This window comes from Flavobacterium sp., from assembly GCF_043760115.1.
In the GTDB taxonomy this organism is placed as follows: domain Bacteria; phylum Bacteroidota; class Bacteroidia; order Flavobacteriales; family Flavobacteriaceae; genus Flavobacterium.
In genome coordinates, this window is sequence record NZ_JAYUPK010000058.1 from 1 (window position 1) to 57,671 (window position 57,671).

53 protein-coding genes (1 of these 53 running past the window's edge) are annotated in these 57,671 nt (G+C 29.5%); 35 read left to right on the top strand and 18 right to left on the bottom strand.

Annotated features, from left to right (window positions below; translation table 11 throughout):
- The 7 genes from ACH2BC_RS04655 to ACH2BC_RS04685 form a co-directional block, all read left to right on the top strand.
- Positions 1-1,494, top strand: a 1,494-nt coding sequence (locus tag ACH2BC_RS04655; RefSeq protein WP_395052820.1) for a phosphate acyltransferase, incomplete at its 5' end; no start/stop codon positions are given.
- Between the two features lie 366 nt (positions 1,495-1,860).
- Positions 1,861-2,424, top strand: coding sequence for a hypothetical protein (locus ACH2BC_RS04660; RefSeq protein ID WP_395052821.1), 564 nt, complete (start codon positions 1,861-1,863; stop codon positions 2,422-2,424).
- A gap of 19 nt (positions 2,425-2,443) precedes the next feature.
- Positions 2,444-4,336, top strand: a complete 1,893-nt coding sequence (locus ACH2BC_RS04665; protein ID WP_395052822.1) for a T9SS type A sorting domain-containing protein — start codon at positions 2,444-2,446, stop codon at positions 4,334-4,336.
- Positions 4,337-4,496: 160 nt separating this feature from the next.
- Positions 4,497-5,078, top strand: coding sequence for a Holliday junction branch migration protein RuvA (gene ruvA, locus ACH2BC_RS04670; protein WP_395052823.1), 582 nt, complete (start codon positions 4,497-4,499; stop codon positions 5,076-5,078).
- A 3-nt stretch (positions 5,079-5,081) separates the two neighbouring features.
- On the top strand, positions 5,082-12,272 hold the full coding sequence (gene sprA, locus ACH2BC_RS04675) for a cell surface protein SprA (protein WP_395052824.1): 7,191 nt from the start codon (positions 5,082-5,084) through the stop codon (positions 12,270-12,272).
- Between the two features lie 66 nt (positions 12,273-12,338).
- Positions 12,339-12,719, top strand: coding sequence for a glycine cleavage system protein GcvH (gene gcvH, locus ACH2BC_RS04680; protein ID WP_395052872.1), 381 nt, complete (start codon positions 12,339-12,341; stop codon positions 12,717-12,719).
- The gene (locus ACH2BC_RS04685) at positions 12,712-13,080 is read left to right on the top strand and encodes a VanZ family protein (protein WP_395052873.1); all 369 of its coding nucleotides are present in this window, start codon (positions 12,712-12,714) and stop codon (positions 13,078-13,080) included. Before gcvH ends, ACH2BC_RS04685 begins: the two co-directional genes overlap by 8 nt.
- A gap of 61 nt (positions 13,081-13,141) precedes the next feature.
- Here the strand turns inward: ACH2BC_RS04685 and ACH2BC_RS04690 are convergent, their stop codons facing one another.
- The gene (locus ACH2BC_RS04690; RefSeq protein WP_395052825.1) at positions 13,142-13,375 is read right to left on the bottom strand and encodes a helix-turn-helix domain-containing protein; all 234 of its coding nucleotides are present in this window, start codon (positions 13,373-13,375) and stop codon (positions 13,142-13,144) included.
- 149 nt (positions 13,376-13,524) lie between these two features.
- Here ACH2BC_RS04690 and ACH2BC_RS04695 point away from each other — a divergent pair, with 149 nt between their 5' ends.
- The 13 genes from ACH2BC_RS04695 to ACH2BC_RS04755 all read left to right on the top strand — a co-directional run bounded on the left by ACH2BC_RS04695 (position 13,525) and on the right by ACH2BC_RS04755 (position 25,848).
- On the top strand, positions 13,525-15,084 hold the full coding sequence (locus tag ACH2BC_RS04695) for a hypothetical protein (protein WP_395052826.1): 1,560 nt from the start codon (positions 13,525-13,527) through the stop codon (positions 15,082-15,084).
- Between the two features lie 2 nt (positions 15,085-15,086).
- Positions 15,087-15,713, top strand: coding sequence for a DUF6705 family protein (locus ACH2BC_RS04700; RefSeq protein ID WP_395052827.1), 627 nt, complete (start codon positions 15,087-15,089; stop codon positions 15,711-15,713).
- Between the two features lie 216 nt (positions 15,714-15,929).
- Positions 15,930-16,490, top strand: a complete 561-nt coding sequence (locus ACH2BC_RS04705) for a DUF6705 family protein (protein WP_395052828.1) — start codon at positions 15,930-15,932, stop codon at positions 16,488-16,490.
- A gap of 187 nt (positions 16,491-16,677) precedes the next feature.
- On the top strand, positions 16,678-17,421 hold the full coding sequence (gene deoC, locus ACH2BC_RS04710; protein ID WP_395052829.1) for a deoxyribose-phosphate aldolase: 744 nt from the start codon (positions 16,678-16,680) through the stop codon (positions 17,419-17,421).
- A gap of 6 nt (positions 17,422-17,427) precedes the next feature.
- Positions 17,428-19,560 carry a gliding motility protein RemB gene (locus ACH2BC_RS04715; protein ID WP_395052830.1) on the top strand — a complete coding sequence of 711 codons (2,133 nt, stop codon included), beginning with the start codon at positions 17,428-17,430 and terminating at the stop codon, positions 19,558-19,560.
- 1,016 nt (positions 19,561-20,576) lie between these two features.
- Positions 20,577-21,479 (top strand): heme o synthase, encoded by a 903-nt coding sequence (gene cyoE, locus ACH2BC_RS04720; RefSeq protein WP_395052831.1) that lies wholly within the window; start codon positions 20,577-20,579, stop codon positions 21,477-21,479.
- 2 nt (positions 21,480-21,481) lie between these two features.
- Positions 21,482-22,063 carry a heme-copper oxidase subunit III gene (locus ACH2BC_RS04725; protein WP_395052832.1) on the top strand — a complete coding sequence of 194 codons (582 nt, stop codon included), beginning with the start codon at positions 21,482-21,484 and terminating at the stop codon, positions 22,061-22,063.
- 42 nt (positions 22,064-22,105) lie between these two features.
- Positions 22,106-23,137, top strand: coding sequence for a cytochrome c oxidase subunit 3 (locus ACH2BC_RS04730; RefSeq protein ID WP_395052833.1), 1,032 nt, complete (start codon positions 22,106-22,108; stop codon positions 23,135-23,137).
- 19 nt (positions 23,138-23,156) lie between these two features.
- Positions 23,157-23,507 carry a cytochrome C oxidase subunit IV family protein gene (locus ACH2BC_RS04735; RefSeq protein WP_395052834.1) on the top strand — a complete coding sequence of 117 codons (351 nt, stop codon included), beginning with the start codon at positions 23,157-23,159 and terminating at the stop codon, positions 23,505-23,507.
- Between the two features lie 78 nt (positions 23,508-23,585).
- A complete protein-coding gene (locus tag ACH2BC_RS04740) occupies positions 23,586-24,242 on the top strand; it encodes a hypothetical protein (protein WP_395052835.1) in 657 nt (218 codons plus the stop codon).
- Between the two features lie 8 nt (positions 24,243-24,250).
- Positions 24,251-24,931 carry an SCO family protein gene (locus ACH2BC_RS04745; protein WP_395052836.1) on the top strand — a complete coding sequence of 227 codons (681 nt, stop codon included), beginning with the start codon at positions 24,251-24,253 and terminating at the stop codon, positions 24,929-24,931.
- Between the two features lies 1 nt (position 24,932).
- Positions 24,933-25,517 (top strand): DUF420 domain-containing protein, encoded by a 585-nt coding sequence (locus ACH2BC_RS04750; protein WP_395052837.1) that lies wholly within the window; start codon positions 24,933-24,935, stop codon positions 25,515-25,517.
- Between the two features lie 16 nt (positions 25,518-25,533).
- Positions 25,534-25,848, top strand: coding sequence for a hypothetical protein (locus ACH2BC_RS04755; protein WP_395052838.1), 315 nt, complete (start codon positions 25,534-25,536; stop codon positions 25,846-25,848).
- Positions 25,849-25,923: 75 nt separating this feature from the next.
- On the opposite strand, the gene ACH2BC_RS04760 is transcribed toward ACH2BC_RS04755, so the two are convergent.
- From ACH2BC_RS04760 to ACH2BC_RS04770, 3 genes are all read right to left on the bottom strand, one after another.
- Entirely contained in the window at positions 25,924-26,310 is a 387-nt protein-coding gene (locus ACH2BC_RS04760) for a hypothetical protein (RefSeq protein ID WP_395052839.1), read from the bottom strand.
- Positions 26,311-26,497: 187 nt separating this feature from the next.
- Complete coding sequence (locus ACH2BC_RS04765; RefSeq protein WP_395052840.1) at positions 26,498-27,088, bottom strand: XAC2610-related protein; 591 nt, start codon at positions 27,086-27,088, stop codon at positions 26,498-26,500.
- 87 nt (positions 27,089-27,175) lie between these two features.
- The gene (locus tag ACH2BC_RS04770; protein WP_395052841.1) at positions 27,176-28,555 is read right to left on the bottom strand and encodes a DUF4403 family protein; all 1,380 of its coding nucleotides are present in this window, start codon (positions 28,553-28,555) and stop codon (positions 27,176-27,178) included.
- Between the two features lie 293 nt (positions 28,556-28,848).
- Here ACH2BC_RS04770 and ACH2BC_RS04775 point away from each other — a divergent pair, with 293 nt between their 5' ends.
- The 4 genes from ACH2BC_RS04775 (at position 28,849) to tsaB (ending at position 32,874) form a co-directional block, all read left to right on the top strand.
- Complete coding sequence (locus ACH2BC_RS04775) at positions 28,849-30,291, top strand: TolC family protein (RefSeq protein WP_395052842.1); 1,443 nt, start codon at positions 28,849-28,851, stop codon at positions 30,289-30,291.
- A 2-nt stretch (positions 30,292-30,293) separates the two neighbouring features.
- Positions 30,294-30,485 (top strand): hypothetical protein, encoded by a 192-nt coding sequence (locus ACH2BC_RS04780; protein WP_395052843.1) that lies wholly within the window; start codon positions 30,294-30,296, stop codon positions 30,483-30,485.
- Positions 30,486-30,501: 16 nt separating this feature from the next.
- Positions 30,502-31,794: an efflux RND transporter periplasmic adaptor subunit gene (locus tag ACH2BC_RS04785; protein ID WP_395052844.1), complete on the top strand. Its 1,293-nt coding sequence runs from the start codon at positions 30,502-30,504 to the stop codon at positions 31,792-31,794.
- A gap of 420 nt (positions 31,795-32,214) precedes the next feature.
- A complete protein-coding gene (gene tsaB, locus ACH2BC_RS04790; RefSeq protein ID WP_395052845.1) occupies positions 32,215-32,874 on the top strand; it encodes a tRNA (adenosine(37)-N6)-threonylcarbamoyltransferase complex dimerization subunit type 1 TsaB in 660 nt (219 codons plus the stop codon).
- Between the two features lies 1 nt (position 32,875).
- Here the strand turns inward: tsaB and ACH2BC_RS04795 are convergent, their stop codons facing one another.
- The 3 genes from ACH2BC_RS04795 to ACH2BC_RS04805 all read right to left on the bottom strand — a co-directional run bounded on the left by ACH2BC_RS04795 (position 32,876) and on the right by ACH2BC_RS04805 (position 36,332).
- Positions 32,876-33,703 carry a mechanosensitive ion channel family protein gene (locus tag ACH2BC_RS04795; RefSeq protein ID WP_395052846.1) on the bottom strand — a complete coding sequence of 276 codons (828 nt, stop codon included), beginning with the start codon at positions 33,701-33,703 and terminating at the stop codon, positions 32,876-32,878.
- Between the two features lie 81 nt (positions 33,704-33,784).
- Positions 33,785-34,261, bottom strand: coding sequence for a hypothetical protein (locus ACH2BC_RS04800; protein WP_395052847.1), 477 nt, complete (start codon positions 34,259-34,261; stop codon positions 33,785-33,787).
- 49 nt (positions 34,262-34,310) lie between these two features.
- A complete protein-coding gene (locus ACH2BC_RS04805; protein ID WP_395052848.1) occupies positions 34,311-36,332 on the bottom strand; it encodes a thioredoxin domain-containing protein in 2,022 nt (673 codons plus the stop codon).
- Positions 36,333-36,660: 328 nt separating this feature from the next.
- On the opposite strand from ACH2BC_RS04805, the gene ACH2BC_RS04810 reads away from it, so the two are divergent.
- From ACH2BC_RS04810 to ACH2BC_RS04830, 5 genes are read left to right on the top strand one after another with little or no spacing between them, the layout of a single operon-like run.
- Entirely contained in the window at positions 36,661-37,053 is a 393-nt protein-coding gene (locus tag ACH2BC_RS04810) for a hypothetical protein (protein WP_395052849.1), read from the top strand.
- Between the two features lie 2 nt (positions 37,054-37,055).
- Positions 37,056-37,604 (top strand): hypothetical protein, encoded by a 549-nt coding sequence (locus tag ACH2BC_RS04815; RefSeq protein WP_395052850.1) that lies wholly within the window; start codon positions 37,056-37,058, stop codon positions 37,602-37,604.
- A gap of 16 nt (positions 37,605-37,620) precedes the next feature.
- Positions 37,621-38,124, top strand: a complete 504-nt coding sequence (locus tag ACH2BC_RS04820) for a hypothetical protein (RefSeq protein ID WP_395052851.1) — start codon at positions 37,621-37,623, stop codon at positions 38,122-38,124.
- A gap of 59 nt (positions 38,125-38,183) precedes the next feature.
- Positions 38,184-39,959, top strand: a complete 1,776-nt coding sequence (locus ACH2BC_RS04825; protein ID WP_395052852.1) for a T9SS type A sorting domain-containing protein — start codon at positions 38,184-38,186, stop codon at positions 39,957-39,959.
- A 20-nt stretch (positions 39,960-39,979) separates the two neighbouring features.
- Positions 39,980-41,785, top strand: a complete 1,806-nt coding sequence (locus ACH2BC_RS04830) for a T9SS type A sorting domain-containing protein (RefSeq protein WP_395052853.1) — start codon at positions 39,980-39,982, stop codon at positions 41,783-41,785.
- A 260-nt stretch (positions 41,786-42,045) separates the two neighbouring features.
- Here ACH2BC_RS04830 and ACH2BC_RS04835 read toward each other — a convergent pair whose 3' ends face one another.
- The 11 genes from ACH2BC_RS04835 to ACH2BC_RS04885 form a co-directional block, all read right to left on the bottom strand.
- Positions 42,046-42,246, bottom strand: coding sequence for a dodecin family protein (locus ACH2BC_RS04835; RefSeq protein ID WP_395052854.1), 201 nt, complete (start codon positions 42,244-42,246; stop codon positions 42,046-42,048).
- A gap of 44 nt (positions 42,247-42,290) precedes the next feature.
- Complete coding sequence (locus ACH2BC_RS04840) at positions 42,291-42,653, bottom strand: nuclear transport factor 2 family protein (RefSeq protein ID WP_395052855.1); 363 nt, start codon at positions 42,651-42,653, stop codon at positions 42,291-42,293.
- 34 nt (positions 42,654-42,687) lie between these two features.
- A complete protein-coding gene (locus ACH2BC_RS04845) occupies positions 42,688-43,554 on the bottom strand; it encodes a pseudouridine synthase (protein ID WP_395052856.1) in 867 nt (288 codons plus the stop codon).
- 82 nt (positions 43,555-43,636) lie between these two features.
- Positions 43,637-44,416, bottom strand: coding sequence for a glutamate racemase (murI, locus tag ACH2BC_RS04850; RefSeq protein WP_395052857.1), 780 nt, complete (start codon positions 44,414-44,416; stop codon positions 43,637-43,639).
- A gap of 72 nt (positions 44,417-44,488) precedes the next feature.
- Positions 44,489-44,992: an OmpH family outer membrane protein gene (locus ACH2BC_RS04855; protein WP_395052858.1), complete on the bottom strand. Its 504-nt coding sequence runs from the start codon at positions 44,990-44,992 to the stop codon at positions 44,489-44,491.
- A gap of 34 nt (positions 44,993-45,026) precedes the next feature.
- On the bottom strand, positions 45,027-46,049 hold the full coding sequence (locus ACH2BC_RS04860; RefSeq protein WP_395052859.1) for an OmpH family outer membrane protein: 1,023 nt from the start codon (positions 46,047-46,049) through the stop codon (positions 45,027-45,029).
- A 35-nt stretch (positions 46,050-46,084) separates the two neighbouring features.
- The gene (gene bamA, locus ACH2BC_RS04865) at positions 46,085-48,820 is read right to left on the bottom strand and encodes an outer membrane protein assembly factor BamA (protein ID WP_395052860.1); all 2,736 of its coding nucleotides are present in this window, start codon (positions 48,818-48,820) and stop codon (positions 46,085-46,087) included.
- Positions 48,750-49,493, bottom strand: coding sequence for an isoprenyl transferase (locus ACH2BC_RS04870; RefSeq protein WP_395052861.1), 744 nt, complete (start codon positions 49,491-49,493; stop codon positions 48,750-48,752). Before ACH2BC_RS04870 ends, bamA begins: the two co-directional genes overlap by 71 nt.
- A 5-nt stretch (positions 49,494-49,498) precedes the next feature.
- The gene (locus tag ACH2BC_RS04875) at positions 49,499-50,179 is read right to left on the bottom strand and encodes a DUF6089 family protein (protein ID WP_395052862.1); all 681 of its coding nucleotides are present in this window, start codon (positions 50,177-50,179) and stop codon (positions 49,499-49,501) included.
- A gap of 168 nt (positions 50,180-50,347) precedes the next feature.
- The gene (locus tag ACH2BC_RS04880; RefSeq protein WP_395052863.1) at positions 50,348-51,232 is read right to left on the bottom strand and encodes an NAD kinase; all 885 of its coding nucleotides are present in this window, start codon (positions 51,230-51,232) and stop codon (positions 50,348-50,350) included.
- Between the two features lie 68 nt (positions 51,233-51,300).
- On the bottom strand, positions 51,301-51,960 hold the full coding sequence (locus ACH2BC_RS04885) for a CBS domain-containing protein (protein ID WP_395052864.1): 660 nt from the start codon (positions 51,958-51,960) through the stop codon (positions 51,301-51,303).
- 127 nt (positions 51,961-52,087) lie between these two features.
- Here ACH2BC_RS04885 and ACH2BC_RS04890 point away from each other — a divergent pair, with 127 nt between their 5' ends.
- The 6 genes from ACH2BC_RS04890 to clpX form a co-directional block, all read left to right on the top strand.
- Positions 52,088-52,801 carry a pyridoxine 5'-phosphate synthase gene (locus tag ACH2BC_RS04890; RefSeq protein ID WP_395052865.1) on the top strand — a complete coding sequence of 238 codons (714 nt, stop codon included), beginning with the start codon at positions 52,088-52,090 and terminating at the stop codon, positions 52,799-52,801.
- A 300-nt stretch (positions 52,802-53,101) separates the two neighbouring features.
- Positions 53,102-53,863, top strand: coding sequence for an alpha/beta fold hydrolase (locus ACH2BC_RS04895; protein ID WP_395052866.1), 762 nt, complete (start codon positions 53,102-53,104; stop codon positions 53,861-53,863).
- 30 nt (positions 53,864-53,893) lie between these two features.
- Positions 53,894-54,238 carry a phage holin family protein gene (locus tag ACH2BC_RS04900; RefSeq protein ID WP_395052867.1) on the top strand — a complete coding sequence of 115 codons (345 nt, stop codon included), beginning with the start codon at positions 53,894-53,896 and terminating at the stop codon, positions 54,236-54,238.
- A gap of 94 nt (positions 54,239-54,332) precedes the next feature.
- Positions 54,333-55,658, top strand: coding sequence for a trigger factor (locus tag ACH2BC_RS04905; RefSeq protein WP_395052868.1), 1,326 nt, complete (start codon positions 54,333-54,335; stop codon positions 55,656-55,658).
- 475 nt (positions 55,659-56,133) lie between these two features.
- Complete coding sequence (clpP, locus tag ACH2BC_RS04910; protein WP_395052869.1) at positions 56,134-56,805, top strand: ATP-dependent Clp endopeptidase proteolytic subunit ClpP; 672 nt, start codon at positions 56,134-56,136, stop codon at positions 56,803-56,805.
- Between the two features lie 78 nt (positions 56,806-56,883).
- Positions 56,884-57,671, top strand: partial view of an ATP-dependent Clp protease ATP-binding subunit ClpX gene (clpX, locus tag ACH2BC_RS04915; RefSeq protein WP_395052870.1) — the 5' portion only. It continues 448 nt past the right edge of the window; 788 of the gene's 1,236 nt are visible here — the first part of the coding sequence; the start codon lies at positions 56,884-56,886; its stop codon lies beyond the right edge, outside the window.

A 57,671-nucleotide genomic window follows, 5' to 3' on the forward strand; every position in this document is an offset into this window, starting at 1 on the left:
AAACCAGAAATGCTTGTTGGAATGGCGAAAGATCCTATTGTTTTTGCAATGGCTAATCCTGTTCCAGAGATTGATTATAACTTAGCAATTGCAACTCGAGACGATATTATAATGGCAACTGGTCGATCCGATCATCCTAATCAAGTAAATAATGTACTTGGTTTTCCATATATTTTTCGTGGCGCATTAGACGTTCGTGCAACCAAAATTAACGAAGCTATGAAAATGGCTGCGGTAAAAGCATTGGCAGCTTTGGCAAAAGAACACGTTCCAGAGCAAGTAAATATTGCTTATGGCGAAACTAAATTAAATTTTGGTAGAGATTATATAATTCCAAAACCATTTGATCCAAGATTAATTACAATGGTTGCGCCAGCAGTTGCCAAAGCTGCAATGGAAAGTGGTGTTGCATTAAATCCTATTACAGATTGGGAAAAATATAACGAAGAACTTCTTGAACGCTTAGGTTCAGATAATAAAATGGTTCGGCTTTTAACTAATCGTGCCAAGACAGATCCAAAACGTATAGTATTTGCAGAAGCAGATCAATTAGATGTTTTAAAAGCTGCACAGATTGTATATGAAGAAGGCATTGGACATCCAATATTATTAGGAAGAAAAGAAGATATTTTAGAATTAAAAGAAGAAATAGGATTTGATGCCGATGTTCCCATTTTTGATCCAAAAACTAAAGAAGAAGACAAACGCAGATTAGAATATGCCGATATTTTTTGGAAATCAAGACAACGAAGAGGAATTTCTCTTCTAGATGCTCAAAAATGGATGCGAGAACGAAATTATTTTGCAGCAATGATGGTAAATCAAGGCGATGCAGATGCAATGGTTTCTGGTTATTCACGAAGTTATCCATCGGTTGTAAAACCATTAATGCAATTAATTGGTAAAGCACCAGGAATTTCATTAATTGCTACCACTAATATGATGATGACCAATCGTGGTCCAATGTTTTTATCAGATACAGCAATAAATCCAAATCCATCTGCAGATGATTTAGCTAAAATTGCTTTAATGACAGAAAAAACAGTAAGAATGTTTGGAATGGAACCAGTTATTGCAATGGTTTCGTTTTCTAATTTTGGGTCATCATCGCACGAAAGTGCCAATAAAGTTCGCGAAGCTGTTGCTTATCTTCATAAATATTATCCAGATTTAATTGTAGATGGCGAAATTCAAACCGACTTTGCCCTAAATGCAGAAATGCTTTTAAAGAAATTTCCATTTTCTAAACTAGCAGGTAAAAAAGTAAATACGTTGATTTTTCCCAATTTAGAATCGGCCAACATTACTTATAAACTTTTAAAAGAATTATATAATGTTGATTCTGTTGGTCCAATTATGCTAGGAATGGAAAAACCTGTTCACATTTTTCAACTTGGCGCAAGCGTAGAAGAAATGGTAAATATGGCAGCAGTTGCAGTTGTAGATGCGCAAGAAAAAGGAAAACGTATTAAAAACTTTGATGTTAAATTGTAATTTTTTTAAAAATATTGTATTTTCAAAAAATTATTTCCTACATTTGAATTATTAAATATATAGAATGAAACATTAATTAATATTTATAGCGTTTCGCTAAAGATTTCCTTGTTTTCTTAAATCCGCAAAATTTAAATTAAATAGTACAAGGGATTCAAAGTAGAAACGTCTGCGGTTTGCGCAGGCGTTCTCTTTGTTTGTACTATATGGCTTTTTGCGGAGCCTAAGAAAGCAAACATTAGGGAATTTGCCTGCGCTGTCTTTTTAAACCGCAAGCAAAATGAAAAAATTAAATCAAAATCTTATTAGAGACCATAGTCCACCAAAATTAAAATCTTTTTATATAACATTAAAACCTAAACAATTATGAAATCAATTAAATTTTTACTAATTACATTATTTGTTTCAACATTTACAATCGATGCACAAATTAATAAAGGAAATTGGATGGTTGGAGGAAGTGCTTCATTTTCATCAAATAAAGAAATTTCTAAATTATATAATTCGACCTATAAAAGCCAATTAATTCAAACTTTTGCAAATATTGGTTATTTTCCTGTAAATAAATTTGCAACAGGAATAAAATTGGGCTACGAAGGAAACTTTGTTAACTATAATAATGATTTTAGTTTTAATAACTATTCTGTCGGTCCATTTGTTAGATATTATTTTTTGAAACAAGAAAAAATTATGAATGTTTTTATTGAAGCCAATTATACGATAGAAGAATTACATAACAAAGGTACTGTTCCTAATACCAATCATAATAAAGCATATTCATTTGTTGGAGGATCAACAATCTTTTTGAATAGTAGTGTGGGATTAGAAATTTCTGTAAAATATTCTTCTTTAATTAATAAAAATACGGATAATGGTTTAAATAAGATTGTTGTAGGATTAGGTTTTCAAATATTTTTAGAAAAAAAATAACAACTTAAAATCACAAAAAATGAAAAAAAATATATTTAAATTTTTAATAACATTAATAACATTTAATTTAGGATTTGCACAGAATCTAACAATAGATTATAGCTCTTTAAATAGCAATAACTGTAATGTTTTTGGAATTCCAACTACAATCAATTCTAGCACTCACAGAACATTATTAGGTCAACCGCAATGCCCATTAGGTATATTAAGGTTAGGTTCTGACTGGAACCTTGGTACACCAAAAGCATCGAGTTATCAATTGTCTTATAACTTTAAAGTTAATTATAGATATAAAGTAATTATTACGGCTAAAACTGGTTCTGTTCCTATAGCAACAAGTTTAACTTTAGGTTTTGGGAATAATAGTAATATAACTAACTTTTGTAATGGATTAGAATTAATGGGAGGTTATGCTGCTGGAGGATTTGGGTCACTTTCTACAATACAAATAAATTCAGGTGATTTTTTTGCTGATTTTACATTTGATTCTTATGTTATATCAACACCACAAAATTCACTTACTGTTACTCCTAATGCAATTTTTCAAATTAATCCAAGCATTCAAACAGTTCAAATAAGTAAAATTCAAATTATTGAAATACCACCACCACCGTCATTCACTTTATCTCCAAGTAATTTAAGTATTTCCTGTGGTGATATTTCAGTAAGAAATTTTAATGTTTCTCCTAGCAATATCCCAGTTGGTTCGGTCTTAAGTTATTCATGGAATTATAATGGGTGGACAAATTCAACAAACTCTACGATAAATTCAATAAATATTTACCCTAGTAATGCTTACGTATTGCCATCATCAGTTTCTGTAACTCCTTTTATAAATGGTATTCCATACCCAACTTTGAGTTGTTTAGTTAAAAGAACACTTTTCACCAGTTCGGCAACATTAACAGGCAATTCACTAGCTTGTGTTGGTACTAATAGCAATTATACTATTGCTGGTGCTGGCGCAGGTAATATTGTAAATTGGAGTATTTCAAATACTTCTATAGCCACATTGAATTCTCAAACTCAAACAAGTGTTAATGTTACTGGTGTAAGCAATGGTATTGCTGTATTGACTGCAACTATTACTAATTCGTGTGGACAACCTTCAACTAAAACATTAAATATAAATATTGGAAAACCGGTGCTTTTAAACAATAACCAATATGGTGGAGTTATTATTGGAGATTTATGGCTTTTAAAGGGTTTTATTCCTGCTACAGCATTGTCATTTCCAGCAGTTTCTGGTGCATCTGTATCAAATGCATACAGTTGGACTATTGTTCCAGACAATACTGATTTTAGTTTAAACTGCCCACTGACTGGAGCTTTACAAACTAAATTTTCAAACGGTTTGCAAACTATTACTACTTCTGTACCAACAACTAATATAAAAGCTGGTAATTGTACTGGTAATTATATAATAAAATGTGTTGTTGGAAATGCTTGTGGTTCTACAGAAACTTACATTACTTATTTAACAGTAGGTCCAGAAAGTACAAATCCTTGTAAAATTAATACTGTTGCATCAAAAAATAAAAAAATAATAGTTACTGAAAATCCAATCAAAAATGGTGAATTAAATATAAAAATTTTAAATTCGTCAAACTTAACAGCTTACAATGAAGAAACTTTTGTTATTGATCAAGATTCAACTTCTAATATTATTGATGGTACTCAACCTTGTTACAAATCTTGGCCTAAACCTGCACCAACTAATTTAAAAAGTAGTTTAAATGCAATTTCAAAACAAATTGAAGTTAGAATTTATGATATGTTTGGAAAACAAGTTTATTATAATACATTTGAAAAAACCGAAAATATAACTGTAAAAAATTTAAATTCAGGTAAATATATTTTAAGTTTATCAGACGAAGATGGAACTGAAAGAAAAATTATTATTGTGAATTAGTAACGCTAGTTAATTAAGAAATCTGTCTTGTACTTGTTACAAGGCAGATTTTTTTTTAAAGAAAAATTAAGTATGTCTTTACATTTTAGTTAGAATATTTTTCACAGTCAAATATTCAAGTTCAACTTTTTTACTATATTTGAATCAACTTTATAACTAAATGATAACACACATACAAGGAAAATTAGTAGAGAAAACGCCAACAGATGTAGTAATAGACTGTAATGGTGTTGGTTATCATATTAATATTTCATTACATACTTATTCGTTACTTCCTAAAACCGATTTTATAAAACTCTTTACACACTTGATAATCAAAGAAGATTCTCATTCGTTGTACGGATTTGTAGAAAAATCTGAAAAAGAAATTTTTAAAATGCTTTTAACCGTTTCTGGCATTGGAGCTGGAATTGCAAGAACAATGCTTTCTTCATTAGAACCAAAACAAATTATCAATGCGCTTGCTGTTGGAAACGTTGCTACAATACAATCTATTAAAGGAATTGGAGCTAAAACTGCACAAAGAGCGATTCTTGATTTAAAGGACAAAGTGTTAAAAATTTATGATTTAGACGAAGTTTATATGTTTCAAAACAATACAAATAGAGATGAAGCGTTATCTGCTTTGGAAGTTCTTGGTTTTGTTAGAAAATCATCAGAAAAAATTGTTGATAAAGTTATATCTGAAAACCCAGATGCAACTATTGAAACCATTATTAAACAAGCATTAAAAAATTTATAATTCTTGAAAACAAATTACCCTAATTATATACAATTTGTCCATAAAATAATTTTTATTTTTGGGATATTTCTAGTTTCAAATCTATCTTTTTCTCAAGTAGACGATGAGGTTAACGACTCCATTAAAGGATACAATACAGGTTCTATTGGTATAGATAACCCAAATAGTATTGTAGAAGCTTACGCTTATGATCCAGTTACAGATAGATATGTTTTAACCAAAACATTTGATGGATTTAATATAAATTATCCAATAATTTTAACGCCTAAAGAGTATCAAGATTTAGTTTTAAAAGAATCCATGCGCGATTATTTTAAGAAAAAATCCGATGCAATGGACGGAAGAAAAGAAGGAACAGAAGCTAATAAAAAAGATTTATTACCAAAGTATTATGTAAAATCTAGTCTTTTCGAATCTATTTTTGGAGGAAATACAATTGATGTAAAACCAACTGGTTCTGTTGAGGTTGATTTGGGCGGACGATATACAAAACAAGACAATCCATCATTTTCGCCAAGAAATAGAGCTACAACCACGTTTGATTTTGACCAACGAATTAGCATGAGTTTAATTGGAAAAGTAGGAACACGATTAAATGTAAATGCCAATTATGATACTGAATCTACGTTTGCTTTTCAAAATTTAATTAAATTAGAATACGCTCCAACAGAAGACGACATTATTCAAAAAATTGAAGTTGGAAACGTAAGTTTGCCATTAAACAGTTCGCTTATTCGTGGCGCACAAAGTTTGTTTGGAGTAAAAGCACAATTGCAATTTGGTAAAACAACAGTTACAGGAGTTTTCTCTGAACAAAAATCGCAAACTAAAAGTGTAACTTCTCAAGGTGGAGGAACTATTACCGATTTCGAACTTTTTGCACAAGAATATGATGCAGACAGACACTTTTTCTTTTCGCAATATTTTAAAAATAAATACGATTTCTCTCTTAGAAATTATCCATTAATTGACAGTAGAGTTCAAGTAACTAGAGTAGAAGTTTGGGTAACCAACAAGCAAAATCGAATTACAGCTGCCAATAATAATTTAAGAAATATAATTGCGCTTCAAGATTTAGGTGAAGCTAGATTAACAGGTTCAACAGATGCAGAAGTTGTGGCTAACGAATCGCCATTGGCTACTTTTTTTAATCTTCCACCAGATTCGCCAACAGATAACGAAAATAACGATTACGATCCAGCTTTAATACCAACAAATTCAGGTTTATTAAATCAACAAATTAGAGAAATAGTAACTTCTAATGCAGGTTTTAATAATGCAATTCCTGTAAGTGAAGGAACAGATTATGCCAAGTTAGAAAACGCAAGAAAATTAACTGCTAATGAATATACTTTTCATCCACAATTGGGTTATGTTTCTTTGCAACAACGTCTTACAAATGATGAAGTTCTTGCTGTTGCCTATCAATACACCATTGGCGATAATGTGTACCAAGTAGGAGAATTTGGAACTGATGGTGTAGATGCAACGCAGGTTGATCCTAACGGAATTCCATCTTCGCAAGCATTGATTTTAAAAATGCTAAAAAGTAGTTTAACTAATGTTCAAAAACCTATTTGGGCATTAATGATGAAAAATATTTATCAAATTCCTGGCGCATATCAATTGCAACAAGAAGATTTTAAATTTAATATTCTCTACACTGATCCTTCTCCACTAAATTATATTACGCAAGCTGATGTTGCAACGGCGCTTCCAGCAAATGTTGAAAATACACCATTGTTAAAAGTATTTGATATTGATAAATTAAATTACAATAATGATCCTCAAAATGGTGGTGATGGATTCTTTGATTTTATTCCAGGACTTACAGTAGATCCTCAATATGGAAGATTAATTTTCACCAAAATTGAACCATTTGGAGAACACTTATTTGAAAAATTAAGAAATGCACCAACTCAAAATTATGATGGTGATGAAAATAGTATTATAGATTATAATGCCAATCAAAAGAAATATGTTTTTAAAAGTTTGTATAAATCTACACAAGCTGCTGCGTTGCAAGACAGTGAAAAAAATAAATTTCAATTAAGAGGAAAATATAAATCTACTGGCGGCGAAGGAATTCCAATTGGAGCTTTTAATGTGCCAAAAGGTTCGGTAGTGGTTTCTGCAGGCGGAAGAATCCTTGTAGAAGGTGTAGATTATACAGTAAATTATCAAGCTGGAAGAGTTCAAATTCTTGATCCAGCACTTTCGGCATCAAATACTCCAATTGAAGTTTCTGTAGAAAATAATTCGGTTTTTGGTCAACAAACAAGACGCTTTTTCGGATTTAATATAGAACATAAATTTTCAGAAAAATTTGTAGTTAATGCAACTTTTTTAAAATTAACAGAAAGACCTTTTACTCAAAAATCTAATTACGGTCAAGAATCTGTAAACAATACTATTTTTGGTGGTAATGTAAATTATTCTACCGAAGCTCCTTTTTTAACCAGATTGGTAAATAAACTTCCAAATTTAGATACAGACGTTCCATCGAATATTTCTTTTAGAGGCGAAGTAGCTTTTTTAAAACCAAATTCTCCTAAAGCTGATCAATTTAATGGTGAACCAACAATTTATGTAGATGATTTTGAAGGTTCGCAAACCACAATCGATTTACGTTCTGCTTTTTCTTGGACATTGGCTGCAACTCCAGAACGAAATGCTGCAAGTCCATATCAAAATTTTGGCGCAAATGCCAACGATTTAAGTTACGGATTTAAACGAGCAAAAATGGCTTGGTATACCATTGATCCAATATTTTATACTCAACGACCAACAGGAATTTCTGAAGAAGAATTATCTTTTAATAGTACAAGAAGAATTTTTAGTCAAGAATTATATCCTGTTACAGATATTGCAGTAGGACAATCGCAAGTTATAAATACATTAGATTTATCTTATTTCCCAACAGAACGTGGACCATATAATTTTAATCCTGCAGCAACAAATAATATTTTGCCAGATCCAACAAATAACTTTGGTGGAATTGTACGTTCTTTAAATTCAACCAACTTTGAACAAGGAAATGTAGAATATGTACAATTTTGGATGTTAGATCCTTATTTTAATGGAACAGCAACTCCAGAAACTCCAACTGCAAATACAGGAAAAGTATATTTTAATCTTGGTGAAGTATCTGAAGATGTATTAAAAGATGGAAGAAAATTTTATGAAAACGGTGTAGGAACTGATCAAATTGTTGTACAACCACAAGGAATTTGGGGCGATGTTCCAGCTTCGCAATCATTAATTTATGCTTTTGATACTAATGAAGGTAACAGAATTTCTCAAGATGTTGGTTATAATGGTTTAAATAATACTCAAGAAGCAGCTAAGTTTCCTGCGTTTTCAGGTTTACCAGATCCAGCTGGAGATGATTACAATTACTTTTTAAATGCACAAGGAACTATTTTTGACAGATATAAAAATTACAACAATTTAGAAGGAAATTCTCCAATACAAGTTACAGATACTAATCGTGGATCAACAACAGTTCCAGATGTAGAAGATATAAATAGAGATAATACAATGAATACCATCAATGCCTATTATGAATATAGTGTTGATGTAAAACCAAATATGAATGTTGGAAGTGATAAATATGTTACCGATGTAAGAGAAACTCAAGTTGCCTTGCCAAGTGGAGGAACAATAAATGCAAGATGGATTCAATTTAAAATTCCAATATCACAACCCGAAAATACCATTGGAAGTATATCAGATTTTCGTTCTATTAGATTTATGAGAATGTTTATGACAGGATTTAATAGCCAAGTAACTTTGCGTTTTGGTGCGTTAGATTTAGTTCGTGGCGAATGGAGACGCTATGCTAAAACTTTAGATCCAGTTGATACCAATGTTGATGATGACAATACCGATTTTGATGTTTTTGCTTTAAATATTCAAGAAAACGGAAGCCGTACTCCAATTCCTTACGTAACGCCACCAGGAGTTCAACGCGAACAATTGTATAATAACAATACTTTGATTAATCAAAATGAGCAATCGTTAGGTTTAAGAGTTTCTGGAAATGGAAATGATGGATTGGAACCAGCAGATTCTAGAGCAGTTTTCAAAAATATTAGTGTAGACATGCGTCAATTTAAAAAATTGAAAATGTTTTTGCATGCCGAAGCTTTGCCAGATGAACCAAATTCTATTGAAGATGATGAAATGGTAGGATTTATACGATTTGGAAATGACTTTACAGAAAATTTTTATCAAGTAGAAATTCCATTAAAAAAATCTTCTTTTACCGCAAGATCACCAGAAGAAATTTGGCCAGAAGCCAATGAAATTGATTTGTCATTAGCATTATTAACACAATTAAAAATTTTAGCTCTAAACGAAGTTTTAGCTCCAGGAGAAATTTATTATAAAAACGAAGACGAATTAGATCCATCTTTGTCAGGAAAAGTAAATAAATTACGATTAGGAATTAGAGGTAATCCTAACTTTGGATTAGTAAGAACTTTAATGATAGGTGTAAAAAATCAAACTGATGTATTAGTTCCAATAAATAGAAGAGACATTAAAGGAGAAGCTTGGTTTAATGAACTGCGCTTAGCGCAAATGGACAACAAAGGCGGAATGGCAGCTGTTGCAAATTTAGATGGAAATTTTGCCGATTTTGCCACAATTTCTGCCACAGGAAAAATGAGTACAATAGGTTTTGGAACTTTAGAACAAGGTCCAAACGAAAGAAGTAGAGAAGACATTCAGCAATATAATATTGTTACCAATATGAGTTTAGGAAAATTACTTCCTAAAAAATGGGGAATAAATTTACCTTTTAATTATGCAATTGGCGAAGAATTTATTACACCTAAATACGATCCTTTTAATCAAGATATTGAACTAGAACAATTAATAGAAGTTACAGTAGATGAAACTCAAAAGAAAAATTTAAAAAATAGAGCAATAGATTATACTAAAAGAAAAAGTATCAATTTTATTGGAGTAAAAAAAGAAAGAGGCGAAAAACAAAAACAACATTTTTACGATCCAGAGAATTTAACGCTTTCATATTCTTATAATCAAGTAGACAGGCACAATTATGAAATTGAGAATTTTATAGATCAACAAGTTAATACAACTGCCGATTATACTTATGCATTTCAGTCTAAACCATTAGAACCATTTAAAAAAATAAAAGCGTTAAAAAGTAATTATTGGAAGTTATTGAGCGATTTTAACTTCAATTATTTACCATCAAATGTGTCTTTTAGTACTAATATTACAAGGCAATTTAATAAACAACAATTTAGATTAGTTGATGTTGAAGGAATTGGACTTGGCGAATTGTACCAACGTAATTTCTTATTCAATTATCAATATGGTTTTAATTATAATTTAACCAAGGCATTAAAAATTAATTTTAATGCAGCTTCTAATAATTTAGTTAGAAATTATCTTGACGAAAACAACAATCCAGATAATTCCTATACAATTTGGACTGATTATTGGAATCCTGGAACTGCCAATCAACACAACCAACAAATTACGGTTAATTACGAATTGCCAATTAATAAGTTACCATTTTTAAGTTTTGTAAAATCTACTTATACTTACACAGGCGATTCTAGTTGGCAACGTTCATCAATTGCATTGTCATCTATAACTGGTGCCGATGGATTTACTTATAACTTAGGAAATTCTATTCAAAATTCTGGTTCACATAGATTGAATACAGCATTTAATATGGACAGTTTTTATAAATATATAGGACTTACTAAAAACAAAAAAGTTAAAAAAACAGTTACAAACGCTGTTCCACCAAAACCTGGTCAAAAAGTAAATTCACCAACACCACAAGTTGCTAAAGACAGTAATGTTTTTCTAGATGGATTAATTGGTGTTTTAACTAGTATTAAAAATGTTCAAATTAATTATATCGAAAATAGAGGTACAGCTTTACCAGGATTTTTACCTGGAGTTGGTTTCTTTGGTTCGTCTAAACCTTCATTAGGATTTGCTTTTGGTGGACAAGACGAAGTTCGATTTGAAGCTGCAAAAAGAGGTTGGCTTACCAATTATCCAGAGTTTAATCAAAGTTTTACTCAAGTTACCAGTAGAACATTAGACATGACTGCTAACATAGATTTATTTCCAGATTTTAAAGTAGATTTAACTGCCAATAGAACTTATGCTAATAATTTCTCAGAGCAATTTGATGTTGATGCCAATGGAAATTACAGTTCACGTTCTCCAAACAATACCGGAAATTTCGCAATCTCTACCGTTTTAATTAAAACTGCTTTTTCTGCAAGTGACGAATTTGGTTCTGCTGCATTTGAAGAATTTAGAACTAACAGATTAGTTGTTGCCAACAGATTAGCCGAAAGATATTATGGAGGAAATCCATTTACTGTTGATGCAGAAGGTTATCCACAAGGTTTTGGAAAAAACAACCAAGCCGTATTGTTACCAGCATTTTTGGCTGCTTATTCGGGACAAAATAGTAGTGATGTATCTTTAGGAATTTTTAGAAATATACCTATTCCCAACTGGAACATAAAGTACAATGGATTAATGCGTTACAAATTCTTTAAAGATAAATTCAAGCGTTTTTCAATACAACACAATTACAAAGCATCTTATACAATTAACTCGTTTAGAAGTAATTTCGATTACAATCAAAATCCAAACGGAACAGATGCTGGAGGAAATTTATACAATAAAACAATTGTTGGTAATGTAAACTTAGTAGAACAATTTAGTCCATTGGTAAGAGTTGATTTTGAAACTAAAAGTTCGTTTAAAATTCTTGCCGAAATGAAACGTGATAGAGCATTATCATTAAGTTTTGATAATAATTTACTAACAGAAGTAAAAGGTGTAGAATATATTATTGGAACAGGTTATCGATTTAAAAATGTAATTTTCTCTACAAGATTATCTGATGATCCATCTGGTATTATAAAAGGAGATATTAATTTAAAAGTAGATTTCTCATACAGAAACAATAAAACAATAATTCGTTATTTAGATTATAACAACAATCAAATTGGTGGAGGACAAAACATTTGGTCAGCTAAATTAACTGCCGATTATTCGTTTAGTAAAAACCTAACAACAATTTTCTTTTATGATCATTCGTTTTCACAAGCAGTAATTTCTACTTCATTTCCGCTTACTAATATTAGAGCAGGATTTACATTACGTTATAACTTTGGAAATTAATTCATAAAATAATTTTATAAATTTAATAAGAACCTTTACTTTTACAGAAATAAAAAACAAAAAAATATAATGGTACCAAATAATTTAAAATACACTAAAGACCACGAATGGGTTTCAATTGATGGCGATGTTGCAACAGTAGGAATTACTCATTTTGCACAAAGCGAATTGGGCGATATTGTTTATGTAGAAGTAGAAACTTTAGACCAAACTCTAGAAAAAGATGAAGTCTTTGGAACTGTAGAAGCAGTAAAAACAGTATCAGATTTATTCTTGCCATTATCTGGAGAAATCATTGAATTTAATGAAGATTTAGAATCTAATCCAGAAAACGTAAATTCTGATCCTTATGGTAAAGGATGGATGGTAAAAATTAAAGTGTCAGATTTATCACAATGGGATGATTTATTAGACAACGAAGCTTACTCAAGTTTAATTGGTGCTTAATCAAACTTCAAAATTATTTTTAGCTTTAGTTTGGACGTTACTTGTAACATTTTTAAGCACAACAGAGCTTGATAATACTGTGGGAAGTTCAATAAAAATTCCATATAAAGATAAGTATGCTCATTTTGTTTTTTATTTTCTATTTGTAGTTTTATGGTACAATTACTTTAAAATCAAAGAGAGTTTAAAAAATAAAGAAATTATAGTTGTTGCAACAGCAATACTTTTCGGAATTGCAATGGAAGTTTACCAAACTACATTTACAACTACAAGACATGGAGACGTTCTAGATGTAATTGTAAATTCTATTGGCGCACTTTTAGGATTGTACTTTGTTAAATACTTACTTAGAAATAAATAAACATAGAAATCTCACCTTAGTGGGATTTTTTTGGTTTAATAAATTTATAAGCCATTAAACTCTAAAATTTAAACAAATCAATAATAGTAATATCTAGTGCATTTGCTATTTTCAGTAAAGAAATTATAGTTGGATTTCTTTTTCCAGCTTCAATAGTATTGTAGTTACTTTTGTCAAAACCACAACGATAGGCAATTTCAGTTTGCGTAATTTTCTTTTGCAAACGAATTTCTTTTATCTTTTTGCCAAGTGCAATTAGATATTGTTTATCGCTATGTTGGTTTTCTTCATACATAATGCGATATTCCAAATAATAGAATAAAAAAAGTTATTATATATTACAACTTTAAGAATAATTCTATATATTTGGTAAATCATTTATCTATTTCCAACCTTTTTGTAAAATAAGTACTCAATTATATTAACCAATAAACCAATTAGCTTATGAAACACTTTATTAAAATGGCATTCTATTTGTTATCAATTATTAGTATCTTTGGAATGAGTAGTTGTGAAAGAGATCTTTATGAAGATAAAATTTATCAATCAAAAGTTAATGTTGAAAAAGTATCTTTAAAAGATAATAATTCAGAAGTTAATATCAACAAAAATCTTTTTAAAGCAGTATCAAAAATTAAAAAATACAATAACGACATTGCTGGAAAAATTGTTTATGACAGTATTAACAATATATATTTTGATGACGAATCAGGGATTAAAATTACAAAAGATGATTATGAATCTTATACTTTTAAAATTATTAAAGATGATGGTAATTTAGAAAATTTATTATTTATTAAAAATCAATTAGCAGAATTTGATGTTTATAAAGTTTATTATTCTTTTACAGAAGAAGAAATGAAAACTATTTCTCAATCACAACTTCAACAAAGCGAAACAACTTACATTGATATTAATGATAAATATGGAATTCCAGAATTAATATGTATTGATATAATGTCTCTTGTAGATAATGGTGAAGTACATGGCGCAGATACACCACCAACTTATGTTTGGGTTGTAACCGGTTCAATCTGTGGTTGGGTTGGCGGTGGCGGTGGCGGTGAAGGTTCTAGTGGAGGCGATGGTGGCTCAAGTGGTGGCGGTACAAGTGGAGGAAATAGTAATAATGGTGGTGGTGGTGGTGGAGAAATTAGTAATACTGGTGGCGGTTCACCACATAATAATTCCAATCCTCAAATATTAACTTCACCTGTTCATGGAGGACCAAAACAAATAAATCATCTTGCAAAATTAAAGGCGATTACTGATGTTTCTCCACCAAATTCTCCACCAAATATTTTAAGAAATAAGATAATGCAATATCATTATTCATTACCTAATGCAACACAAGAAAATGGAGTTGAAGTTCGAAAAAATATTGTACCAATTGGTTCTCCTCAAACATATTCATTCATTAATCCATTGGAAGTTGGATATGATTATACAAAATTTGGGGATCCAAATATTAATACTATTATGTATATTCACTTACATCACACTACAACTCAAACAAACTCTAATGGACAAGAAAAAGAGTTAACACCAGTTTTTAGTGATGGCGATTTAACTCAGTTTGCTAAAAGTTTTAATCAATTAAATGAATTAAATGCTAGTGATAAAAATAATTTAACATCAATTTTAGTTTCAAAGAATGGTGTCTTTGCGATGAGAGTTGGTGATGATAATGAGTTATTAGGTTTTAATGATTGGCTTAATACAACTACGGCAAATGGGAAAAAAAATTCTGAAATATTTAATGAAATGTTTTATAAAAATGTAATTGTTAAATCTAAAACAAAAGCTATAGAAATATATAATTCAACTGGTGGAACTACTCAAGCTCAGCTAGATAAAATTGTCTATGAGCAGCTTGAAAAATGGTTTATAAAATTTATTCAAAATTTTAATCAAAATTATGGAAGTATTGGAATATTTCTCTTCAAAGGAACCATTCAGAATGGACAAATCACATGGTCACAATTAACAACTTTAATAGATTAAAAATGAAAAAAATATTTATATTGATAATAATAATTGTAACAGCAATAAAATCATATTCGCAGGTAGAAGTAGCTGTTGAGGAACAATTTATTCATGATGAAGAAAATCCATATTTAAAAGATTTAAATGGTGTTATGGATAAATTTGAAGGAGAATGGTTATTTACTGATCCAACACATTATTTAAAAATAAAGTTTTATAAAATTGAATACGTTGATCAAATAATATTACAAAAGCATGAAATATATGACGAATTACGTTCTTTTATTTTATACAAAGAACTACAATTAGGTATTTGGGTAACAATATATAATACTTTTCCAGCAACATTTACTCAAACCGATTTAGATAATCAGAACTTCAATGCAAAATGTATTCATGGTAATTTAGTTTCTAATAGTAACAATAATGAAGTAAATTTATTTTACTTCGAACCATTGCCAGTTTGTTCTATAAAAGAGAATGGTAATTTAAAATTGACATATACAAATAATTCTGGAATCGAACAATTACAATGGGATTATGGAATTATTCATGGTAGATCAGTTGTAGAACTGTGTTCTAATAATAATAATAATATATTTATACCATATAAAATACCAATTCAGATTACGCTTAACAAAATATAAATCTATTTAAATGACTAGTTCTAAATAATCTGTAACGATTGTTTAGAGCTAGTTAATTTACTAAAATTTCAACAATGACAAACGAATTGAACCTTACAATGATTTTATTTCAAATTTTCCTTTGCTACAAATTTGATTCAAATATTAAGTGAAAGTGATTAAAAAATTTAACTCTGAGTATTTGCAGAATAATAATTTGAAACTTAATTTAAAAAAATGAAATTAAAACTTTTAATTTTACTGTTATTTACTAATTCTATTTTAATTTCACAAATTCAAATAATTCCGCTTGAAAATAAATTAAATTATCTTTATAATAACGATGTTACGAATTACTATTTTAAGGATGTCAATAATGAACTTGAAAAATTTACTGGAAAATGGAAATTTGTAAATGATAGTATAATAGTCGAATTAGAAATATTAAAAATTGAAAAAAAATATACTGGTGGTTATTATTATGAAGATGATCTTCAAATAATAATTAGAAAAAAAACATTCAATCCAATACAAATAAATTCAAATAAAGAAGTTTTTTCTCATATTATAATTGGAGGATATTTTGAAAATCAAAATAAAATTAATAGATTTAATTTGTTTTTTACAGAAGCAATTGATAAAGAAAGACCAATGTTATGTGGACATTTTAGCATTGTCAATCTTGATTTTGAAATAAATTCTAAAATTTTAATTTGGAATATTAATTTAAAGGAATTATATTTTATTAAGTCTACTAAATTATTTCCAAATAGGATGATTTTTGAAAAGGAAAATTAAAAATTAAAAAATCCTAAAGTATAAAAACTCTCCTTACTTTAATTTGTCTTTCTAATAAATTTTTAAAAAAGCAATTAAAATCTTTATTAGCATACTCCAATTTCCAACCCAAAAAATAAAACAATCACAAAATCTCACCTTAGTGGGATTTTTTTTTACTTTTATACCAAATATCGCAACCGCTAAAATGAACATAAAACAATTTCTAGATTCTACCTATTTAAAAACTGCCGAACAAGCAGGAATTACTGAAGCGCAAAATAAAAAAATCGCTACAGCATTCATTCAAGAAGCTATTGACGAAGGTTTTAAATTAATTATGATTCGACCAAATTATGTTTCTTTGGCAAAAAAAATGATTGCTGATGCCAATTCTAAACTTACCATTGGAACCGTAATTTCATTTCCAGATGGAACAAACTCAATAGAAGAAAAACTAGAAGAAGCAACGCAAGCCATAAAAAATGGTGCCGACGATTTAGATTTTGTTTGCAATCACGAAGCATTTAAACTTGGAGAACTAAGTTTAGTAAAAAACGAAATTCTAGAATGCACAAGATTAGGATTAGCCAATAACAAAATTGTAAAATGGATTATAGAAGTTGCTGCTTTAAACAGCAATCAAATAATTCAACTTTCGGCATTGATAAAAAATGTTGTTATGGCAAATTTTAAAGAAGAATGTTATAAAGATGTTTTTGTAAAATCGTCAACCGGATTCTATAAAACTCAAGATAACTTACCAAACGGCGCAACAATTGAAACTATAATTATGATGTTAGAAAACGCTTCGCCACTCGCAATAAAAGCCGCTGGTGGAGTTAAAACTTATAACGAAGCTGTAGCAATGATTCAACTTGGCGTAAAAAGAATAGGAACATCATCTGCCAAAGCAATTTCCAATGGCGAAACCGCAATAAATAATTACTAATTTTTTATGATTAGAACCATGTATAAAATAATTTATAGCTTACTTTTTGTTTTTTGCTCAATGCAAATTTCTGCTCAAAAAAGTAGCGAACAATTTCCAGTTTTTCCAAAATGTGTAAACTTGCAAGCCAAAGAATTAGAAAATTGCTTTAATAATGAAGTACAAACTTTTGTTTTTTCTAATTTTAAAGTACCACAAAATTTGCCTTCAGATTATAGAGGAAATGTAATTGTACTTTTTGAAGTTACCGATAAAGGAAAATTTCAAGTACAATATGTTGATGCCAATAATGACGATTTAATTTCAGAAAGCAAGCGTGTTTTTGCACAATTACCAAAAATTAATCCGCCAACGTATAACGGAAAACCAACGTATTCTAAATACACCATTAAAATTGCAATTCCGCTAGTAAATCCTGCCGATATTCCTGTAGAGGAAACAACTAATAATTCAAATGGAATTGTGAAACCAAATTTAACTTCCACTAAATTTGATAAAAACAAAGAACTAAAAGAATTTGACAGTATAGTTTATAAAAAATTTCAAAATCCACAATTTAAAAGCAATTTAAATATTCCGTTTTCGCACAGTTATTATTCGCAATTCGATGCCGAGTTAAATCAAGTTGGAAGCAACAACCACACAGCTTCTAAACCTTATACTTATGCTGAGGTTTCTAAATATTACGACTTAACTTTAGAGAATCAAAAACTAATGAAAACCAAAACTTCTTGGTGGTCAAGAAAATTATGGAACGAAAATACAGTTGAAATTCAAGGTGAAGGATATTGGTTTACAATGAATCCAATTTTCGACTTGCAAGTAGGAAAATCAGATCCAAGTAAATCTAATTACACATTTGTAAATACTCGAGGAATTCAAATTCGTGGTGGACTTGGCGAACAATTAAATTTTACAACAACAATTTATGAAAGTCAAGGTAGGTTTGCCGATTATTTTAATAATTATGCAAATTCTATTAAACCAGCAGGCGGAAATCCGGCAATAATTCCAGGAATAGGAATTGCAAAAGAATTTAAAACTGACAGCTACGATTTTCCACTTGCCGAAGCCAATTTAACCTTTACGCCAAGTAAATTTATCAATTTGCAATTGGGTTATGGTCGCAATTTTATTGGCGATGGTTATCGATCGTTGCTTTTTAGCGATGGCGCAAGTCCATATCCATATTTTAAAATTAACACCAATTTTTGGAAAATAAAATATACAAATACCTACACTTGGATGAAAGATGTGCGTCCAGAAGTTACTGTAGACAGAACGTATGCTACCAAATATGTAGCAAATCATTACCTTAGTTGGAACGTTACCAAGCGTTTCAATCTAGGACTTTTCGAAAGCGTAGTTTGGAGCAATCAAAACGATAGAGGTTTCGATGTAAGTTTTGTAAATCCAATAATTTTTTATCGCGCAGTAGAATTTGCATCGTCATCTAGAAGCGGAAATGCCTTGCTAGGATTAACAACCAAATACAAATTTAACAGTCAAGTTAATTTTTACGCACAATTTTTATTAGACGAATTTTCTCTTGGCGAAGTAAAAAATCAAAACCAAAGTTGGAAGAATAAATTTGCTTACCAAGTTGGTTTAAAATATTATAATGCATTCAATATCAATAATTTATTGTTGCAGGTTGAATACAATCACATTCGTCCGTATGTGTATGCGCACAGTGAAGTTTTAACCAATTACGGTCACAACAACCAAAGTTTAGGACACAATTGGGGTGGAAATGCCAAAGAATTACTTGCAATTGCTCGTTACCACAAAGGAAGATATTTTGCCGATGCCAAACTTACTTACGGAATTCGTGGATTAGATCTAGACACAGCAACAGACACCAATAATTATGGCGGAAACATTTATAAAGATTACGATGAAATTCGTCCGTATGATACAGGCGTAAAAATTGGTCAAGGAAATAAAACTACTATAGTTATTGCCGATTTACAAGCCGGATATTTAATAAATCCAAGCACCAATTTAAAAGTTTTTGGAAGTTTAATTTATAGAAATTTTAGCCCAACAATAGCAACCGATTTAATTAAAAAAGAAACTACAACTTGGTTTTCTCTAGGTTTACGATGCGATATTTTCAATTGGTATTTCGATTATTAGTACTTGTGCTGATGAATATCAGTAGCAATTGGCTTGGGCATTTAAGCAAACCATTCCTGCCTGCCGGCAGGCAGGTTCCAGCTTTCATTGCATAAATCCCGATAAAAATCGGGATGTTATTCCATTCTATCTGGGCTAAATTATTTTTTTCTTTTTTTAAAATCTTGGGTTTTAAAACTATTTTGTTATTTCGACGAAAGGAGAAGTCACACAATCTAAATCAAAGCAAACCATACCACAATCTTGTCATTCTGAGGCACGAAGAATCTCCACAACTTTACTAAATATTGTTTGCAGAGATTCTTCCTTTGTCAGAATGACAAGTTCGCGTCTAGAAATTCGTGAAAATTCGTGTAATTAGTGTCTAAAAATAACCACAATCTTGTCATTCTGAGGCACGAAGAATCTTCACAACTATACTAAACATCGTTTGCAAAGATTCTTCCTTCGTCAGAATGACAAGTTTGCGTTTAGAAATTCGTGAAAATTCGTGTAATTCGTGTGTGAAAAACAACTATACAAAACATTATATGCAAAGATTCTTCCTTCATCAGAATGACAAGTTCGCGTTTAGAAATTCGTGAAAATTCGTGTAATTCGTGTGTGAAAAACAACCATACAAAACGTTGTTTGCAAATATTCTTCCTTCGTCAGAATGACATTTTTTCATTAAAAATCTCTGAAAAATCCGTTCAATCCGTTCAATCTGTGGCAAAAAAATTAAAGTTAAAAAAAAGAATTTCACAAAAGACAAAAACAATCTAGCCGTGATGGCAATGGAAATCCTGCATAATTGCGACAAGAAATTATGCAGATTGGAATGTACAGCAGGAAAATGCATAGTAGAAAATACCCAAACCATTCGCTTTTGACAATCATCAGCACAAGTTATAAACAAAAAATTCATTGATAAAACATTAACTATTGTTTAGAAAAAAAATCTAAAAACTACACCATAAATTCTACAATGTAATTCGTACCTTTGCACAATTAAAAAATACAAACAACTTTTTAGCTTGAACGCAACCGCACAAACATTTTCTCCAAAAACAATTTATCAAGATTTTCTTGAAATAACCAAAGCTCGGCTTGCGGTAAGCGTTTTGTTTTCGTCTGTTGCAGGATATTTATTGGGTTTTGACAAGAATCATCCTTTTAGTTGGAGTGTTTTATTAATGTTGTGTATTGGCGGTTATTGTATGGTTGGCGCTTCTAATGCTTACAATCAAGTTATTGAAAAAGACCTTGATGTATTGATGGACAGAACTAAAAATCGTCCAGTTCCAGCCAAAAGAATGACGCCAAATATGGCTTTGTTTATAGCAAGTTTACTCACAATTATTGGTTTGATTTTACTTTATTTTATCAATCCTAAAACAGCAATGTTTGGTGCGATTTCTATATTTTTATACACATCGGTTTATACGCCATTAAAAACAATGACGCCACTTTCGGTATTTGTTGGTGCGTTTCCTGGAGCAATTCCGTTTTTATTGGGTTGGGTTGCCGCAACAGATCATTTTGGTATAGAAGCCGGAACGTTATTTTTAATTCAGTTTTTTTGGCAGTTTCCACATTTTTGGGCAATTGGATGGTTTTTATATGAAGATTACGAAAAAGCAGGATTTTTTATGCTTCCAACAGGAAAAAGAGACACGAAAACCGCAACTCAAATATTATTATACACAGGTTGGTTAATTATTGCATCGCTTTTACCAGTTTTGGGTTATACCGGACAATTAAAAATTTCAATAATCTCGGCAATTTTAGTATTTGGTTTAGGTTTATGGATGCTACTTTATGCTGTAAAACTGTATCAGAATAGAACTCCAAAAGCTGCTAAAACTTTAATGTTGGTAAGTGTTTCCTATATTACTTTGTTACAAATAATTTATATAACAGATAAATTTTTACGATAGTTATGACAATGACAGCCGAAGAACATAAAAAAAGAAGCAATCGTTCTTATAAATTATTATTGCTTTTTGCAATGATAAGCATGACAATGATGTTTGCTGGATTAACAAGTGCTTATGTGGTTAGTAAATCTAGAACCGATTGGATGAAAGATTTTGAAATGCCAATGCCATTTTTTTATAGTTTAATTACCATAATTTTGTGTAGTGTAACGTTTCATTTTTCAAAATTAAGAATTCAAAAAGACGACAGAAAAACTACAACACTATTATTATTAGCAACTTTAGCACTTGGAATTGCTTTTGTATATTTACAATTTGAAGGTTTTAACGAGTTGTTTAAAAAAGGATTAGTTCCAGTTGGTGGAAGTGGCGCAATTACTATTTCATTTTTGTATGTTGTTGTGTTTGCACACCTTTTACACCTTGCTGGAGGAATAATTTCTTTGTTAATTATTATTTATAATCATTTTAAACAAAAGTATAATTCAAGCCAATTTATTGGTATTGAGCTTGGTGCAATGTACTGGCACTTTCTTGATTTATTATGGATTTATTTATTTTTGTTTTTATATTTCTTTAAATAAGAAAAAAACGTAAATTTGGGAACTTTTTAACTATTACTTTTTATGGGATCGACAGTTACAACTGCACAAACTGTAGGAAAAACTTGGGATGGCGGAAATGAGCCATTAGGAGCAAGTTACGGAAAATTAATGATGTGGTTTTTCATCGTTTCAGATGCATTAACCTTTTCAGGATTTTTAGCAGCTTACGGTTTTTCTAGATTTAAATTTATAGAAACTTGGCCTTTGGCAGACGAAGTGTTTACGCACTTTCCGTTTATGCATGGCATTACTGCGCCAATGTACTATGTTGCTTTAATGACTTTTATTTTGATATTTTCATCAGTAACAATGGTTTTGGCTGTTGATGCTGGCCATCAAATGAAGCAAGGAAAAGTAGCATTTTATATGTTTTTAACAATAATTGGAGGTATGATTTTTGTTGGTTCTCAAGCTTGGGAATGGAAAAATTTTATCAAAGGTGAATATGGAGCAATAGAAACAAAAGGTGGAAGTATTCTTCAGTTTGTTGATGCTAAAGGTGAACGTATTGCACTAGAAAAGTTTGCAGTTACTCTTCCAGAAGATAGAGAACAACTTACGCCAGGAAAAGGTAGATGGTTTATGAGTGGTGATCCAGTGACAAATTATTCTGTTGCCGAAGTTCAAGCTGGTTTTAAAGCTAGACCAGATTTATTAATTCGTACAGAAGTTATAAATGGCTCAGGTACAATTGTTACAGCCGAAGGTTTAAATGAAGATGCTAGATTAAATTCTTCCAAACATAAATTTATTTTATCTAGAGCAGAATCTGAAAAAAGATTGGCGCAAGCAACTCAAGTAGTAGAAGGTGCGAATTTGCAACATAATGAATATGGAAGTAAATTGTTTGCCGATTTCTTTTTCTTTATTACAGGATTTCACGGTTTTCACGTATTTTCAGGTGTAATTATCAATATCATTATTTTTATAAACATTCTTTTAGGAACATACCAAAAAAGAGGAAGTTATGAAATGGTTGAAAAAGTTGGACTTTATTGGCACTTTGTCGATTTAGTTTGGGTATTTGTATTTACATTCTTCTATTTAGTTTAATTTTTTAGAAATATATATTATGTCACACGAACACGTTTCTAATTTAAAGAGAATTTGGTTTGTTTTTGGATTGTTATCATTTGTAACAATTGTAGAAGTTACTTTAGGTATTTACAAACCAGATATGCTTTTTAAAACTGATTTTTTAGGAATGAACTTACTTAACTGGATTTTCATTATACTAACAATTTATAAAGCTTACTATATAGTTTGGGCTTTTATGCACATGGAAGGTGAAGTTGTTGCCTTGCGATGGATGGTTGTTGCAACCGCAATATTTTTAATACTATATTTAATATTCATTCTCTTAACCGAAGGACATTATATATTTGGAGTTTTTAAGAATTCTACAATTAAATGGAATTTTTAACAAAATATTAATTCAATAAAAAGGTGTCCATTGGATGCCTTTTTTTTATTTTTGTACTATCTTAATTTCATAATTCTAATGAAAAAAAATATCGTTCTTTTTGTATTATTTATTTTACCATTGGTTGCCTATCTTTTCTTTGCATCTGGTATTAATAGTTTTGGAAAATTACCAATTCTCACAAAATCTGTTTTTGATATTACAACCTTTAAATCTGTAAATGATAAACCAGTTTTATTAAAAAATAAAATTTCTATTGTTGGGTTTCCTGGTAATAAAATCATGGCTAGAAAAGGAAATTTCTTTAATCTTTATGAAAAAATCTATAAAAAAAATGAAGAATTTAAAGATTTTCAAATTGTAATGGTAGTTCCAGAAGAAGCCAAATTAGAAACAGAAAAAATGATGTTAGATTTAAAAAAGCTTGGATCAATTTCTGGATGGAAATTTGTTTTTGCTTCGCCAAATGAAATAACTAATTTTTATTCCAGTTTAAAATTAGAAGCTACTTTAGATAGTGATTTAGGAACAGAAAATGTTTTTATTATAGATAAGAAATTAAATCTTCGTGGTAGAAAAGGCAAGAGTGTAAAAGGTGATGTTGAATATAGAGAAGGTTACAATACCAAGTTAGTATCTGAGTTGCATAATGAAATGACTGATGATGTAAAAGTAATTTTAGCCGAATACAGATTGGCATTAAAAAAGAATAAAAATGCTACTAGAAAAATTTAAGTAACAGTATGAAAAACAAATCTTATATAGGAATATCATTAATTATTTTAGTTTTCGGAATTATTTTTGTTCCTAAAATTGTAAATAGAATAAAAGACGGAACTGTTGTAAAAAACGACCGAATGAGTGAAGGAAATAATAAAAAAATTGATACTACTTTACAAATTATTAGACAAGCTCCAAAGTTTGAGTTAACCAATCAGAATAATAAAAAAATCACCAATCAAGATTATGCAGGAAAAGTATATGTTTTAGAATTTTTCTTTTCTACTTGTCCTTCAATTTGTCCTATTATGAACAAAAATATGTTGGTGTTGGAAAAAGAGTTTATAAAAGATAAAGATTTTGCAATTGCATCAATAACAATAAATCCTGCAAATGATACTTCAGAAGTTTTAAAAAAGCATGCGCAAGATTTGGGTGTAACATCTGTTAATTGGAATTTTTTAACTGGCAATAAAGACTATATTTATAACATTGCTAATAATGGTTTTTATCTTGGCGTAGGAGAAAATGCTAAAGCAAATGGCGGATTTGAACATTCAGGAATGTTTGCATTAATAGACAAGAAAGGCAACATTAGATGTAGAAAAGATAAAAATAACAATCCAGTTTTATATTATGATGGTTTAGTTAAAAGTGGAGTAGATGCAATAAAAGAAGACATTAAAAAATTATTAGAAGAGTAAAATGGAAAGTTCAACATTAGAAAAAAAATTAAATTTACCAATAATAATTGTTTCAATTGTAATACCAGTTGCAGTTGCTGTGATGTTTAGTTTTAAACTAAAAGATTTTGGCATTATAGTAGAACCATTATCGTTTTTACCACCAATTTATGCTTCAATAAATGCATTAACAGCAGTTTTATTAATTGCAGGATTAATTTCTATTTTAAACAAGAAAAAAGAATTACATAAAAAATTTATGACAAGTGCAATTGCATGTTCTATAGTTTTTTTAGTAATGTATGTTGCTTATCATTTAACGTCTAATTCTGTAAAATTTGGCGACATAAATCATAATAATATTCTAGACGGAAATGAAAAAGAATTGGTTGGTTCCATTAGATTTTTATATTATTTTATCTTGATTTCGCACATTGGATTGTCAATAATTGTAATTCCGTTTGTGTTATTTACTTATGTTAGAGCATTGTCTGGAAACTTTGAAAGACACAAGAAATTGGCAAGAATTACGTTTCCAATATGGTTGTATGTTGCCATTACTGGCGTAATTGTATATTTAATGATTTCACCTTATTATGTTAAGTAAAAATAAAGTTGGGAAGATGGAAGATGGAATTTGGAAGTTGGAGGATGGAATTTGGAAGTTGGAAGATGGAAGATGGAAGATGGAAGTTGGACAGTTTCAAAATCTTCTAAGAAAGTGTCTTGTGACAATTTTATTTATGTTTACTTTTTTAAATTCTTATACTATAAAAGCGCAATGCGCCATGTGCAGAGCATCATTAGAAAGTGAAGGAAACGCAACAAAAGTTGAAGCCGTGAATGACGGAATTGTTTATTTAATGGTAATTCCTTACGTGTTAGTTGGTATTGTTGGGTATTTAATTTTTAGAATGTATAATAAGAAGAAGGAATAGAAGGTGCATTAAATTACAGAATTCTCTTAAAGATTCAAAATTAGTGTGATGTTCCGCAACTTCGCTAAATCGCTGTTAGTCGTTGTGATTATATTTTCGGTCTTGAATCAAATAAAAAAGTAAAACTGCATTTACAAATGTTAACATGAGTAATGAAAAAGTGATAAGGTAAAGTCCTTCATTGACTTGTGAAATCGAAAATACCAGAAACACTAAGCTCATTAACACAAAGATGCAAACAAAAAACTGAACAAAAATCTTGTATTTATTGTTATTTCTTAACTCATGAAACGTTGTAACTACTATTAAAGTTATAATACTAAATAATGCAGCCCATAATCCAAGATTATTTTCATTCTGATGAACCTCAGTAAGGATGGAGTCAACGATTAGAAAAAACGGAATTGATAATCCTAGAATAACTCTATAAATGAACGAAATTATTTTATATGGTTTGGTCATAAATAGGCGATTTTATCAATCTGAAACTTATACAGGATAACTTTTTATGGTTTGCAGTAGTTACGAAGTTCGTAACTTTTTATTTTTTGTTAAAGATAAAATTATTGCGAAAGAAAAATGTGAATTTTGCACATTTTTCACCATTTCTTGAAACGGCTGTTACCTGACGTTTCTTAATTTCTATACATTATTTTTTTATTACGCTCCAAGTTTTATTTTTTTCATCGTAATAATATGTAATTCCTTCTTCAGTTGCACTGTTTACTCTGACATGTATATGCAATGTTTTATTTTCAATGTCAATATAATCTGGGAAGTAAGTCATTTCATTAGACAAATATGTGTCCAGTATAAACTTCTGATTTTTTGACTGTATATAGAAATTATAAAGTGGTCCACCATTTCCACCTTCTTCACGTTTTATTGCTATATCTTCTTTTCCATCAAAATTTAAGTCAGCAACAATCAAATCTCCAAAATCATTTTCATTTGATTTTAAATATTCATTTGCAAAATATTTTTTATTGTTCTGACATTCTTTAAAGCTTTTAGATTTCAAAATGAATTCACTTTCTATATTTATTGTTTGGACTTTTTTTTGTTTTGTTTTGTCATGAATTACAATAATTATTTCAGCTTTACCCAAATCTTTATTGTCTTTGGATCTTAGCATAACATCAAAATCATATACTTTAGAAAGATCTAAGTCAATACAATTTTGAGCATTTCCAAAATTGAAAATTGTAAATGAAATTAATATGAATAGTCGTTTTTTCATGTCGGGTTCTGAAATGTCAAGTAACTAATTAATTGTTGCAACTTTCCATTAAAAGTTTCCCAAATATACAAGGAATAATTCAATCATTTACTCCATTCCATCAATACGAACATTAACTTTTCCGCTAGTATTGATAAAAGCAATTATAGCTTCATTAGTTAATTCTACTTTTTCAAATTCAAAATCGGCCAAAGTTCCGTTTACAAAAACGCCTTTCATTGGCGAATAATTACTTAAATAAGGCAACATATTTTTCTTAGCTTCATCAAGATTTTCTTGAATAGAATAACGACAATTAGTTTGAATTTTCTTTAAAATTGTGCCTTGCAACAACCAATTGGCAGTTTTGGTTAAAATGCCTTTGGTGTTTAAAACATAATCCATTTGATCAAAATAAATTTCCTTAGTTATCGCATTATAATTAGGAATTCCAGACAAATAAATGCTTCCATTAATGCTTCCTGTCATATCTAATTCAATTATCATTTTGCCATCTTTTGCCCAAAGTGCTACTTTTTGAACCACAATTTTTCTAGTTCCAGAGGCAAATTCTTTTCCTTGAAAATTCTTAGTAATTATTCGCGAAGCACTTTCATAAGTAGAAACCGCAGCAATTGTAGCAGTAGTTTTTTCTGGAACTTTGGTAACTGGTTTAAACAAAATGGAATCTTTGTTAAAACTGGTTTTAGGTTCTTGTCCAACCATGGTTTGCATACTGCATTTCAATCCTAAATCCATTACAATTTTGCTTTTTTGCAACACAGCATCAGTAACATACATTTCTATTGGATTCAATTTAAACCAAGTTTCATATTGTTCACTGGTTTGAAATGGCGTACTCATTTTTTCTAAAACTTGTAACACATAAGGTTTAAAATCGCACGATTTTTCTATTGCATCATCAATTGTTTTTGCAACTTTAGATTTGAATAATGATAATGTTGGCGTAATAATATAAGTAATTGGAACTTTTTTTCCAGCTACAAGAATTGTTGGACTTTCTACCCATTCGAAATCTTCAATTACTGATGTTGTGTTCATTTTCCAGTTAGATAATTTAACATCACTTACCAAAGTTATTGTTCCATTTAAATCTAGTTCGCGAGTATCGTTTAATCCCATAAACTCTGTACCATATTTAATTTTGCCCCAAATTTTTAATGGAATTATCGATTGAATTTTTCCTCCTTTTTCTGAAATTTTAATAGTTCCAGTTTTCCAAATTTTCATTTCAGATTTATCATCTTTCATGTCATTGTCTTCATAAATCAATCCGGTTAATGATTTGTTTAACTGATTTTCAATTTCTTTCATCGTAATTTCCATAGGCATACTTACAAATGAGGTGTTGGTTTTATATGCCATAGGAACATTTTTAGATGGTTCTGGTTTTAATGAAGCAATTTTATTTGATGTAGCACAACTGATTGTTAAAAACGGAATTATTAGGTAAAGTATTTTTTTCATTTTTGATATTGAATTTATTTTTTGCATAGTTTTTGGAGAATCTTCCTGCGTCAGATTGACAAAAAGTGCGACAAAATAGTCTTTAAATTTTAAATAGATTTTAACCATTGAAATTAATATTGAAATTGATTTTTGATATTGAAATTGAAATTGATTTCGACATTGAAATTTTTTTCCGATGTGAATGTAACAAAAAAACATTTCCAACGTCTGATTAGAAATAAAAATTTAACTCATTTTAGTTTAAAACGATTAAATTTGCAATGCATTGTATTCACTTTGGAATAAATAGTATGAAAAACAATTTTGGTAAAATAGGAATTCTTTTTTTAATGTTGACCGCATTTTCATCTGTTGGGCAAGCTAAAAAATGGACGTTACAAGAATGCGTTGAGTATGCATTAAAAAATAATATTTCTGTTCTTCAAACCGATTTAGAAAATAAAACTGCACTAATTGATAAAAAAACGGCTTTCGGAAATTTTCTTCCAAATGTAAATGCCAATGCTTCTCATTCGTGGAATATTGGATTGAATCAAAATATTACTACTGGTTTATTAGAAAATCAAACTACACAATTTACTTCGGCAGGATTAAGTGCCAATGTTACTATTTATAATGGTTTACAGAATCAATATCGATTAAGAAAAGCCAATCTTGCAATTCTTGCATCACAATATCAATTAACAAAAATTAAAGATGATATTTCATTAAATGTTGCCAATGCTTATCTTCAAATACTTTTTAATAAAGAAAATTTAAAAGTTCAAAAAGAATTGCTTTCCAATGATGAAAAACAATTTACTAGAACTAACGAATTAGTTAGTGCTGGAGTTGTGCCAAGAGGAGATTTGCTTGATGTAAAAGCAACAGTTGCAACTGATAAACAAAAAGTTGTGGCGGCAGAAAACAGTTTGTTTATTTCTAAATTGAGTTTGGCGCAATTACTTCAACTACAAGATTTTGAAAATTTTGATATTGCTGATGCTAATTATGAGCCAAAAGAAAGCACAACAATGCTAGAAAAACCTCAAACAATTATAGACAAAGCCAAGCAAGATAGAATTGAAATTAAAATTGCAAAAACCAATCTTGAGTTGGCACAAAAAGATATTTCTATTGCTAAAAGTGCTTTTCAACCTACTGTTTCTGGATTTTATAACTTCAACACAAGAGTAGGTTATTCTCAGCAAGTAGTTGGAATTGTACCAAATGCTCAAAATCCTACTTCAGTTATTGGACAAGTTGACGGAACAGGACAAAATGTTATTCAACCCAATTTTTCTGCTGTTTTGGGAAATCCAGATCCATTTTTTGATCAATTAAGTAATAATAAAGGTCAGAGTTTTGGAGTTCAAATTTCTGTTCCAATATTTAACGGATTTTCTGTAAAAAATAATGTAGAACGTTCTAAAGTTGCTTTTGAAATAACTGAAATTGCATCTAAACAAGCCAATTTAGATTTAGAAAGAAATGTTTACACTGCAATTACAGATGCAAAAGGTGCAATAAATGCTTATGAAGCTTCGGTTACATCGCTAGAAGCAAGAAGTGAAGCATTAAATTATGCCAAAGAAAAATATGCTGTAGGATTGATGAATAGTTTCGATTACAATCAAGCGCAAACATTATATGCCAACGCTCAATCTGAAGTTTTAAGAACTAAATTCGATGCAGTTTTTAAAGTAAAAGTGGTAGAATTTTATTTTGGAATTCCAATTATGCAAACAAATTAAGTATGAATTTTAAATTTGAAAATTTTAAGATTTTTATAGAATGTTTAAAAGGATTCTCAGTAGGAGCCATTTTTGGATTATTGATAATTTATTTTAGAAAACTTGATTCATTTGTACCAATAATAATTTGTGGATTTGTAACAATGAGCATTCATATTAGAAATAATTCATATAAAATAAATAAAAAAGAATAAAACTAACAATACGATTATGTCAAAAAAAGTAAAAATAATTATTGGTGCACTTTTAGGAATTATAATTCTATTAGTAATTTTGTCTAAAACTGGAGTTTTTGGCGATAGAGATAATGCAATTGAAATTGAAACTGCTAAAGCAAATGAAATTACAATTGTAGAAACAGTATCTGCAACAGGAAAAATACAACCCGAAATTGAAGTTAAAATATCATCTGAAGTTTCTGGAGAAATTATTGCATTACCAATAAAAGAAGGACAAGTTGTTACTAAAGGACAATTGTTAGTAAGAATTAATCCAGATTTATATACTTCTGGAGTTGATCGTTCTGTTTCTAATTATTCTGGTACAAAAGCAGGACTAAATCAAGCTGACGCCTCATTTAAAGAAGCTCAAGCCAATTATAATAGAAACAAAACATTGTTTGACAAAGGAATAATTTCAAGGTCAGATTGGGATAAAGCAATTGCATCATTTGAAGTTGCAAAAGCAAGTAAACAATCGGCTTACTACAATGTTCAAAGTGCCTCTGCAACGGTAAAAGAAGCCAAAGATAACTTGGGAAGAACTTCAATTTATGCTCCAGAAAATGGTACAATTTCTATGCTAAATGTAGAACTTGGCGAACGAGTTTTGGGAACACAACAAATGACTGGAACAGAAATATTGCGTGTTGCCAACCTTAATAATATGGAAGTTGAAGTTGATGTAAACGAAAATGATATTGTAAAAATTAGTATTGGAGACAGTACCAATATTCAAGTTGATGCTTATCTTAAAAAAGTTTTTAAAGGAATTGTAACTAGCATTTCTAATTCTGCAAGTTCTACAACAACTGCCGATCAAGTAACCAATTTTAAAGTAAAAATTAGAATTATAAAAGAATCATATCAAGATTTACTAGAAGGAAAACCAGAAACGTTTTCGCCATTTAGACCAGGAATGACTGCAACAGTAGATATAATGACTACTAGAAAAGAAAGTGTAATTGGAATTCCGATTAGTTCAGTAGTTGTAAAATCGGATACTACAGCAGTTAGTAAAATTAAAATTGATGATGAAAATAATCCTGATAAACCAAAACAAAAATCAGATAAAAAACTAGAATGCGTTTTTGTAAAAGTTGGAGACAAAGCTAAAATTAGAATTGTAAAAACAGGAATTCAAGACGATACCAATATTGAAATTCTTTCTGGATTAAAGAAAGGCGATGAAGTTATTATTGGTCCATACATTACCGTTTCTAAAGATTTAAATTCTGGAGATAAGGTTAAACTTGCTGTTAAAGTTGATGAAAAGAAGAAATGATTTATAGTTTTCAGTGATCAGTTTTCAGTTTGAATTTTGCAGGTTTTTGAAAATTACTTTTCAATTTCAATTTCAAAAATCAATTTCAAAAATCAATTTTAGTTTCAAAAACTTATTCACACTGTCATCCTGAGCGCAGTCGAAGGAACGCAAACTAAATCAATTTAAATAAAATATCAATTTTAAAATTTTACTCACTTTGTCATCCTGAGCGCAATCGAAGGAACGCAAACAAAGTCAATTTGAATAAGAGCATAAATTTTAAAAACTTATTCACACTGTCATCCTGAGCGCCAGTCGAAGGAATGCAAACAAAGTCAATATAAACAAAAAATAATTTTTAAAAATATACTAATTTTGTAATCCTGAGCGTTTCCGAAAGCAATCGGAAGAATAAACACAAACAAAAAATACAAAATCGTGCCTTACATTTTAAACATAGAAACTGCAACCAAAAACTGTTCTGTAGCATTAGCCAAAGACGGAAAAACAATTTTATGTAAAGAAATTGCAGAAATAGGATTTTCTCATGCTGAAAAATTACACGTTTTTATTGAAGAAATAATTGCCGAAGCTGGAATTTCTATAAATGACTTAAATGCTATTGCAGTAAGTTCTGGTCCAGGTTCATACACTGGTTTACGAATTGGAGTTTCTGCGGCTAAGGGTTTGAGTTTTTCTTTAAATATTCCGCTAATTTCTGTAGATACTTTAACTTCACTTGCAAACCAAGTTTTATTTTCTGATGGATTTATAATTCCAATGATTGATGCCAGACGAATGGAAGTTTATAGTGCAGTTTTCAATTCTGATAAAGAAATAATTAGAAAAGTGGAAGCCGAAATTTTGACCGAAAATAGTTTTAATGAAATTACAGAAAAAATTTATTTTATAGGCGACAGCAATGAAAAAGCAAAAGCAATTTTAACCAAACCTAATTTTGTTTTTCTTGACGAAATAAAATATCCATCGGCTAAAGAAATGAGTTCATTATCATATAAAAAATTTCTTGGAAATAGTTTTGAAGACGTTGCTTATTATGAACCTTATTATTTAAAAGATTTTATGTTTGCAAAGTAAATTATTCTTTACTACTTTCTCTAGTATAAGGTTGAATTACAATTCCTTTTAGGTCGAAAGCGGTTTTGGTATTTTCTAATAAATCTGAAGAAACTTCTCCAAAATCTTCGTTTTTAGTCCAAGCTCTAATGGCCAATCTAATTGCATTATCTGTTAAATCTCTAACAACTACAACTGGTTCTGGCGATTTTAAAATTTTTGGATTACTTTTCATAACATCTAAAACCAATTGTCTTGCTTCTTTAATATTGGTTTCATACGAAAGTGAAATCGTTAAATCAGTTCTTCGAGTTTCGTTACTAGAATAATTTATAATTGTTCCGTTAGACAAAGCGCCATTTGGTAAAAATATAACTTGATTGTTTCCTGTAAGTAATTGTGTGACAAATATTTGAATGTCAATAACTTCGCCACTAACACCTTGTGCTTCAATAGAATCGCCAAGTTTAAATGGTTTAAAAAGTATAATTAGCATTCCGCCAGCAAAGTTAGACAATGAACCTTGCAATGATAATCCAACAGCCAAACCAGCAGCGCCAAGAATTGCCACAAATGATGACGATTCAACACCAAGTTTTGTAATAACTGCAATAAAAAGAACAATTCTTAAACCCCAAAAAATAATGTCAGATAAAAATTCGATTAATGTTGGATCAAATTTTCGTTTCAACATTACTTTAATAGCAATTTTGTTAATGATTTTAATTATCCAAACACCAATTAATAGCATCAAAATTGCGGCTATTAATTTTGGAGTATAATCAATTAATACGTTTACAATTGCATTAGTATATTTAGTAAAATAGTCAATTTCGATTAGTAGTTTCATAGTTTTTTATAAAAAAAATCACGCACAAGGCGTGATTTAATTTGTTTTACAAAAATAGTAAATATTTATTTCTAATTATAATTAGTCAGCAGCTTCTTCAACTCTATCAGTTGCGTCGTCAACTTTTTGCTCAACATCAGCTACTTTTTCTTCAACTGCATCTTCTACTTTCGTAGCTGTTGCAGCAGCAGTTGCAGCTACAGTTTCAGTTGCATCGGCAACTTTATCTTCTGCGCCATCAGTAAACGAGCTTACTTTTTCTTTTACAGTTTCTACTGCATTTCCTGCAAATTCTTCTGCTTTATCAGCAAATTCTCCTGCTTTTTCTTTTACAGTTTCATAAGCATTTTCTATTGCATCTTTAGCTCCAGGAATATGCTCAGCAACTTTATCTTTAGCTTGATCTACAAAATCTTCTACTTTATCAACATAAGGTGCAGCAGCAACTTTAGCTTTTTCAATTGCATCACCTGCAAAATCTTCTACTTTATCGGCTACAGATTCAATATTTTCTTTAGCAGAACCAAATAAATTTTTAAAAAAACTTCCTAATCCCATAATAATTTCTTTTTTAGTGGTTAATCTGCAATAGTACGAAATTTTTAAATTAATTGTTAAAAATTGAGGTGATAATTTCATTAAAATCTTCACTAGGCAATTCACAAGTTTTATTTTGACACAAGTAAAATAAACTCTCATTTTCTTGAAAGCGATTTTCAAGAAAAGGCAAACCAGAAATTTTATTGGTTGCAGCGACTATTACATTTGGCAAATAAAGCGAATTTATTTTTTGTAAATAATCTAAAGCATTTTTAGTTGTTATTGCGAGTTCTCTATTCGTATCTGAAAAATGTAATGAAACATTTAGCCAATTAGAAAATGCTGATGGATAATCGATATTTTCTAATACATGATGCAACATTTGTTGGGCAATTTTTTCGTAATGAGAATTGTTGAAATAAATACTTAAAACAACTAAATTATTTGCCATAACCGAGTTGGATGCTGGAATTACATTGTCTTCAATTTCAAAATGTGTAGTAATTAATGCTTCGTCTTTTATAGATGTAAATCTAAAAAATTGCGTTGTTTCGTCATAGAAATTATCCAAACAATAACTGGTTAATTGCCTAGCAGTTTGCAACCAATTTTCATTCATAGTAATTTGATACATTCCTATAAAAGCATCAATTACAAAACAATAATCTTCAAGATATCCGTTAATTGTGGAACTTCTGTTTTTATAATTATGAAATAAATTTCCCTCAGGTTGAAGAAATTTTGATTCTATAAAAGCTGCATTTTTTAAAGCAATTTCTAAATATTTTTCGTTTTGAGTTGCTTTGTACCCATCAATAAAACCTTTAAGCATTATGGCATTCCAAGAGCAAAGACATTTATCGTCTAGTCTTGGTTTGTTTCGTTTTTCTCGTTCGTTGTAAAGTAGTTTTTCCCAAGAAATTTTCTTTTTATGAAGTTCATTTTCTGAAATATTATTTTGTAAAGCAATTTCAAATAATGATTGATTTTGAATTAGAACATAGTTTTCATTTTCCCAAAAGCCAAATTTGTTAACATTGAAAACTTGAGAAAACAACTGAAAATCTTCTTTTAGAATTTTTTGTAATTCTAGTTTTATCCAAACATAAAATGCACCTTCTTCTAAATGATTTTCTGCATTTAAACTGTCAGCATCAAGTGCAGAATAAAATCCGAATTCTGAGGTTAAAAATTCTTTTTCTACAAACGAAAGTGTTTTTTCAATAACTTCTTTGTACAGTTTATTTTGAGTTAATTTATAAGCGTTTGCATATAAAGAAACCAGTTGACCATTGTCGTATAACATTTTTTCAAAATGTGGAACGTGCCATTTCATATCTACAGAATAGCGTGAAAATCCGCCATCAATAGTGTCAAAAAGTCCGCCATAAGCCATTTTGGTTAAGGTAAGATTTACAAAGTCGAGTAGTGGTTGGTTTTTTGTTTGATAACCGTAACGCAACAAAAACTCATAATTGGTTGGCATCATAAATTTAGGTGAACGCGCCATTCCTCCAAATTCTAAATCGAAACTTTTTTGCCATTTTTGAAGAAGTAATTCTATGTTTTCAAAATTAAATTGGGATGTTTCATTTTCATTTTGAATTACACTCATTGCTTGTAATCCATCATATAATTTTAATGAATATTCTATTAACTTTTCTGGATTGGAAACATACAATTCCTGAAGTTGTAATAAGTAATGAATCCAATCGTGTTTTTTAAAATAAGTTCCACCCCAAATTGGTTTTCCGTTGGGAAGACACACTACATTCATTGGCCAACCACCATGAGAAGTCATTATTTGCACGGCTTTCATGTATACAGCATCTATGTCTGGACGTTCTTCGCGATCTACTTTTATGTTTATAAAATAGTCATTCATTGTTTGTGCAACTTCATTGTCTTCAAAACTTTCGTGTTCCATAACGTGGCACCAATGGCAAGCAGAATAGCCCACAGAAATTATAATTAGTTTATTTTGTTGTATTGCTGATGCTAATGTTTTTTCATTCCAAGCTTTCCAATGTACTGGATTGTTGGCGTGTTGTAATAAATACGGACTGGTTTCTTGGTTTAACTCGTTCATTTTTTAATAATTAAAACTTCAAAAATACAATACAATTTAGCAAAATATTAATTTTTATTGTAAAATAGGAAAATTCGTTAAAATTTAAATTTATAGTTATTAAGCGATTTAGCATTAACAAAAAAGTATAAATTATTTCTAAATTTTTAACATATACTCAATAAATATAATGTAAAAAATAACAAGTATTTTTAAATAATTCTTAATTAAATTACAAAATAATCGTTAATTTTTAATAATACTTGTCATTATGTATTTACTTTGAAATCAGATATCTAAAAAACATTTTTTTAACTCGTTGTTTAAAACCAACATATAACATTTAATTATGATTAGAATTAAAAAATTATTTATTGTAAGTTCTTTAATGATTGCAATTTTAGGACTGAGTTCGTGTAGTAAAGAAGATGAGAATCTTAGTACTACTGAATTAAAAAGTGTTGGAAATAATATTATTAAAACGCCCAAAATGATTGAGTTTGAAAAAAAGCTTAATTTATGGTTATTATCTAAATCTTCTCAAAGTACTGATCTTAAAAACAGTAATAATGTCGAAATTAATGATGACATACAAACTGTTTCTATTGAATTGCTTGACGAATTAAAAGCTAATGAAATAGAATATAAAAGTAACACTAATTTAACTACAGATGAACTAGTACTTCTTGCTTTGGATAAATACAATAAAGAATTAAATGAACTTTACACTAAAAATAATTAATTATGAAAAAGTATATTTTAATTTTTATATTATTTTTTGGTGTTTCTTACGCTCAAAAAGTAGTTTCGGTTTATAATTTATCCTCTAAGGCTATTAGATTAAATATGATTGTAACCAAGCCACCAACTGGAACTTATCCTTGGTGTGCGAGTGTTTCACCTACTCAAATAACACTTGCACCATATAGTGGTCAATTTATATTAAAAAATACTAGCAGTACTACAAAATTTCCATTTTTATCTACAGTTTCACCTGTTATTACTAATTGGAGAAAAGTTGTATTTGTGCCACCAGGACCAAATGGTAGTTTTACTAACTTAACCAGTGCATTGCTTTATGCAGATGCAATTACACCGAATCAAAATTTTAACTATTTAACTTTTAGTATTTACAACACTGCAAATACTATTAATTTGAATGCCGGTGGAACAATTGGGGTTTCAACGCCATCAACTATTGTATATTCATCACAAGCTATTAGTGTTGATTATGGTGGTTTTCAAAATACACCAACTGAGTTTGAGCATAGCTTAATTTTCACAGATCTTTAATTAAAAATTTAATAACATGAAATACATAACAATACTAGTATTATTTATTTTTACTATAAATAGCACTGCGCAAAAAACATTAAATATTGTAAATAATACTGGTTTGACTATACAAGCAACTGATATTGTTTCAAGAACAACAGCTAATTCTTATCCAGAATTACACAGTAAGTCGTCAGTATTTAATATTTTACCTTTTACTACTTATAAAATGGTTAATACTGCAAGTTTAACAAGATTTCCTTATAATTCTACTGTAAGTACTCCAACAATTCCTACTTGGCAAAGTATAAGTAGTACTGGAGCTGTTACTTATTTACCAGCTAATACTGCTTGGCTTGGTGGTGCCAATCAAAGTTTTTATTATTTTAGATTTACGGTTAATAACATAATTTATTATATTGGTAATGGTTTTAATCCAAATCCATATCCTACTTTTATAACTGGAGCTGGTTTTACTGCACAATATACAGTGCTGGGAACACCAGGAGCTCCAATTTATAATATTCTTATTCAATAGTTAATTTATAAAGCATACATATTTATTATGTATGCTTTACTTTTTAAAATATGTCTAAAATGAAAAAGTTACTATTTTTTGCATTAGTACTAACTAACTTTAGTTTTTCACAAACTTTAAATTACCAGCGTAATTGGGCAACCTATCTAGGTGATGAACGTTTTTGGTTCAAAGATAGTAAAGCAGATAAAGCTGGTAATATTTACATTGTTGGAAGTGTTTACTCAATTTCTGGTGTAGCACCAAATTTTACAACTGCTGGATGTTATCAAAGTACTTTTGCCGGTGGAGATTTGGATGGTTTTATTATTAAAATGAACAACCAAGGTGCAATTGTTTGGGCAACTTATTTTGGTGGTGAAGGCGTAGATAGTATTTCTGCCATAACATTTGATAATAATAACAATATTTGTATTGCAGGTTCTACTAATAGTATAACCGGGATTACTTCTGCAAATTCTTATCAAACTAACAATAATGGAGAATTTGATTTTATGTTTGCAAAGTTTTCTTCTAGCGGATCGTTACTATGGAGTACTTATTATGGCAGTACTCTAGATGACGGAGAATTAACTGGAAATGTTTATGGTGCAAATGGAGGAAATAATTTTATACATATAAAATGTGATAACATTAATAACATTTACATTATTGGACATTCAAATAATGAAGATTTAGGAACAACTGGAGTATTTCAACAACAAAATAATGGGGCTTACTATTTACTAACTAAGTTTTCATCTGATGGACAACGAATTTGGACAACCTATTATGGTATATATAGTAATTATCTAAATTCGTTAAGTGTTTCTAATTCTGGTATTTTTTTGGGAGGTAGAACTGGTGCAGAATGTAATCCAAATGTAAATTTATATAATACTTATTATGGTACTGCTGGAAGTTACCAACCTTTACCAGCTAGTTGTTTAGAAACTTATATTTCTAAATTTGATTTTAATGGACAGCGTTTATGGAGTACATATTATGGAACAAATTCTGCGGATAATAGATACTCTAATTCTTTAGAAACGTATCAAAATAAAATTTACTCTACTGGTTGGTATAATTTATCAAATCTTTCAACAAGTGGTGTTTTTCAAGAAAACACAATTAACTCAATGTTATTGGCTCAATTTAATGAGAATGGTACAAGAGATTGGGCGAGTTATAATGGATTTGCTCCACTTCAAAATACATATTTTTCAGATATTTCTAATTTATCAGTCAATAATCAGGGTGTTGTATTTTTAAGTGGTGTAACAAACAAAACAGAAAACATAGCCACTGCTAATGGTTTTAAAACAAATTTAACTGGAGATTATGATGGTTTTGTTTCTGTTTTTAATAATACTGGTCAAAAACTTTGGGGCACTTATTATGGTGGTACTTTAACGGATGATTATTTAATGTGTAGCCCATCTGAAAACAATTTTTTTATAGTAGGTTTTACTAATAGTACTCAAGATATTGCAAGTGCAAATGGTTTGCAACCACAATATACTATTTATGCTCCAAATGATTTTAATTATCCTAAAAGTAATATGTTTGTGGCTTATTTTGAAGAAGTTCCACTAGCTACAACAAATTTTAATTCTTCTAGTTTTTCTATTTACCCAAATCCTAACAATGGTACATTTACTATTTCAATAAATAAAGATAACTTTGAAACGGTAGCTTTAGAAGTTTATGATGTACTAGGAAAGAAAATTTTAAATCAAGATTTAATTGCTAAAGAAACAAGTATAAAAACTGATAATTTATCTAAAGGAGTTTATTTTGCTAAGATTACTACTAGTGATAATGAAGTTTTTACTAAGAAAATTGTTGTGGAATGAATTTGTTTCAATTGTTAAATATGAAAAAGTTACTATTATTTACATTATTACTATATAATTTAAGTTTTTCTCAATCAACCAGTTTTCAAAAAACTTGGGCGACTTATTATGGTGATGAAAATGTTGTTGTAAACGATGCGGTTATTGATAACGCTGGTAATATTTATTTAGTTGGTGTAACAAATAATAATAATTCTTTTGACTCTACTGATGATGCACATCAAACACAATTTGGTGGTGGTTCTGCTGATGGTTTTATATCTAAAATTAGCCCTACAGGTCAACTCCTGTGGGCTACTTTTTTTGGAGGTTCAGATGTAGATATTATTGAAAGTATAACAATTGATAGGTTCAATAATATATTTATATCAGGTTATACAAGTAGCCAAAACCAGATTGCTACTTTAAATAGTTTTCAGTCTTCTCTAAATGGTGTTGTAAATTCCTTTTTTGCAAAAATATTAATAGATGGTTCTGTAGAATGGTCTACCTATTATCTTTCAAACATAACGACTAATATTGGAGATGGTGAAATAACTATTGGTAATAATTTATTAAGCTATTCTGGATTAACTTGTGACAATAATGGAAATTTATACCTATTTACACTTTCAGAAAATGAAAGCGAAGCTACCAGTGGTACGTTTCAAACTCAAAGAAATAGTAGTAAGTATTTAATATCAAAATTTAATCCACTAGGTCAACGATTATGGGCTACTTATTATGGTATCAATTTAAGTGAAATTACTGCAATTTGTGTAAATGAAACTGGACTTTATGTTACTGGTAGAGGATTAGATTGTGTTAATGGTGATGAAATTGTAAATACTTACTTTGCTACACCCAATTGTTTTCAAGCTGATGGTGGTAGTGGTTGCTATACATCTTATTTAACAAAATTTAATTTAGAAGGTCAAAGAGTATGGAGTACCTATTTTGGTAATCAAGGTGAAAACACTAATTTAGATGATTATGCATTGAAAAATAGTTTGAAATGTTTTGAAAATTCAATTTATATAGGAATAACAGCAGGAAGAGACGTTGGAATAGCTACAATAGGTTCTTTTCAAGAAACTAAAAATTATTTATATTCAGGTGGTTTACTAAAATTTGATAGCGATGGAAATAAAATTTGGGGAACTTATTATGGTTTAAATCAATATGATAATTCAAATGCTATAACAGTTAATTTAGCTATTGATAAGCAAGGAAATCCCTATTTAGGAGGTACAACAAATTTTTTAAATAATATAGCTACAACTGGTTGTTACCAAAATAATTTAATTTATAATTTAAATAACCCTTATTTTAATTATGATTCATTTGCAGCGAAGTTTAATGCTAATGGAGAACGTATTTGGGGCACTTATTTTGGCGGCACAGAATTTGAAACTTCAGCCAATTTACTTACTAACGGTACTTATTTTTATCTTGTTGGGTTAACTGAAAGTACAAGTAATATATCTACAAACGGTGCTTATCAAACTAGTTTTATAAACAGTAATAATACTCAAATAAATCCCAAAAATAATTCTTACATAGCACGCTTTGATCCATTGGAACTTTCAACAAACACCTTTAATTCTAATTCTTTTTCAATTTACCCAAATCCAAATAATGGAAATTTTACACTATCAATTAATAATGATAGTTTTGAAAAAGCAACTTTAATCATGTATGATGTTTTAGGAAAGAAAATTTTAAATCAAGATTTATTTACTAAGGAAACAATAATAAAAACTCATAATTTATCTAAAGGAGTTTATTTTGCTAAGATTACTACTAGTGATAATGAAGTTTTTACTAAAAAAATTGTCGTGGAGTAATTGGTTTTGTTACTATTTAATTTTCTAGCCCAGACGGAAATGGAAAGCTTTTTATTTAAAATTAGTAATTTTTCTTTACACTAAATTGCGACCAGCGGAAGCACATTTATTGTTTAGAAAAATAGTGATTTTAAGTAAAAACTTGAAATGTACTGCTGGAAAATGCTTTTAGAGAGATTCTGAAACAAGTTCAGAATAAACAAGTTCAGAATAAACAAGTTCAGAATTAAAAAGCGCTTCATTTAGAAACGCTTTTTTAATTATTCTATTTCGAAAGTGAGTTTTAAATTCACTCTGTACTCGGTTACTTTTCCGTCTGTTACTTGTGCGCTGTGTTCTTGCACGTAAACTGAACGTATGTTTTTTAAAGATTTAGCAGCTTGTGTTACTGCTTTTTGTGTTGCGTCTTCCCAACTTGTTGGTGAGCTTGATAATACTTCGATTACTTTTAATACTGCCATAATTTCTCGGTTTTTAATTAGAAAATTAAAGGTAGTTAATTTTTTTAACTGTGGTAAACTCTTGAGGCAATTATTTTTCCTTCTTTTATATCTAATACTTCGGCAACTTGCATTTGGGTTTCGTTTTCTACAGTTCTAATGTATTCCATAAAAACTCTGTCAGAATTGGCAGTTAGCGATGTTACTTTGTAATGCAATGTTGGTAAGTTGGTAAATGCTTCGTTCCACCACGATTGTAAATGCGATTTTCCTTTTACTAAACCATTAGTTTCTGGATGATTTACTTTTAATTTTGGGCTAAAATGTTCTGCATCATCATCATATAATGATAAAAGTTTTTCTAGATTGTGCGTGTTGAATGCTTCAAACCAAGAATGGGCAATGGATAAATTTTTTTGAGTTGTCATATATATGGATAAAAAAACCTAAATTAAATTTAGGTTAGCAATTTTTAAGATTTATAATTTCTTGTTCTGTAAGTGGTCTATAAATTCCGCGAGCTAAATTCTTTTTGGTTAATCCTGCAAAGGCAACTCTATCTACTTTTATTACTGTGTAATCGTATTTTTCAAAAATAGCACGAACCACTTTTACATTAGGAGTTTTTAACTTAATACCAACTTCATTTTTTGGCTCTTTTTCTATATAGCTAATTTCTTCTACATGTAACTTATGATCATCAAGTGTTACTCCAGCTTGAATTTTTTCCAAATCTTCAAATTTTAAATTTTTATCTAATGTTACTTGATAAATTTTAGGTGATTTTTGATTTGGTAATCCAAATTTTCTTATCATATCAGTATCGTTAGTAAAAACTAATAATCCTGTTGTGTTTTTGTCCATTCTACCAATTGGTTCCATGTATGATTTAGATGCGCCTTTTAGCAATTCTTGAACATTTCTATGTTCTACTTCGTCTAGAGAAGTAGTGAAGTTTTTAGGTTTGTTTAATACAAAATATTCTTTCTTTTCTGGAGTTATTAATGCGCCATCAAAGTTTACAACTTCGCCAAGTTTTACTCTGTAGCCCATTTCTGTAACTACAATTCCGTTAACTTTTACGTTTCCAGATTGTATGTAAATATCTGCATCTCTACGAGAACACATTCCAGAGTTGGCAATGTATTTATTTAATCTTATGTCGTCAGTTTTTAAAGGTTTAGAAACGTTTGGCGATTCCTTTTTTACTGTTGGTTTTCTATTTTGAGAACGTTTAGCCATTGCAGGTTTAGGTGTGGTTGTAGATTTTTTTCTATCACCAGTTGGTTTGCTAGAACTTGGACGCTTATTATTGTTTGGTGTGCTCATTGCTTGTAAATTTTTGCAAAGGTACTGAATTAGGATTTGGCAATAGTGATTACTTTTTTAAAAGAAATTTATTTCATAAAAATTAGAAATCTTTAAAATCTATGTGGTATTTATTTTTTAAAATCTCGCTAAGTACTTTAGGATTAGTATTGGTGTAGAAGGTATGCGAATTTTTATTGGATGCATCATTTAAACCAATTTTTTCTAATAATATATTTTTTGTTTGTTTGGCTACAGCTTGACCTGAGTCTATAATATGAATTTTAGAAGGAATAATTTTTTTAATTTGTGGAATTAAATACGGATAATGACTGCAACCTAAAACTAAATAATCAATATTGGCTTTAATCATTGGAGACAGATATTGTTTTAATAAATCTTTCATTTCTAGCGAATTTATTTTTCCGCTTTCTATTAATTCTACTAGTCCAAAACCAATTTGTTCAATAATTTCTACGTCTTGAAATTTCTCTACATTTTTATGAAACAATTCACTGTTTAAAGTTCCTTTAGTGGCAAGTATTCCTATTTTTTGGGTTTTAGAATTGGTTGCAGCAGGTTTTATTGCAGGTTCAATTCCAATAAATGGGACATCATATTTGGAACGTAATTCTTTTATAGCATTAGTTGTTGCGGTATTGCAAGCTACGACAATGATTTTGCAATTTTGATTAAGAAGAAACTCGGTATTTTTACAACTTAGTTCAAGAATTTCTTGTTTAGATTTTTCTCCGTAAGGTGCATTTTTACTATCGGCAAGATAAATTGTATCTTCATTGGGAAGTAAATTGTGAATTGCTGCCCAAATAGAAGTTCCGCCAATTCCTGAGTCAAAAAGTCCTATTGGATTATTGTTAGTCATAAAAACAAATATAAAAAAAAACTGCCTTGTTTTGCAACAAGACAGTTTATATATTTTAAAAATAAATTTAGATTAAAATCCTAAATCTTTTTTTACATCGGCAGTTAAATCTGGACCATCAGCTAAAAGTAATGAACCATCAGAACCATTTAATACATATTGATATCCTTTAGCTTTTCCAACTTTTTGGATAGAAGCTCTTACTTTATCAATAAGTGGTTTCATTAAATCGCCTTCTTTCTTTTGAAGTTCTTTTTGAGCATTTTCTTGAAATTCTCCAATTCTTTTACCCATATCTTGCATTTCACCTTGACGTGTTTGGTTTACCGCATCTGTAACAGTTGCTGATTCGTCTTCGTATTTTTTAGCTTTAGCTTGATATTCTTCAACCATTGTTTTATATTCAGCACTGTAAGTAGCTTCTACTTTTTTTAACTGATTTTGAGCTTCAATTATTCCTGGCATTTTAGAAGTAAGTTCATTAACATCTACATGAGCAGTTTTTGCTTGAGCATTTATAGTTTGAGCTCCAAATAATGCTACTGCTGCTATTAATAAAGTTTTAAATTGTTTCATCATTCTTAAAAATTAATTAGTGTTTTAAATTGTTTTATGGTTTAACTTGTTTATTAATTCGTTCTTCTTCTCTTGCTTTTTTTAATGCTTCTCTTTCTTCAAGAGCTTTTTGTTTTTTTTCTTCTAATGCTTTTTTTCTATCGTCAATTAACTTTTGTCTTTCTTCTAGAGTTTTTTTCTTAGCATCTAAAGCATCGGCCATTTTTTGTTCTTTTTCTAATTTGGCTTGCATTGCTGCTTCATCTGCTTCGTTAGAATCTATTTTGTCGCCTTCTAAATTATCTTTATCAGAAACTGTGCCAGTTTTTTTATTTGTCTTATCTGCTAGTAGTTGTTTTCTTTTTTCTTCAAATGCTTTTTTCTTTTCTGCAGCAGCAAGTTTACGTTCGTCTAGTAGTTTTTGACGTTCTTCTTTTTTGCCTTCCATTAATTTTTGACGTTCTACAGCTTCTGGATTGTCATCAATCATGTCTTGTTTTCTTTCAGCTTCGGCTTCTTTTTTAAGGTCTTTGTTAGACATTTGTTTTCTTTTGTCTGCACGAGTTAAAATACTTACAACTCTATCGCTAACATCAAATCGTTTTGCAGCAAAAAGCATTGTTAAATCTGATGATTTATCAAATATATAATCATATTTTTTTGCTTCGGCTAAATCTTGAACGGCATTAAAAACTTGATCTTGAATTGGCTTTACAAGAACTGCTTTTTGAACCATTAAGTCGCCATTTGGTCCAAATCTTTTTTGTTGATAATCTAAAAGTTCGTTATCTAAAAATGTAATTTCTTCTTCACGTTCGGCAATTAATTCTTTAGTTAATAAAACTTTTTCAGTTTTTAAACCTTCTCTAAGTTTATTAATTTCTACTTTTTTGGCTTCAATTTCTTGTTTCCATTTTTGTGCTTTTTCTTCTAATTGGTTTTTAGCTTCGGCATAATCTGGAACTTTTTCAAGTATATATTCCATATCAATATAACCAATTTTAACTCCTCTTGTTTGCGCTACAGTAGCATTTGTGAAGGTTAACGAGATAAGCAATAGTAAAAAAATTTTTTTCATAATGCGAATTTTTTTTGAAATAATAAACAAATATACTAAAATTGTTGACCAATTATAAAATGTGTTTGCCATCCACTTTTTACAACATCACCAGGAACAGGATCAAAACCATGAGCAAAGTCAATTCCTAGTAAACCAAATGCTGGCATAAATATTCTAATACCAAAACCGGCAGATCGTTGTAATGCAAACGGATTATATTGCTTAAAATTGTTATACGATGCTCCAGCTTCTAAAAATGATAATGCATAAATTGATGCTGCTGCTTTTAAAGTTATAGGATAACGAAGTTCTAACGAGAATTTATTATAAATAGTTCCACCATCTACAGATGATAAAGATTGATTAGGATAACCTCTAAGTTGCACAACTTCTCTTCCATCAAGTGCAAAATTGGCTAAACCATCTCCACCAACATAAAATCGTTCAAATGGAACATTTCCTCTGTCTTTATTGTAATTTCCAAGATATCCAAATTCTCCTAACGTTTTAAGAACTAAATCGCCATAAATTGTGGTATACCAATCGGCTTTAAATTTTACTTTATAATATTCTAACCAATCAAAACGTTTTTGATCTATTTTTCCTTGATCTGCATCAGCTTCAGCAAAACTATTTACTTTTTCAAATACATTCGGATTTGCTTCTGTTGCACTTATATAATCGCCTTCGCTTACTAATTGTCCATCAGAATTTGCAGTGGTTGTAATTCCAGCTCCAGCTCTAAATCGTAATTTATACTCTTCAAGATTTTTTAAATTTGCATAATCAATTCCATTAAACAAAGAATAAGGAAGAGTGAATTTAGTTGATAAACTAATTTCAGAACCTTTAGTTGGGAAAACTGGATTGATTGCTTTATTATTTCTAGAAATTCCAACATTAAACGCTAAGTTTCTAGAGGAACCATCTCCAAAAGTAAATAAACCTGTATTGTAATTATTCAAATCATAATATTGAAAACTTACAGCATTTGAAAGTACAAAATAATCATCTGGAACAGTAAGTCTTTTTGCAATTCCAACAGATAATGAAGTAATATTAAAACTTCTACTCTTATCTACACTACTTGACGAACCTGTATATAAAAATTGCTTACTCTGAGATATTGATGAGGAGAAACTTACAGGTTTTTTACCACCAAACCAAGGTTCTGAAAAAGACAAACTATAGGTTTGAAAAAATGAACTTGCTTGTAAACGAAGCGCAACTTTTTGACCGTCACCCATTGGTAAAGGTTTGTATGCACTACCTTTAAACATATTTCTTGCAGAAAAATTATTAAAGGATAATCCTAAAGTTCCAATAAAACCTCCTCCACCATAACCACCTTGAAGTTCTATTTGGCTTGACCCTTTTTCTACTAAATTATATTCTATATCTACAGTTCCAGCAGTTGGATCAACATTTTTAAATTTTGGTTCAATTGCTTCTGGATCAAAAAATCCTAATTGACCAATTTCTCTAACTGTTCTTACTAAATCTTCCTTAGAATATTTTTCTCCTGGTTTTGTTCTAAGTTCTCTGTATATTACTTTGTCGTTAGTTTTATCATTTCCAACTACAGTAATTTTATTAAAATAGGCAATTGGACCTTCGGTTATTCTAATTTCAAAATCGATAGAATCGTTTTCTGTTTTTACTTCAACCGGATTTACATTAGAAAATAAGTATCCAGTATTTTGATATAAATTGGTAATATCTTCTCCGTCTGGTTTAGTTTTATCTGCAATTCTTTTTTCTAAAAGTACACCATTATATACATCACCTTTTTTAATTCCTAAATATGCATTTAAAAGCTGATTAGAAAACACAGTGTTTCCCAAGAATTTTATATCTCCAAAATAGTATTTTCTACCTTCTTCTACTTTAATGTTTATGGCTAATTTATTCTTTTTTTTATCTAAAAATACCGAATCAGAAACTATTCTTGCATCTCTATGTCCTTTCTCTTTGTACTTATCGATAATCTTAGCTAAATCATCATTATATTTACTTTTAATAAATTTAGATGGTTTTAATATTCTTATCGGATTTATCTGCTTGGTACTTCTCATAAATTTTCTAAGTTTTTTATCAGAAAATTTTTCATTGCCAACAAATACTATTCTATCTATTTTTATTTTTTCTCCTTTGTCAATATTTACAACCATATTAACATTGTTTCCAGAAGTAGTGTCTGCAACTGTTCTTATTGCAACTTTGGTGTTGAAGTAACCGTCTTTTTTATATTTATTTTCTAAATAATTTTTGGTAGTTGTAATTAAGTTTTCATTTACAATTTTACCTTTGGTAAGCGAGTTTTCTTTAATTAATTCTTCTACTTTACCTTTTTTTATACCATTAAATTTTACTTCATTAAGTTTTGGGAGTTCTACAATATTTAATTCTAAATATATACTATCGCCAACAATTTTATTTACATAAAAATCTATATCACTAAAAAGTCCAAGTTTACCAAGTTTTTTAATAGCATTACTTATTTCTTCTCCTGGAATAACAATTTCTTGACCTTTTTCAAGTCCAGCAAAAGTTACTACAGTTTGTTTATTAAAACTAATTTTTCCTGTTACATCAACGTCGGCTAAAATATATTTTGTACCTTGTTCAAAAGGCATTCTTTCTTGGGCATTTAATTGGAAAGCATTTCCTACACATATAAGTATAAAAAATGCTTTGATAAAATTGTTCAACACGTATTTATTTTTTAATTTGTTCACTTGTTTTTCCAAATCTTCGTTCTCTTTTTTGATAGCTAATAATGGCTTCATATAAATGTTCTTCTGTAAAATCGGGCCATAAAACATCTGTAAAAAATAATTCTGCGTAGGCAATTTGCCATAATAAGAAATTACTTATTCGATGTTCGCCGCTAGTTCTAATTAATAAGTCTACTTCTGGCAAATTGTGCGTGTAAAGATGCTCATTAATAATTGATTCATCAATAGTGTCTATTGAAATTATATTATTTTTAACTTTCTCACTAATGTTTTTTATAGCATTTATCATCTCTTCTCTTGATCCATAGCTCAAGGCAAGGGTTAATACCATTTTAGAATTATCTTTAGTAAGTGAAATTACTTCATTAAGCTCTTTTTGAATACTTTTAGGTAATTGGTCTAAATTGCCTATTGAATTTAATTTAATGTTGTTTTCTTGAAGTGTTTTTAATTCATTTTTTAACGAATGAACTAGTAATTTCATTAAAGTATCAACTTCTAGTTTTGGTCTGTTCCAGTTTTCGGTAGAAAAGGCGTAAAGTGTTAGATTTTCTATTCCTAGTTTTGCACAAGATTCTACTGTAGTTCTTACCGATTTTGTGCCGTTTTCATGACCAAATGCTCTTAATAATCCTTTTTGTTTTGCCCAACGACCATTGCCATCCATAATAATGGCAACATGTTTGGGTAAATTATCTAAGTGTATTGATTCTAATAAATTCATAATTTCTAATCAGCGCAATAACAAGGTTTTTCGCCAAAGGTATAAGTTAATGTAAATCCAGTAAAAACATACCAATCTTTACTGTCTAAATTTCCAAATTGTGCTACTTTTAGATTTTCATTGGTGGGATTACTTCCATCAATATCATCTGCAAAAGTATATCTTGCTCCAGCTTCTAATCCTAATATTAAATTTGGAGTAATATTAGATTTAATACCAACAATCATTGGTATTCCAATAGTTGTATGATTGGAATCAAATTTAGCTCCGCCATTGCTGTAAAACAATCCGTCATATATTGTAAATGTCATTCCAGTAAACACATATGGCGTTATTTTTCTTTCAAAATCGTGCAAATTAAAATCGAAAAAATTAAATTCTAATCCTGCTGATAATTCTTTTAAATTATTTTCAAAATTTAATGCTCTTTGTTTTCTACCACCAACTTTAGAATCTAAGTCGTTGGCAGTAATTTTACTTTGCATGTATGAAAATCTATAAGCGTGTCTGGGACTTTTATTCCATTTATATAAAACACCAAACGCTGGTTCGTTAGGGTTAATATAATTGGTTTTACCAATTTCACCTATATAATTACTACCACCAAGAAAAACTCCAATTTCGTGAATTTGAGCATTTAATTTTGAAATTGTGATGATAAAAATAAATAAAAAAATCTTTCTCATTAATTGAAAAATAGCGTGCAAATATAACAATTAATAGTACTTAAAATACACTTAATTACTATTTATAGAAAATTAGATTTGCAATGATTAAATAGTACATTTTCTAATATAAAACATTAGATATTTACTTAACGAAAAAGTTGAGAATGTAGTATAAAAATAAGGTTTTTAATTTCGTTTGTCTTCGCCCCAAAGTAGTTTGTTTCTTAAGGTTTTTAAGAAAGTTTCTTCTGGAATTTCTACCATATTTATTTTGAAAGGAGTCTTTTTTATGGTTAAAATAGAATTATTACTAACAGATGTTATTCTAGAATCTAAAGAAACAAGGTAATTTTCTTCACGTCCAGAAATTTTTAATTTTATAGTTGTATCATCAGGAATTACTAATGGTCTTGCGTTTAAATTGTGTGGTGCAATTGGCGTAATTACTAAACTTTTTACATCTGGAGTTAAAACTGGTCCGCCACAACTTAAAGAATATCCTGTAGAACCTGTTGGTGTAGAAATTATTAAACCATCTGCCCAATACGAATTTAAATATTCATTGTTTAAATAAGTTTCTATTGTTATCATAGAAGTGGTGTCTTTTCTGCTAACAGTAATTTCATTCATTGCAAAATTCAAATCTTTAATTTCAGAATTTTTTGGTGAACAATCTAAACTTAATAAAGTACGTTTAGAGAGTGTATATTTTTTTTCTAGAACTATTTGTAAAAAAGTTTCAATGTTTTCTTTTTGTACTTTGGCAAGAAAACCTAATCTTCCTGCGTTTACACCAAGAATTGGAATTCCAGAGTTTCTAACATAAGTTGCTGCACGTAAAATAGTTCCATCGCCACCAATACTTACAAGAATGTCAAAACTAGCATCTAAATCTAAATGTGTAGAAAAAGTTTTATATTCTTTTTTTACAATTTCTTCATCGTATAAAATTTTTAAAAATTTTTCTTCAATAACTAATTCTACATTATTAGCATTAAAAAACACAAATATATCACGAATAATTGGTCGCGTATCGTTTTGATAATATTGTCCAAAAATGGCTATTTTCATAATCAAATTCTATAATTTATGTTTTTTTTCTTCCATCTTCCGTCTTCCAAACTTCCAAACTTCCATCTCTAAATATTCAAATACTTATCTAAATATTCTGATCGTTCTTTTAAATTGTTCAAATAATTATCTTCATTATGTTCAGAAATTATTTCATAGTTGTATCTTCTAAACGTTTGAATTATTTCATTTAATCCGCCAAGTGCAATTTTTACAGTTACTTGAACGGAAACGGCATCAGAATCTGAAACAAATAATCCTAATAATTTTCCGTTATTGCTTTCTACAATTTGAGCAATTTGACTCATAGAAAAATCTAACAACGAAGTTTTAATTACAATTATTCCACCTTGTTCTTTTAAAAACGGCGTTTCGTGAAAGAATTTTACAATATCTTCTAGTTCATAATAACCAACATAGCTGTTTGCATCATCAAGAATTGGCACAACATTAGAATGATTTTTAGCAAAAACTTCCAAAACATCTAGCCAAATCATATCTTTTCTTGCAAAAAATCCTTCAAGTGTATATCGATAATCTTTAATTTTTTTATCTAAATCAAACGTTTCAATATCGTCAGATGCAATGCTTCCAATATAAATTCCTTCTTCAATTACAGGAAAATGAGAGTATGGAACATCACTAAAAAAATCTTGAACAATTTCTATAGTTTCAGAGCTTTCTATGGCTTTGTAATCGTTATTTATATAATCGTTAATTTCTGTCATATATATAAGGTAGCAAATTTGTTGCAAAATAATCAAATTTTAGAACATAAAACCTTATTTTAACTTTGTATTTTTGTAGAAAATAATAACAGAGGTAAGATTGCTTCTTTCCTCGCAATGATCAATTATGACAAAATTAAGCATAAACATCAATAAAATAGCAACTTTAAGAAATGCTCGTGGCGGAAATGTTCCAAATTTACTGCAAGTTGCTTCCGATTTACAAAAATTTGGTGCTCAAGGAATTACCATTCATCCAAGACCAGACGAACGCCATATTAGATACCAAGACGCCAGAGATTTAAAAAGTGTTGTTTATATGGAATATAATATTGAAGGAAATCCGCAACATAATTTTGTAGATTTAGTTTTAGAATGTAAACCAACTCAAGTAACTTTGGTTCCAGATGCAATTGGTGCAATAACATCAACTGCTGGTTGGGATACAATTAAAAATCAATCTTATTTAACTGAGGTTATTCAAGAATTTCAACGAAACGGAATTCGTACATCAATATTTGTAGATCCAGTTTTAGAAATGATTGAAGGTGCAAAAAAAATAGGTACAGAAAGAATAGAATTGTATACAGAAGAGTTTGCTCATCAATACAATCTAGGAAATATAAACGGAATTGAAACGTATGTAAAAGCATCAGTTTTAGCCAACGAATTAAATTTAGGGATAAACGCAGGTCACGATTTGAGCTTGGATAATATAAAATTTTTTAAAGAAAATATCCCAAATTTATTAGAAGTTTCTATTGGTCATGCCTTAATTACAGAAGCTTTATATCTTGGTTTTGATAATGTTGTAAATATGTATTTGAATAAATTGAAATAAAAAAGTTAACACGAATTACACCAATTTTCACGAATTTATGTCTGTCAAGATTTCACTAATAATTAAACTACAATATTTTAGTGTCAAATTACATTAGTGAAATAATTATTAACACAGAATTAGTGAAAATTAGTGAAATTCGTGTAAAAAAATAAGCGTTAATACTAATACCACTAATTTATGTCTGTTAAGATTTCACTAATAATTAAATTAAGATATTTTAGAGTCAAATTATATTAGTGAAATAATTATGAGCAAAGAATTAGTGAAAATTCGTGAAATTCGTGTAAAAAAAATAAAATGCTACACTCAAGAATAGAAGGAACAGGAAAACCATTACTAATAATTCCTGGATTTTTAGGAACATCAGACAATTGGAAATCACTTGCAACACAATATGCGCAAATAGGTTTTCAAGTACACAGTTTAGATTTGAGAAATCACGGAAAAAGTTTTCATTCAGATGATTTTACTTATAATTTAATGAGTCAAGATGTTTTTGATTATTGCAAAGAAAATAATTTAAATTCTGTTTCCATAATAGGACATTCAATGGGTGGAAAAGTAGCAATGCTTTTTGCAACAGAACATACAGAAATAGTTAAAAAATTAATAATTGCAGACATTGGTCCAAAATATTACGCACCACATCACCAAGATATTTTAGATGGATTAAATGCTGTAGATTTTTCAAAAAAACCAAGTCGAGTAGAAGTAGAGGAAACTCTTTTTCCATACATTCCAGATTTTGGTACACGTCAATTTTTAATGAAAAATTTATTTTGGAAAGAATCTAATCAACTCGCATTTAGATTTAATCTAGAAGTTTTTAATAAAAAAATAAATGAAATTGGAGTTGCCTTACCAAATGAAAATCATTTTGATAAACCTACATTATTTATTCGAGGAGGAAATTCTAACTATATTTTAGATTCAGATTTAGAGAATATAAAATTTCATTTTCCAAATTATATATTAGAAACTATTACAAATGCAGGACATTGGTTGCATGCAGAAAATCCTAAAATGTTTTTTGAGATAACGGCACAATTCTTGAAATAAATGCTTAATTTTAAATTTTAAATTAAATATATGAAACTAATTACACGAATTTTAATTACATCTTTACTAGTAGTTTTAATTTCTTACTTAATGAAAGGCGTTCAAGTTGCAGATGTTTGGGATGCTATAATTGTAGCTGTAGTTTTAGGATTGCTCAATCTTTTTGTAAAACCAGTTCTAGTAATTTTAACTTTACCAGTTACAGTAATAACTCTAGGATTGTTTTTACTTGTAATAAATGCATTAATAATTTTGCTTTGCGATAAACTAGTAGATGGTTTTAGCGTAAATTCTTTTTGGACAGCACTTTTTTTTAGCATAATTCTATCATTGTCGCAATCTATAATGTATAAATTTATTGGCGAAAGTAAATAAATTCCTTTAAAATTTTATCAAAAATAAAACTTGGTTGGGTTGCAAAAATGTTATAATTTTGCAACCCAATTTTATAATGTAAAATAGTACCAAAATGGATATTAAAAGAGTAGCAATTAATGCTGTAAATGAAGTAATTGTAATGACTGTTCCTCAAATGGATTACAAAGGTCAAGTTGCAAAAAGAATTAACGAAAAAATGCCATTGGCGACTGTAAAAGGATTTCGTAAAGGCGCAGTTCCAAAAGACTTAGTAGAAAAACAATACGGAAAAGCATTAAAAATTGAAGAAGTAAACAAAGTTGTAGAATTAGCTTTGCAAAGATATATTCAGTCAGAAAGATTAAACCTGCTTGGAACTCCACTTCCTAAAATCAATGAAGCATTCAATTGGAACGATGAAGAACTTACTTTTGAGTTTGAAATTGGTTTGGTTCCAGAATTTGAAATCAATCTTGATGCAAAAAGTGACATCGTAAAATATAAAATAATTGCAGATGACACTATGTTAAATGGTCAAGTAGCAAGAATTCAAAAACAATATGGCAACGTAATTTCACAGCAAATAGTTGCTCAAGGAAATGATGTTTCAGGAACATTTGTAAATGAAATTGCTGGAATAAACAATCGTACAACAGTAGATTTAGATGAATTTGCAGATGAAAATGTAGCAAAATCATTTCTAGGTAAAAAAGTTGGCGACGCAATAGTTTTACACACTAAAGGTTTGTTTCACGACGCACATAAATTAATGGATTACCTTAGCGTTCCTCACGATAACGTGCACGATTTAGACGTAGAAGTTACTTTTACAATAGACGAAGTTGTAGCACACGAACCAGCAACTTTAAACCAAGAATTGTTTGATAAACTTTTTGGCGCAGGAACAATTTCATCCTTAGAAGAAATGAAAGCCAAGATAAAAGAAGATGCCGAAAAACAATTTGCACAACAAGCAGAACAAAAATTAATGGCCGACGTTCAAGACACATTAATAGAAAATCATAAATTCGATTTGCCAAAAGAATTTCTTGTAAAATGGTTGCAAACTGTTGGAGATAAAAAATTATCTCCAGCCGAAGCCGAAGTAGAATATTCGCGTTCAGAAAAAGGATTGCGTTTTCAATTAATAGAAGGAAAAGCATTAGCGCAAAGCAACATACAAGTAAATTTCGAAGATTTAAAAGCGTTCACAGCAGCTTCAATTCGTCAACAAATGTTACAATATGGGCAAACCAATCCAACAGATGCTGAGGTAGAATCAATCGTAGCAAGAGTTTTGTCTAACCAAGACGAAGTAAAAAGAATGTCAGAGCAAGTTGTAGCCGACAAAATGTTAAAATTATTTGTAGAAAAAGCAAATCCATCAATTAAAGAAGTTACCTACGAACAATTTGTAGCAGCAATGTACAACGAATAATTTATAAAATAATTAGTATATTTGAGCATCAATAATGTTTATTTTTGACGCTCAATTTGTATACTCTGAATTAATTTCAGAGTCTAATGACTTAATTTCAGAGTCTAATGACTTTATTTCAGAGTCTAATGATTTTATTTCAGATTCCAATTAAAATTTTGTCACATCGAGCGCAGTCGAGATGCTTTTAATATTAATTATTTTTTTAAGAAGCCAATCCAGCTATACGTTTAAAGTTGTTGCCGTTTCAAACCATTTTTGTACGTTTTAAAAAGAGCTTCCGTTGGTCGCTTTTTTAAAACAACAAAAATTGGTCTTCAACAGCAACAAGCTTTTCACTTTTATCTGGGCTAGCAATTACGACAAAATGACACATTTATAAAAAGGTACAACCTTTGATTAAATAAAAAGTATAAGTTTTAATCCAACAACTTTAAACTTTAAAATCACATAAACTTTTAAAATAAAATTTAAAATGAACTACGGAAAAGAATTTAAAAAATTTGCAACTAAACATCAAGGTGTAAATGCAATGTATTATGACAAAATAGTTGGCGCAATGACACCAACCAATATGACACCATATATTATAGAAGAACGTCAATTAAATGTTTCACAACTAGATGTTTTTTCAAGATTAATGATGGACAGAATTATCTTTCTTGGCACAGGAATAGACGATCAAATTGCTAACATTGTACAAGCACAATTATTATTTTTAGAAAGCGCAGATGCCTCTAAAGACATTCAAATTTATCTTAATTCACCAGGCGGAAGTGTTTACGCAGGATTAGGAATTTACGACACAATGCAATACATAAAACCAGATGTAGCAACAATCTGTACAGGAATGGCAGCATCAATGGGTGCAGTTTTACTTTGTGCTGGTGCGCCAGGTAAACGTTCGGCTTTGCCACATTCTCGAGTAATGATTCACCAACCTTCTGGTGGTGCACAAGGCGTTGCAACAGATATGGAAATTAATTTACGCGAAATGTTAAAACTAAAAGACGAATTATATAAAATAATTTCACAACATTCTGGTCAAACATTTGACAAAGTTCACAAAGATTCAGAACGCGATTATTGGATGATTGCCGATGAAGCCAAAGAATACGGAATGATTGATGAAGTTTTAAGAAGATAATAAGCTGGAAGCTAGAAGATGGAAGTTGGGAGTTTTTTCAACTTCCATCTTCCATCTTCCATCTTCCAACTAAAAAAAATGGCAAAAGAAAAATTAGAATGTTCCTTCTGCGGAAGAAAAAAACCAGAAACCAATCTGTTAATTGCAGGAATTGATTCACACATTTGCGATAAATGTATTGAGCAAGCGCACGGAATTGTTCTAGAAGAATTAAAATCTAGCAGTACCAATCTTAAAAATGTATCTGATTTAATTTTGCGCAAGCCAAAAGAAATTAGAGCTTTTTTAGACCAATATGTTATTGGACAAGATCAAACTAAAAAAGTAATGTCGGTTGCAGTTTACAATCACTATAAAAGATTAATGCAACAAGACGAAAATGATGATGTAGAGATAGAAAAATCTAATATTATTATGGTTGGTCAAACAGGAACAGGAAAAACATTGGTTGCAAAAACTATTGCAAAAATGTTAGATGTTCCGCTTGCAATTGTAGACGCAACTGTTTTAACAGAAGCAGGTTACGTTGGTGAAGATGTAGAAAGTATACTTACACGTTTGCTTCAAGCAGCAGATTATGATGTTACCAAAGCCGAAAGAGGCATAGTTTTTATAGATGAAATTGATAAAATTGCACGTAAAAGCGATAATCCGTCAATAACTAGAGATGTTTCTGGCGAAGGAGTACAACAAGCATTATTAAAATTATTGGAAGGTACAGTTGTAAATGTTCCGCCAAAAGGAGGAAGAAAGCATCCAGACCAAAAATTTGTTGAGGTAAATACTCAAAATATTTTGTTTATTGCCGGAGGTGCTTTTGATGGAATTGAAAAAGTAATTTCTAAAAGATTAAACCGTCAAGCAAT

Bases quoted from the DNA above. Each gene is read 5' to 3' on its own strand.
- ACH2BC_RS04660 (WP_395052821.1), top strand. From the start codon at position 1,861: ATGAAATCAATTAAATTTTTACTAATTACATTATTTGTTTCAACATTT.
- ACH2BC_RS04665 (WP_395052822.1), top strand. From the start codon at position 2,444: ATGAAAAAAAATATATTTAAATTTTTAATAACATTAATAACATTTAAT.
- ruvA (WP_395052823.1), top strand. From the start codon at position 4,497: ATGATAACACACATACAAGGAAAATTAGTAGAGAAAACGCCAACAGAT.
- ACH2BC_RS04690 (WP_395052825.1), bottom strand. From the start codon at position 13,375: ATGTATGAAGAAAACCAACATAGCGATAAACAATATCTAATTGCACTT.
- ACH2BC_RS04695 (WP_395052826.1), top strand. From the start codon at position 13,525: ATGAAACACTTTATTAAAATGGCATTCTATTTGTTATCAATTATTAGT.
- ACH2BC_RS04700 (WP_395052827.1), top strand. From the start codon at position 15,087: ATGAAAAAAATATTTATATTGATAATAATAATTGTAACAGCAATAAAA.
- ACH2BC_RS04705 (WP_395052828.1), top strand. From the start codon at position 15,930: ATGAAATTAAAACTTTTAATTTTACTGTTATTTACTAATTCTATTTTA.
- deoC (WP_395052829.1), top strand. From the start codon at position 16,678: ATGAACATAAAACAATTTCTAGATTCTACCTATTTAAAAACTGCCGAA.
- ACH2BC_RS04715 (WP_395052830.1), top strand. From the start codon at position 17,428: ATGATTAGAACCATGTATAAAATAATTTATAGCTTACTTTTTGTTTTT.
- ACH2BC_RS04725 (WP_395052832.1), top strand. From the start codon at position 21,482: ATGACAATGACAGCCGAAGAACATAAAAAAAGAAGCAATCGTTCTTAT.
- ACH2BC_RS04730 (WP_395052833.1), top strand. From the start codon at position 22,106: ATGGGATCGACAGTTACAACTGCACAAACTGTAGGAAAAACTTGGGAT.
- ACH2BC_RS04735 (WP_395052834.1), top strand. From the start codon at position 23,157: ATGTCACACGAACACGTTTCTAATTTAAAGAGAATTTGGTTTGTTTTT.
- ACH2BC_RS04740 (WP_395052835.1), top strand. From the start codon at position 23,586: ATGAAAAAAAATATCGTTCTTTTTGTATTATTTATTTTACCATTGGTT.
- ACH2BC_RS04745 (WP_395052836.1), top strand. From the start codon at position 24,251: ATGAAAAACAAATCTTATATAGGAATATCATTAATTATTTTAGTTTTC.
- ACH2BC_RS04750 (WP_395052837.1), top strand. From the start codon at position 24,933: ATGGAAAGTTCAACATTAGAAAAAAAATTAAATTTACCAATAATAATT.
- ACH2BC_RS04755 (WP_395052838.1), top strand. From the start codon at position 25,534: ATGGAAGATGGAATTTGGAAGTTGGAGGATGGAATTTGGAAGTTGGAA.
- ACH2BC_RS04760 (WP_395052839.1), bottom strand. From the start codon at position 26,310: ATGACCAAACCATATAAAATAATTTCGTTCATTTATAGAGTTATTCTA.
- ACH2BC_RS04765 (WP_395052840.1), bottom strand. From the start codon at position 27,088: ATGAAAAAACGACTATTCATATTAATTTCATTTACAATTTTCAATTTT.
- ACH2BC_RS04770 (WP_395052841.1), bottom strand. From the start codon at position 28,555: ATGAAAAAAATACTTTACCTAATAATTCCGTTTTTAACAATCAGTTGT.
- ACH2BC_RS04775 (WP_395052842.1), top strand. From the start codon at position 28,849: ATGAAAAACAATTTTGGTAAAATAGGAATTCTTTTTTTAATGTTGACC.
- ACH2BC_RS04780 (WP_395052843.1), top strand. From the start codon at position 30,294: ATGAATTTTAAATTTGAAAATTTTAAGATTTTTATAGAATGTTTAAAA.
- ACH2BC_RS04785 (WP_395052844.1), top strand. From the start codon at position 30,502: ATGTCAAAAAAAGTAAAAATAATTATTGGTGCACTTTTAGGAATTATA.
- ACH2BC_RS04795 (WP_395052846.1), bottom strand. From the start codon at position 33,703: ATGAAACTACTAATCGAAATTGACTATTTTACTAAATATACTAATGCA.
- ACH2BC_RS04800 (WP_395052847.1), bottom strand. From the start codon at position 34,261: ATGGGATTAGGAAGTTTTTTTAAAAATTTATTTGGTTCTGCTAAAGAA.
- ACH2BC_RS04805 (WP_395052848.1), bottom strand. From the start codon at position 36,332: ATGAACGAGTTAAACCAAGAAACCAGTCCGTATTTATTACAACACGCC.
- ACH2BC_RS04810 (WP_395052849.1), top strand. From the start codon at position 36,661: ATGATTAGAATTAAAAAATTATTTATTGTAAGTTCTTTAATGATTGCA.
- ACH2BC_RS04815 (WP_395052850.1), top strand. From the start codon at position 37,056: ATGAAAAAGTATATTTTAATTTTTATATTATTTTTTGGTGTTTCTTAC.
- ACH2BC_RS04820 (WP_395052851.1), top strand. From the start codon at position 37,621: ATGAAATACATAACAATACTAGTATTATTTATTTTTACTATAAATAGC.
- ACH2BC_RS04825 (WP_395052852.1), top strand. From the start codon at position 38,184: ATGAAAAAGTTACTATTTTTTGCATTAGTACTAACTAACTTTAGTTTT.
- ACH2BC_RS04830 (WP_395052853.1), top strand. From the start codon at position 39,980: ATGAAAAAGTTACTATTATTTACATTATTACTATATAATTTAAGTTTT.
- ACH2BC_RS04835 (WP_395052854.1), bottom strand. From the start codon at position 42,246: ATGGCAGTATTAAAAGTAATCGAAGTATTATCAAGCTCACCAACAAGT.
- ACH2BC_RS04840 (WP_395052855.1), bottom strand. From the start codon at position 42,653: ATGACAACTCAAAAAAATTTATCCATTGCCCATTCTTGGTTTGAAGCA.
- ACH2BC_RS04845 (WP_395052856.1), bottom strand. From the start codon at position 43,554: ATGAGCACACCAAACAATAATAAGCGTCCAAGTTCTAGCAAACCAACT.
- murI (WP_395052857.1), bottom strand. From the start codon at position 44,416: ATGACTAACAATAATCCAATAGGACTTTTTGACTCAGGAATTGGCGGA.
- ACH2BC_RS04855 (WP_395052858.1), bottom strand. From the start codon at position 44,992: ATGAAACAATTTAAAACTTTATTAATAGCAGCAGTAGCATTATTTGGA.
- ACH2BC_RS04860 (WP_395052859.1), bottom strand. From the start codon at position 46,049: ATGAAAAAAATTTTTTTACTATTGCTTATCTCGTTAACCTTCACAAAT.
- bamA (WP_395052860.1), bottom strand. From the start codon at position 48,820: ATGAAGCCATTATTAGCTATCAAAAAAGAGAACGAAGATTTGGAAAAA.
- ACH2BC_RS04870 (WP_395052861.1), bottom strand. From the start codon at position 49,493: ATGAATTTATTAGAATCAATACACTTAGATAATTTACCCAAACATGTT.
- ACH2BC_RS04875 (WP_395052862.1), bottom strand. From the start codon at position 50,179: ATGAGAAAGATTTTTTTATTTATTTTTATCATCACAATTTCAAAATTA.
- ACH2BC_RS04880 (WP_395052863.1), bottom strand. From the start codon at position 51,232: ATGAAAATAGCCATTTTTGGACAATATTATCAAAACGATACGCGACCA.
- ACH2BC_RS04885 (WP_395052864.1), bottom strand. From the start codon at position 51,960: ATGACAGAAATTAACGATTATATAAATAACGATTACAAAGCCATAGAA.
- ACH2BC_RS04890 (WP_395052865.1), top strand. From the start codon at position 52,088: ATGACAAAATTAAGCATAAACATCAATAAAATAGCAACTTTAAGAAAT.
- ACH2BC_RS04895 (WP_395052866.1), top strand. From the start codon at position 53,102: ATGCTACACTCAAGAATAGAAGGAACAGGAAAACCATTACTAATAATT.
- ACH2BC_RS04900 (WP_395052867.1), top strand. From the start codon at position 53,894: ATGAAACTAATTACACGAATTTTAATTACATCTTTACTAGTAGTTTTA.
- ACH2BC_RS04905 (WP_395052868.1), top strand. From the start codon at position 54,333: ATGGATATTAAAAGAGTAGCAATTAATGCTGTAAATGAAGTAATTGTA.
- clpP (WP_395052869.1), top strand. From the start codon at position 56,134: ATGAACTACGGAAAAGAATTTAAAAAATTTGCAACTAAACATCAAGGT.